Consider the following 57087-nt stretch of genomic DNA (forward strand, 5'->3'; position numbering starts at 1 on the left):
ACCGTCTGCGGTGGATGAAGATGCCATATATAACGATGACTCCCAGGGTATCGTTTCTTATCACCTGCTCAGTACTCATCCAGATGCAGCGCCAACTCACACCGGCTCGATCTTACAGCCAGGGTTGCCCGGCCTGACTGAAGAAGAGCGTAGTCGTCTGAGCTATATCACTGTTGCACCCAATATGTTCATCGTGGCGATGCCCGATAAAGTTAAGTATTTCATTTGGTTACCTGCTGGGCCAACACAGACGTTCTATGGTGTTTCCTGGCTGTACCCTGAGAGCACGCTTGAACGAGAAGATTTTAGAAAGAACTTCGATCAAGAGCACACTGATTTGTGGCCTGTCATGGAAGAAGATCTGTTTGCATGGCGTCGGACACAGGCAGGGATGGAGTCCAGCTTTGCTACACGAGGTCGTTTAACCTCAAAAGAGCAGGTTATTCACCGTTTGCAAAAGTGGCTGATTGACAAATACCGCGCTGAGGATGCTGCTGTGAAGGCACAGGACATTCCAGCCCGCAAAAAAGTCAGCTAACAGAGTGATCAGGCGGGCTCACATATACGAGTGAGCTTGCCTGGCTGTTATCCCCTCGGACAACCGGTGTCTTGGTAATGGTACGGCACCCCGGAGTGTATTTATGGCAAATAACAAAAATATCGCAGTCAAAGTGGCTAGCCGGACACAACTCAACGAAGACATTGTCAGATTAACGTTGGTTGCGCTAGACGGCTCACCCTTGCCAGCCTGGGAACCGGGTGCTCACATTGAACTGCAGCTGAGTACCGGCAATGGTACCGACGAAGATGCCATTATGCTGCGTCACTATTCTCTGTGCGGTGATTATAACTGTACTGATAATTGGGAAGTGGCAGTGCTGCGTGAACAGAGCGGCCGCGGAGGCTCTGCATACATTCACGAAAAACTGAAAGAAGGTGATGTGGTGAAGGTTTCCGGACCGCGTAACCACTTTCCTTTCAAACCGGGTAAAAAAGTGCTGTTTATTGCCGGTGGTATCGGCATTACCCCGATTCTGCCGATGATTCAGCAGGCAGAAGCGGAAGGCATCGATTGGCGCCTAGTGTATTTGTCCAGAGAGCGCAGCCGTTTGGTGTATCTGGACCGGTTTGAGGAATACGATAGCAAGCGCATACGCCTGAACGGTGACGTCGAAGACGGGTTTTGTGATCTGGTGGAGCTGTTAAGCACTTGCGATTCAGAAACCACGGTGTACTCCTGTGGCCCGAAACCACTGCTGGACGCACTGGAAAACCTACACCGTGAACAAAAAGAAGCCGGTTGGAGTTTGACCATTGAGCGCTTTACCGCCAAAGAATCGGCCCTTGATCAGAGTGGCTCCTTCGATGTGGTCATCAACAGTACCGGTAAGCGTGTTCATATACCGGAGGGGCAGTCGATCCTTGAAACCCTTCGCGATCAAGGCATTAGAATTACCTGCTCCTGCCGTGATGGAGTCTGTGGCACCTGTGAAACTGGCGTGCTGGCCGGACTACCTGATCATCGTGACTCGGTATTGTCTGAAGAAGAGCGAGCAGATAACGATTACATGATGGTTTGTGTTTCGCGCGCGCTCTCAGAAGAGCTGGTGCTGGATCTTTGATTTCTGATCCCTGTAGAAACCAACGAATTACCTGGAGAGAAATAGATGTCGATTAAGCGAGTAGTGGTAACCGGTGGGTCTGGCCGGGTTGGTGGTTACGTCGTGCGTCAGCTCTTACATGATTATAACGTGGTGATCGCGGATCTGGTGCCAGGCAATGCGGATGCCGAGTATGTGCAAGCTAACGTTATGGAGCTGGATGAGTTACGGGCCGCATTTAAAGGCGCTGACGCCGTTGTGCATCTGGCCGCAATCGATTTTGACTGGAAAGCACCGGAAGAGCACTACATCAACGTTAACGTTCGCGGTACCTGGCATGTATTACAGGCTGCCTCAGAAATGGGCGTCAAAAAAGTTGTGTTGTGTTCCAGTATTTCCGCCTGTGGCTTATCAGAAATGCGCGCTGACTGGACACCCGAGTACCTGCCGGTTGATGAACGCCATGACAATAAGCCTGTGCAAGCCTACAGCGTCAGCAAGCTGGTTATGGAACAGATGGCTCAGAGCTTCGCCAACGGCACCAGTATGGACGTAATTTGCCTGCGACCATTGGCTGTGGTTTTGGACGAAACACTTGATGAATATATCGAGTTCGTTGACCACCCGGATCGTCACTGGCTGTTTTACTATGTGACCGCTGCTGATGTAGCGACGGCTTTTGACGCAGCGTTGAAAACAGAAGGTTTGCGCTATGGAACCTTCTTCTTGAGTGCTGATGACACCTCACATCCCAAACCAACCACCGAGTGGTATCAGGATGTAATCGGGCCTCTACCCGAGATCGCCAACCCAAGGCTGTATCAGCAAAACCCACGTGCTTCTATTTTCAGTAATCGCCAGGCCAAAGAGGTGCTGGGCTGGCAACCAACGTCCAATTTTGACGAGTTACGCGCGAAAGCAAAGAGCCGTCAAAAATAACCAACGAAAAACTCAATAAAAATGTCAGGAGTATCTGAAATGAAATCAGTACGTACGGGAAAAGTCGATTGGACCGGTGATAACCCTTTCATTTATATGAAAACGGATCCTGAGGGTGACTGGACATCTTTGTCTGTGTACTTTCGCATTGCGGCCTCAGACTACGGTCGTGGCGAAGCCATTATCGTGTTGGAAAACCCATATGAGCTGGAAGACAACAGCGCAGTTCGTGTGTGCCTGACCGACAACCTTGAGCTGGCCCGCTACCTGGTTAAAGACTTTCTCTCTAATTTCGCCCTGTTCCGCAAAGCCGTTTCGCTGGAGAACATGGAATATATCGATGATGCAACCTTCAAGACAGAAGCAGATTCCCCGAAACAGCACATCGAGTCGGCGTATTCAGCCAGTAAAGATATGACGGTCAACCTGATCTGGAATGGCCTTAACGAGCCGTTTGCCGTGGCCTTGCCACCGGCTGAAACCCAGACTGGCAAACATGAAATGTTCTGTGTTTTCCAGGCGGCTACCAGTGCCCAGGTTGAAGTGAACGGCAAGGCAATTGAGGGACAGCCCATAGAACGCGACTTCCTTGACCGCCGAGCTATGTCTGCCGCGCTGGCAAGCAGTGAAAGCTGGGTGCAGATGTCCTGAGACCTTCTCTCTGATTGATCAAGGATAACAACAATGTTGAGTAATAGTGCTGATTCAGTAGCGTTTGACAAGGTTGCAGCGTGTGAGCCGCAGTGGACAGGTTTATGTCTGGTGAAGGACGTGCTGCAAGAAGGTAGCGGAAAAGTGTTGATGCATGCCGGGCCTCCGTTTGGCGATGTGCAACGCATTCCGGTACCGGTGATGAATTCTCTGTGCATCGGCGCTATTTACGAAGGCTGGGCTGCAGACAGGTCTGCAGCCCAGGAGTTGATCATGAGTGGTGCTGTTACGGTAGCAGCTGCCCAGGATCACGACATTGTCGTACCTCTGGCAGGGGTGGTTTCACCATCCATGCAATTAATGATTGTGAATGATGCTCGCAACCCCGAGGTGCGCAAATACTCTGTTTTTAATGAGGGTATGTTGCATTGCACACGTTTGGGTGTGATGAATCCGGAATTGCCGCGTCATCTGAGTTGGCTTAATACCGAATTTGCCGATTGGGTCAGTAAGCAACTGCAGCAACCGATGCCCTTGTTGCCAATTATTTCGGCGGCGCTGGCAGACGGAGATGATTGTCATGGACGTACTATGGCCGGCTCAGCCCTAATCGCAGAGTGTTTAAGACAGCAATCAACCGAAGCTGTCCCCGAAGATATCGATGCATTTTTAAACGAATCACTCGCCTTCGCACTGAACGTGTGGATGGCAGCGTGCAGCCTGATGATGGCTGCCGCAGAAGGTGTGGCGAACTCGTCACTGATTACCCGGGCTGGCGGAAACGGCGTGGACTTTGGTGTTCAGGTAGCTGCACTGCCAGGTAAGTGGATTACCGCGGCAGCGCCTGTAATAAACGGTGCGATTGAACCAGCCCATGAAGGCCGTACCGCTCTGGGTGCAATTGGTGACAGTGCTGTGGTCGATTTTATGGGTTTGGGTGGTCAGGTGCTTAATACCGCTGAGCAGTCGTTCGCGAACCTGAAGCCGTATTTGCCAGAAGATGCTTTGGCACGTCCCGCCAAGGTGCTCTCTGGAACCATAGCCGGGTTCGGTAATCGACCCGGGGCTACCAACGCCCGTTCAGCCACTGCCAATGCAAGCAGCCCGCTGATTTTGCTGGGTATGATTGAAGCATTGGGAGAGGCGGGACGGATTGGTGGCGGGGTTGTTGATGTTCCCGCCGCCTTTTTTGAAAAAGTCCTGGGTGAGGCCGCGCTATGACAACCAAGCCGCTGAACCAACTCAGCCTGACCGAAGCGATAAACGCCATTGAGCTTGGTGATACTAGTGCAGAAGCCATTATTAACGCCTGCTACGATCAGATCGACGCCCGTGAGCCACTGGTTTCAGCCTGGCAGTACTCGTTAACACGAGAACAGTATTTGCAGGCGTATCGGGCGAACGAAGAGTTCTACAAAAACAGTCGTCTGAAGGGCTTGCCAGTGGGCGTCAAAGATACCATTGATACTGCTTCTATGCCGACCGAGATGGGTTCTAGACTGCACGCCAACCGACAGCCAGCCGACGATGCCAGTTGTGTGGCATTGATTCAGCAGGCCGGCGGTATCGTCTTGGGTAAAACTGTCACCACCGAGTTTGCTTACTTCCAGCCCGGTAGAACAGCCAACCCGAAGCATCTGCAACACACCCCCGGAGGTTCTTCCAGTGGTTCTGCGGCCGCCGTTGCGGATTATATGGTACCTGCTTCGCTGGGTTCGCAAACGGCCGCCTCGGTGATTCGCCCGGCGGCATACTGCGGTACGGTCGGGTACGTGGGCAGCTGTGGGGAGTTTTCATCCCGGGGCATCCAACCATTGGCGCAATCACTGGACTCATTGGGCTTTTTCGCCCGCTCAGTGGATGACATCGTTCTGTTGCGCTCGGTGTTGTTGGGTAACCCGGCAACAGCTATCGGTGCTGACACCGAAGAGCCAGTGAAACCCACGAAAGTTCTGCTGTGCCCGGGCAGTAATGTGGGAGATACCGACGCCGACATGAATGCCGCCATGGCGGATCTGGCAGTTCAGTTGCAACATCATGGAATAGAAACCCCGGAGCTGGATAGCTGCGATCTGATCAGCCGACTAGTGGGCAATCATGAAACCGTTATGGCCTACGAAGTGTATCGCAATCTGGCGGTAGAGCGTCAGTATGCGGATAGGCTGAGTGAATCGTTTCGTGGTTTGCTGCAGGAGGGGGAGAGTACATCACGGGCCGATTATCTTGCGGCGCTATCGAATATCGCCATCACCACGCGCTGGTTGTGGCACCTGCATCCGGATGTCGATGCCATCCTCGCTCCCGCAGCACCGGGGGCGGCACCACAAGGGCTGGGTTCCACCGGCAAACCGCACATGAGTCGTCCCTGGCAGGCGATGGGCCTGCCAGTGATTACCTTGCCCGGGTTGAGTAACGCGGCAGGTCTGCCGTTAGGGGTTCAGCTGATTGGTAAATCCCGTGACGATGACGAACTGCTGCAAACGGCGCGCTGGATTCATAGTCATATTGAAGGTTTATCATGCTGAACGTTGCCCGAAATAAGCTACAGATGATCCTGGAGAGCAATGATTGTAACGTTTGTGCTTCAGTATTTGATCCATTGTCATCGCGTATGGCAGAGAGTATCGGTTTCAATGTCGGCATTCTAGGCGGATCCATCAGCTCATTAATGCAGTTGGGAGTGCCAGATATTTCTTTGCTTACATTGAGCGAGCTGGCCGACCATGCCCGCCGAGTATGTCGCGCTTCAACATTGCCAGTTATCGTGGATGGTGACAGTGGTTATGGCAATGCGCTGAATGTAACCAGGCTGATTCAAGAACTGGAGTTTGCTGGTGCAGCCGGGGTAACCATTGAAGATACAGTTTTACCCAAACCTTACGGTCCTAGTCATTCGCTGGCTTCACTTGCAGAAGCTACCAGCAAACTCAAGGCCGCGTTAGATGCACGTCAGGATGAATCCCTGGCTGTAATTGCCCGTACCCCTGCAGACAGTAACCAGTCATTGTCTTCGATTCTTGAGCGTGTTGATCGCTATACCCAGGTCGGCGTTGATGCTATTTGTGCGTTTGGTCTGAGTAACCCGGAAACGTTAGCGGCTATTAAAGGGGTTACCTCCTTGCCAATAATGATTATTAGCTATGGCGATAATCGGCTGGGTAATCCTGAGGTTTTAGCGGCTCAGGGGGTGCGGGTGTATATGCGCGGCCACACACCATTTGAAAACGCTATCGGCACTGTTTATCAATCTTTAATCGATACTTATAATGAGCAGTCAGAGTCAGCTTCCGTATCTCACCTCACTAGTAAGCGCATTATTTCCAACTTTTCTCATCAAGCGCACTTTGATCAGTTGTTCCAAGCTTACGATATCTAGTTCCTCCTCCCTATCCGGCCCCAGCATTGCTCGTGGATTCAAGCAGTAGCCGGCTTGGTGGTATTGTAATTATCGAACATTAGTTCCGATCTAATAGCTTATCCGCTTCGCAAACACAGTGGATTGCTTTACGATGCGCCGCCACATTCTGTCCCAACCAATAGCTTCTAATACCGTCAGGCCGCCATGCCCTCCAATTACCTGTATACCGATCTGTCTGCCTACTACGACTTGATGTGCGCGGATATCAACTACCATGCCCAAAGCTACGGCGTGCGCAGGTTGCATCAGTTATTCGGCAATGAAGGCAACACCCATCTGGACCTGGCCTGCGGAACCGGGCCCCACGTACGCCACTTCATCGATTTCGGGTATCAAAGCAGTGGTCTGGATATAAACCAGCCCATGTTGGAACAAGCGAAAGCCCGGTGCCCGGAAGCCCATTTTTCATTAGGGGATATGTGCGACTTTCAGGTGGACGAGCCGCTGGATTTGATCACTTGCTTCTTGTACTCCATCCACTACAGCGGTGACATCAAAAAGCTGAAGCAATGCGTTGCCAGTGCACATAGAGCTTTAAAACCCGGTGGTGTGTTCTGCTTCAATTTCGTTGATAAAGACAAAATTGATAACAGATTATTTGAGCGGCATACCGTTACTCAGGGGGACAGCCTGTTCTCCTTCAGCTCTGCATGGCATTACCGTGGCGAAGGCGATAAGCAAGGCCTCAAGCTGAGCATCACGAAAGCCACCGGCAGCGTCACTCAATCATGGGACGACGAGCATCCTATGGTGGCAGTGAATTTCGAAGAGCTGGAGAATATTCTAAAGCCTAACTTTGATGTGCATATTCTTGAGCACGACTATGAAAAGATCGTGCCCTGGGATGGCACTTCGGGGAATGCGATCTTTGTTTGTGTGAAAGCGTAGCCTGGTTACTGGATTTTAAAGGCTAGCACTGGTAAGTTTCGGCTCACATTTATCTCCAGATAAACATACCTTCAAGGATTGAAGATATGCCTCAGGCAAACGGATTGCAGTTCACCGTGCGTGTCGGTGAGCTTCCCCCAGACGTATTTTCTGTTGTCAGCTTTGCGCTTACCGAAGGGTTATCGAAGCTTTTTCATGGCCGCCTGATATTGGCAAGCGCTGACCCTGACCTCCAGGCTACAGAAGTTCTGGAGCAATCCATAGATCTGATGGTTTGGCAGGACAGCATGCCCCTACGCCGCTTCACAGGTGTGGTAAACGAGTTTGCCCGGGGCGACACTGGCCATCGCCGCACTTGCTACGAACTGATTATCCAGCCGCCCCTGTGGCGCTTGGGCTTAATGCACAACAGCCGCATTTTCCAGACCCAAACCACAGACACCATCGTGCGCACCCTGCTGGAGGAACGAGGCATTGTAGACTCGGTACTTGTTCTCAAGCGCGCCCCCCAGGAACGGGAATACTGTGTACAGCACCGGGAAAGCGACCTGGCCTTTATCGAACGCCTGGCCGCCGAAGAAGGCTGGCACTACCGCTACCAACACGGAAGCGTGGATGGAACAGAACAGTCCGGCCTGATGATTGCCGACCACCACGGCGACGCACCAAGGCTGCAGCCTGCCGAATACAACGGCAAAGCCGGCGGCAGCACCAAACAACCCGCCGTGTTCCGGTTCCGCTACGAAGAGCGGGTTCGTGCCGCCTCGGTAGCCACCAAAGACTACACCTTCAAAAACCCCGCCTATGGGCTGATGCACGAAAGCGCGGCTTCCGCTGAGAACCAACGGCAGGATTACCAGCACTTCGATTACCCGGGGCGATTCAAGGCCGATGCCAGCGGCCAGCCCTTTACCGAGGCAAAGCTGGACGCCCTCAGAAACGACGCCAACACAGCCAATGGCGAAAGCAATCGCCCGGATTTCACCTGCGGTGCCAAAGTGGAGCTCACCAACCACGACAGCGCCAGACTAAACCGCGACTGGCTGCTGACCGCCGTCACACACACCGGCCAACAGCCCCAGGCACTGGCAGAAGAAGGTGGCACCGGACCAACCACCTACCACAACCTGTTCAGTGCTGTTCCCGCCAGCAAAACCTGGCGGCCATTGTGCGAACACCGCCCGCTGATGGACGGCCCGCAGATAGCCATAGTCACCGGCCCTGAAGGGGAGGAAATCCACTGTGATGAATACGGGCGGGTAAAAGTACGCTTCCCCTGGGATCGCTACTCCGAAAATAACGAACACAGCAGCGCCTGGCTGCGCGTAAGCCAGGGCTGGGCCGGTGGGCAATATGGGTTCATGGCCCTGCCAAGAATCGGCCACGAAGTGATCGTCTCCTTCCTGGATGGTGACCCGGATCAGCCCATCATCACGGGACGGACACACCACGCCACCAATACATCGCCCTACTCGCTGCCCGAGCATAAAACCCGCACCACCCTGAAAACCCAGACCCACAAGGGCGAAGGCAGCAACGAACTGCGGTTTGAAGATGAAGCAGATAAAGAGCAGATCTACGTCCACGCTCAAAAAGACCTGGACCTGCTCACCGAAAACAACCGCACCGAAGTCATCAAAAACGACAGCCACCTGACGGTCGAAAACGATCGCTTCAGCCAGGTGAAAGCCAACGACCACTCAACGGTAGACGGAGAACACCGGGAAAGGATCGGCGGCGACTACAGCCTCACCGTTAACGGCAGCCACCACAGCAAACTCGGCAAAGCCCAGCTTGTGGAAGCGGGGAATGAGATTCATCACAAAGCGGGGATGAAGATTGTTATCGAGGCGGGGGCGGAAGTGACGCTCAAGGCCGGCGGGAGCTTTGTGAAGGTGGATCCTAGTGGTGTGACGATTTCGGGGCCGTTGGTTAGGATTAATTCTGGGGGTGGGCCGGGGAGTGGGAGTTCGGCTGGGGCTAAGAAACCCCAAAAGCCGGCGATAATTGCGGATCATACGCAACCAGATAATGCGACTAACCCTTTAGCGGAGACATCTCAGCGGACAAATGCATCTGAAGAGCCTCGGTGGTCATTGGCTTCTGCGAATAGCGGCAAAGCACCGTTATTGAAACAAGGTGCCCGGGAAGGGGCATTAACTGTAACTGCTTGCGAGTTTGATGAGCATGGACGCTGCGCACTACATCAACACACTTGAAACTAGAGCCCCACGGGCCGCCAAACCCAGCGACTATGATTTCGCTGTATTGGATCTCGCAAGCTCAGACAAGCTTCTTGAGGAGATTTATGCGGGCATGACAAATGAGCCGATCCAGTGGTGGAGTCTCTTCGAAGGCACCAATTGGCAGGCCGAATGGGACAATGGCCCGGTACTTGTGGATCTCAGAAACGCCGCGAGTTTTCGCGCGCAGCTGAGCTCCCGGCTTGAATCCTCGTCGCAAGGTATCGTGTTTAAATCGGATATCCCTGTGGATGAGCTCCGTGAACACCTATCTCACTGGTTAACAGAATCCAACCCCGGGTCCGGGCAGCTTCTGCGGTTCCATGAACCCCGAATGTTTGGCCCACTGCTGTGTGTTCTGGCCGATCAAAGGTCCCAAAAATTGCTATCCGCTGGCACTCATTGGTGGTGGCATGACGCCCATAACTGGCGCCAAGCAATGCCAAAAAAAGGCGCCAGCAGCATGGAAATCGGCCTTGAGGAGGCATTGGTTTCGCAACTCGAACTGCAGGGCTCAGAGCTTTACTGGCTCGCTGGCGAGGCATGCGGGTATGCCACCTACTACACTGACTCTCTGCCTGAGCCCAAAGCACCTGAACGTTGGGTTTTCGATACCCTGCATACTGCACAGAACGCTGGCTTTGCTAATGCGGAGCTACTGGAACGCTGGCTGAGAATGGCCATTCAATACGGGAAAGAGTTCTATCTTACCGAGCCCGTTCACACTGTATTTTCCAATGAAGAGCTCCTCACTACGGATCGCCTGGTTGCTATGGAAAGCTTGATGGAGAGTGTTATGGAGAGCGTTTATGCAAACAACCTATAGAGTCCAAAGCGGAGACACTCTCTCTGCCATTGCTGTGCAGCATCAAACATCTATTGCAGAACTGCAGGCCATCAATCCACAGATCACCAACAAGGATCACATTCAGATTGGCTGGGAGCTAAAAATCCCTGCGAATGGGGATTCAGCTAAGGTAAATGGCTCTAAAGCCATGCGCGCACCTCGCTCCACCAATAATAAATCCAAAGGCCAAGCCAGTTGCACGGAGTGCTCAGTAGAGTACACCGAAATCATTCACGTCACAGGAGCAAGTGATGACGAATGGTGCGTAGCCCTGCCAGAGAGTGCGGCTAAAGAACTTTTACAAGAAGTCGAACTCGTTGATGGGCTAATGGCAGAGTTTAAAGAAGCTCAAAACGCTCACCATGACCCACAGTCTAGTGAGAAGAGCCCCAAACGTCGGTGGATGCAAAAAGCCGAAAAAATGGGCGTAATCGCGCCATCTCCCGATGAACGCGAAGGCGATAATGCAAACAAAGCTTCACAGATCAGCTCACAAATTGCTGCGATAGATGAACAAATCAAGTGGTACAACGATTACGATTCTGACTACTTGATGTCCTATATCAGCGACGATGCGCAGAAGCGGGAAGAAGTTGAAACTACGGCCAAAGAGAAGCGCTTGGCCATGCTGCGCGAAGAGCGGCGCTTTTTAGTAAGTCAACTTGAGGAAGGTAGCGCCTCCAGTGGGGTGAAGGGTAACGGAGTAAAGTCATCGGATTTTCTAGCCTCCCATGGAAACACCAATGACTATGGTTTTGAAGCAAGCCGAAGTACGCGCAACGAAACCGGTGTAATTGAAGTGATGATCGTCAGCCGCCCCGGACGATGGCATTACATTCGGCGAGAAGCGTATCAAAGGCTGGTGACAACTTACGCGTCGGTTCGGTACGTTAAGAAAACCCGCGCTATAGCTAATGCACTGAAAAACAAATCTGGGACAGGCTCTATTCTAGCCGGCCAAATTTTAGAAGGCATTTCTGCAGATGCAGCGAAAAGTCTTGTGGGTAACATCGAGATAACATTTGCAGAAACCAGCGACCAGCACTATTTACTCGGCGAAGAACACTCGAAACTGACGTGGTCATCCGGCGACGATGACGAAAGCCCTGTCGAAAATAATTTCCAAGTCAGCGCTGAAGCACATCTCATGCGCTTTGCAATGCAGGCAAGCGCCGGTGTAAATGCCTTCGATCTCAGCACCGGGGAGATCGATATAGGCACCAAAGCGAGCGCGTCTATGGCGCTGCTGGAAGCCGAGGTGAAACTTGCCGAGGTATTTGTCCCACATGAGAATGGTTGGGACTGCCGATTCACCTATAAAAACCGAAACGGTGAGCTGACGGACATGGCCTTTGGGGCCTTTCGATTCTCTGGTGAGATTACCCTGAATTGTTTCGCTGGCGGAAGAGTGAGTGGCGAAGCAAGCGCCAGGCTTTCTACGGGCGCCGCCTCGTTCCTGCTGTCTGACAAGAAAAAAATAGAAGCTAGCCCGACCGCGGGCCTTGCCGTAACAGGCAACGCCTTTGCCGGCGCGGAAGCTGGGGGCTCAGTGGGCGGGATGTTTAGCTGGGTGCACCCCAGTGAACGGTATAAAAACAATGCTGACTGGAAGGACTTATTCAAGATATCAGCTGGTGGAACTCTGGCGCTTGGCGCTGGGGCAGGCTTTGATTTTCAACTCAGAGCAGAGCAAAACAAAATAATTCTTATCTGCAAAGGGCGCTTGGTATTCGGCCCCGGTGCCAGCGGCTCTTTTGGATCAGAAATAGGAGCTGACAAGGTTTGGACTCTTGCGAAAACTGTTTTCGAAGTATTAGCGGAAGCGGATTATCACTTTTTATCCAATATTCAAGCTGAACTCTTCACACAGTGGGCGCAATCGCTATTCTTGGCTCTTTCCGATCAAACAAAAACTATAACCGATTTATTGGTTAGTCCTGTAGAAGATTTCTCGCGAATTTGGGCAGCACGTGCGAATAAAAAATCTGCTGCTGAAAAGCTCGCTTCTCAGATTCTAAAAGAAGCAAAAAACAAGGATTATTTAGAAGATATGACGTTTAACGGTTTGCCATATCATCAACTTCCACCGGAAACCTTAGGGATGATGATGTCGACACTCTGCGATACTTTTATCGACAGTTGGGAAGAGGATCAAGAAAAGGCCCTCCTGATCCTAGTTTCACAAATCGCTACTTGGCGCAAATTTTTCGAAACGCTCGAACACATGTCAGAGGACGGAAAAAAAGTAAATCCGATGAATAGCTTGAGAAAGCTCTCGTCAATATTGGACGACGGGCTCTCGGACAACCAACTTTCTCAGTTCCACAAATGGATAATGACTGACTTAGCAGTCAAGCCTACAAAAAAGTCATTGAAACTGGCATGGACGCCAATACCCATTCATCAGAAATCCGAGCGTCTAGTTACGCGCATCGCGATGCTCCAGAAAAGTCAGGATCAGTATCTAGCCTAACGAAGCCCACACCTAAAACCTTGGGCTTCGTAATAGTTTGATCCAATTGGAGGACGGCTATCTCTGAGGATAGTCGTCTTGCTAGAGGCTCCAGTGCGATAACCTCCTGAGCGAATAACCTTTTTCTCCCCTATTTTTGGGCCTGATGGATTTAGCTCTGGACTACTTTCATAATAGGTTTCCGAATACCAATCACCAACCCACTCGGCGCTATTAGATGTCATGTGGTGTATACCCAACGGGTTTGGCGGAAAACTATCCACAGGATACAGACGCCGCATCCCATCGTTAGGGGGAGCATTCTCTCCAGGAAGCCACTCGCCATTATTTGTAGCAAAGCGAACCTTCTCGCCCCTATTTCGGGCAGCGAATTCCCACTGAGCTTCAGTCGGCAAAGAAACAGATCGTTCAGCCAACTTCCCTATCCACAAGCAATAGTCTTTGGCTTCTTGCCAAGTCTTGGTCCAGGCAGGCAAATTGGATTGAAACAAATGTTGCCGATCCTCGCGAGCACGCAGCTCGGGCGCATAAGGCTCACGGCCCATGACTTCCCGGTACAAGTCGAAGTCACCCAAGCTTGTTTCGTATTTTGAAAGGTAATAGTCGTCGAGGGTCACTTTGTGGAGATAGTCATTGTGGGGCCAGATATCAATATTGCATAACTGTTCAGAGGCAGGTTCACAGGGCCAGCCAAACTCGCCCATCATAAAACTTCCACCCTCAACAAAAACCATGTTATCCAAGGCGCGAACCACTAAGTCTGTGACAGCCTTTTGCTGTGACCGCGACAAATCCGGATGGCGCTCCTCAACACGGGCCTGAATCGCATTTATCTCGAATTCGCTCAATGTCTCGCTGGTCACCGATGTACAGCCTGAAGTCAGAACTATTGCGACAAAAAGTAAAACGTACCGCATGGATGCTCCTTGCAATGACTTGCCCCGCAATCACTCGCAGGGCGCCCGACAAATAAATCCCTTCCTAATCACCCCGCCAACTTAGGCAAAAACGAAGTGTCCACCCAATACTTCTTCAAATTGCCTTCGTCTACCAACACCGGAACTTTCTCCTGGTCAACGTGATCGGTCGGATCAAACCATAAATTATCGCTACGAAACACATGAAGTTCACGAGTTTGCGGGTGCTGCCACTGGCATACAATCCTGAACGGATTGCGGCCATTTACCGTCAGACTGGTGTTTTGCTCTACCCCTTGAAGCGACGCGTGGATCTGGACACCGTTTTTCTGAAGATAGGCTTTTGAGCGGCTTTTCATCACGCCAAAAGCGATTATTCCAACGCCAATCAGCCCGAACACTGAGCCTATGCCACCAATGATTAAAGCGGCACCCCACAGAGAGAAGAATCCATCGATCATGGCGTCTTCAGGGTTAGCAGGCTCATAAAACACGGTTACCTGTTCGCCCCGGTTGTATGAAGGCGGGTTAGAACCCGAGTTAGACTGAAACTCAATTTCGCGACCGCCGGCGGCCCTGAATTGAACAACAGGGAAGTAACTGGTGGAGTCACTGGAGCGCGAGCGTATTAGCTCAACGACGGTGCCCTGTGCGGTTTCGGAACGTTCCAAAAATGATGTGGTGTTGGTGTACAAAGCAAAGGCGCCGACCAGCATGGCGGCACCAACAATGGCAAAAACGTATTTGATTACATTCAGAGTCTTCAACGATATCTTCCTTTTTAAGCGTTGAGGTTTGGCATGCAGCGCCCCTACCTTGGGGCGCTCAAACTGCGCGCAGAATTATACCGTCAAATTACTGTAAAATCCTGCACGATAGCCGCTTACATCCTGATAAGCGGCAAATCATCATCATTGCCCAGCCTGCGCACTTCCCGCAGCAGCTCATTCCCATCCGCAAGCCCCAACTGCAACACGTTTCGGAAGCTTTGCGTTATGCGTACGGAATAGCCAAGGTCGTGCATGAGCGAGCTGGCTTGCAGGTTATTGAGCTGGCCTTTGCGCACATCCGTGAAAATTCTGTGCCGAAAACCAGCATCAAACTTTGCGGCTTCGCTATCCACCCAGTCCAACCGGTTGCGCCAAACTTCATCAGGAACCTCCAGCCTGCTGACCTCACGCACCTGCCTTAACACCCACAACAGGTGCCGGCGCAGTTCCATGTAATGTTCGTGCGCAAGCGAGCGCTCATCGCGCAGATATCGACCTAGGTTTTTCTGCAGTGCCTTTGCATCTTTCACTGCATCTACCAGCTGTAGAGCTGTCATCTGGCAGGTCATCCAGAATTGCTGGTGCTCCTCTTCTTTCGTGGTGTCCAGCCGGCTCATAAAACCCAGCAGATCGGAATAGACCACTTTGATATGGCGCCGATAAAGGTCCTCGGTATCCAGCCCCTCAGACTCATCCGGCCTCGCATCCAAGCGCGCCTCATCCACTTCGCGGGAGATCAATTGCTCTACAGGCTGGTACAGCGCATGACAGATCACCTCAAGGCTAAGTCGCCCAAGGTGCTGCAATTCCTGGACTACCGCCCGGGAGGCCGTATCAACAGAGGCCAGCGCGGCTTCGTTCAGGTAGCGTGCGTGGCTTTCAGGCAGTTCCCGCTGTTCCACAGGGTTGCGCGGGCCAGTGGTAGCATCGGTAATCAAAACTGCTGGCTCTGCCTTGTCAGGCAATACTCTGCGCAACCCGCGCTCCAGCTGTTTTTGCCAAGGCCAGAACAGCAGCACACCAATTACGTTGAACAGGGTCTGAAACATGGCCAGTTGCAAGAGCGTATTTTCTCCAGCGCCAAACACGGCCATCAGCATTTGGGATAGCCAGGTGAGTGGCGACAAAAGCAGGAAGGTAACCACGCCTGTTAGGATATTGAACAAGGCATGCACCAAGGCAAGCCGCTGGCCACTGCGATTGCCCCCCAGCCAACCTACAATGGCAGTGGTCACGCTACTGCCAATGTTGCCACCAATTGCGATAGCAATACCCTGCCAAAGCTCTATCTGCCCGCCTGCCAGCGCAGCCAGAACCAGCATTAAGGTAGCGTGACTGGACTGCAAAACGGCAGTTAACAGCAAGCCGATCGCAACAAAGCTGAGCTGAACGAGAAAGCTGCTGTCTACGGAGCCGGCAAAATCAATAGCACCGCCAAATTCGCTGAACCCGTTTTTGATCTGGTCGATACCCAGAAAGATAAAGGCAATGCCCAACACGATGCGGCCAAATGCCTTGCCTTTCGGGGAGCTGAAACCGGCGAGCACACCAAATACCAGCAACGGCAATGCCAGAGGGCTCAGACTGAAATTCTGCCCCGCTGCGGCAAGTAGCCAGATGCCTCCGCTGGTTCCCAGATTAATACCCAGAAGAATGGAGATACCGCCCGCCAAGTGAATCAAACCGGTGCTTATAAACGCAATGGTCAAGAGGGACATCAAGGTGGTGGATTGCAGAATCATCGTGCCGCCCACACCGAACATCAAACCTTTGAACGGCGTAGCCGTGCTGCGTTCCAGAAGCTGTTCCAGCCGCCCCCCCGCAAGCTCCTTCAAGCCTTCTTCAAGGCATTGCATACCAAACAGAAACAGCGCCAGGCCAGCACAAAGCTGCAGCCAGCCGGAGCTGTACCAGAAACTGGTCGACAATATCACCAGCGCAAGTGTTGGCAGTACAAACGATTTCACTCTAGTCATTTACACTAAATCCGGAAGTTGTCATCAACGCGGTAGCACTCTGATTACGATAGCAGATAAGTAGCAAATCCAACTCTCTGAGTTCACGCTAGACTGGTAGGTATAAACATCCGAAGCCCGCGAGAGATTCTTTGAAAAAACTCCTCCTGATTTTTGCCACGGCTCTGCTTATGGCAGGGATTTTTACCGCTTTCGCCAAGCCTGTGCCCATTGAGCATAAGCTGATTAACCTTCATGCCGCAGACGTACTCGGCGACTTTCCCGGCATTGATCAGGAAACTGTTGAGATTCAGGCAATACTGCTGGATATGTCCGATGACCCTCTCCTGCTTTTAAAGGCTCAGGCTGCCTTCATGCGCTACCCTGAGATGGCTCGGAACCTGTTTCCGCTTTACGCTGAAGAGCCGGGGTTCAGGGATATTCTGCGGCGCTACGGTGAAGATGTTTTGCCCCCCATTCAGCACTTTGTTAGTCAGCCTATCAGCACCATTGAATGGATAGACAAGGCATCGCGTCAGTACCAGGCTGCCAAACGCTACTTTGCCGGCACTCCGGCACCAACAGAGTTACCGGAGCCCGACACCCAAGCATCCAACGAGCGCAAAGATCTCACGCCGGAAGAACGAGGCTGGTATGCCGTCAACTTTATTGAAAGTGAAGGCCACGATTTTCTTGGCCAGTTTATTGTTGATAACCAAGGTGGAACCCAGTGGATCGGCACCGAACGTGTGCTCGAGGGGCTGAACCAGTTTTTTGCCAGTGGTATCCGTGATCTGGAACGAAACTACCGCTCCGGAACCGAGATCACTGCCAGCGACGTTGGCTGGGCATCGGTGGACATGCTGATCTTTGCCAGTGCCGTGAAAGTGCTGCGCGTTGGACGTGTTGCTGCCGTCACCACCAAGAATGCAAGCCGAGGCACACGCTCTGCCGCTCTGGCCGCACGGGTTACTCGTAGCGGGAAAATGGTGCTAAACAGCGCCCGGTATGCCAAGTGGCCCCTGGCTGTCGGTGCGGGCTACCTCGTTATTACCCACCCCAGTCTGATAAATGACCTATTGGCAGGTGTGGCGGATGTACTCGGGTACCCGGTATTGGCCGTTCAGTTCGCCGGTTGGTTGCTGCTACTGATCCCTGCGCTCTATATCGGCAGCTGGCTGCTATGGTTGCTGGCGCCAGTGCTGATGGTGCTGTTCCGTGCCTTGAGCCTTTTGGTGGCTGCGCTGAGCGGCAGGCGGCATCGCCAATCCGGATACGGTAAGCTATAAGGCAACTTTCAAGCCTTAGCCCCCGGAACCACTGACAATGGCACTCCCCTACTTCCTTGGCTGCCCTCAGTGGCAACACACCGCCTGGAACAGTCTGCTGCCGCCAGATACGAGCCCGCTGCGCCGTTACAGCCAAGTATTTAACTGTGTTGAGGGCAATACAACCTTTTACGCGACACCCAGTCAGGAACAATGCCAGCAATGGCGTTTTCAGGTGCCAGACGACTTTCGCTTTCTGCTCAAATTTCCCCGCGCCATCACCCACGACCGGCTGTTATCTGGCGGAGACGCAGACATGCGAGACTTCCTGAACATTGTTGCGCCACTGGAAGATGTGCTCGGTCCTTTTCTGCTGCAGCTTCCAGCCGCCTTTGGCCCAATGCATCTGAATAATCTCTGGCAATTTATTGATGCACTCCCTGCCCCATTAAGATGCGCCGTAGAAGTGAGGCATAGTGCGTTTTTCAGCAAGGGCGAGGCCGAAAAGGCACTAAACCGGGGCCTTCGTGAGCGCAACATCGCGCGGGTGTGTATGGATACCCGGGCACTATTTTCAGCGGTGCCGGATAACGACATCACAATTGAAGCCCAACGCAAGAAACCCCAAGTGCCTGTGCACCTGCTTCCCGGTGATGCAGCACCGGTCATTCGCTACATCGGTCACCCGAACCTGGAAGCCAACCGCCGTTTTCTGGCGCCCTGGGTTGAGCGCGTAGCCACATGGATTGAGGATAATCGGCGCCCATGGTTTTTCCTGCACATGCCGGATATTGGCGACGCGCTTGCCCTCACCAAACTATGGACAGAGCTTTTAAGCGAGCGTGTGGACGGATTAGAAGCCGTCCGGTTCAATGAAAAACAGCCCCAGATGGGGCTGTTTTAGAACTGCGCAGTTTGCGAGGCGGCTACCTGGGCGCTCTGGCAAGCCGGAACAACAGCTCCGGCGAGAGCCGCTTGACCCAGAGGGCCGCCATTTCCTTGCCTTTACCTACCGCGATCTCACGTTTTTTGCTGTTCAAGCCCTTAACCACCACCTCAGCACAGTCGGTCACATCCATACCATTGATGATATCTTCATCTTCCATATCTGAGGTTTTGCCATCACCGTCCAGCGCACTGCGGGCAATGTCCGTTCGGATAAAGCCAGGCACGATTGTGGAAATATGAATGCCCTGGCCTTCTACTTCTGTCCGTAAAGAGTCGAAGAAACCCATAACTGCATGCTTGGCGGCGCAATAGCCAGTGCGCAGAGGTGCACCAACCTTGCCAGCCACACTGGCTGTTACAGCAATATGGCCGGCACCACGCGCAAGCATGTGAGGCAACACCGCCTTGGTAAGAGCAATCTGCCCCAACACGTCCACGTCCAGCAACTGGCGGTATACCGACATATCTGTATCCACACACAGCGAACGCTGGGATACACCGGCATTGTTGATCAACAGGTCAATTTGGCCAAACTGGTCGAGCACTGTTTGTACCGCACCTGGTAAGGCATCCCAATCTGTGACATCCAGAGGTAGAACCAGAACCTGATCAGCGCTTAAGCCTTTATTTCGGCAACGCTGCGCTACTCGAGCTAACTCACTTTCACGACGAGCAGAAAGCACAAGGTTGGCACCCTCCTGTGCAAATCGGGCAGCCAGCGCCTCGCCAATGCCTGAGGATGCGCCGGTAATCCAGATAGTTCTGTCAGACATTGCTGTTTACTCCGAAATGGTTGATAAAAAAACCTGTTCGCCATGATTACATAATTCACAAGTCTATTTAAAATCTCCGCCTACACGAACACTCTCGGCGAGAGTTGCTGATGTAAACATTCGGTGCCAAGCTTTCAGCACGAGTCAGAAACTCACACAGATAAGGATAATGACATGGGAAGTTCGAAACTCGTTGGTATCGTTTTGCTCGTAGTAGGCATCGCGCTGCTGTTTTTTGGTTATCAATCAACCCAATCTGTTGGCGACCAGATAAGTGAAACGCTTACCGGGCGTTTTACTGACGACACCATGTGGTATCTCATCGGTGGTGCCGCGCTGATCGCCGCCGGTGGATTTCTTTCATTCTTTAAAAAATAGTTATTGAGGACAGTTATGACCATTCACCTGGAACTCGCCCCGCTCATCAGTTTAGGGGCAGGCATTGGCGTTCTGGTATTTCCCCGTTTGCTCAACTATATCGTTGCAGGCTATCTGATTACTCTTGGCGTTCTGGGGCTTTTGGGGCACTCGCTATAACATATCGTTTTCCTCAATATGGCTCGAACCTACGCGCCCTGTAGGAAATGTCTCACAAGCCAATGAGCCAATCTCCCGTGGCCCACAAATACCTCCTCGCTACAATAGGCAGTGTCAGGGATGACAAGCCAGCAAGGAACGTTGGCACAGGGAATGAGTACTCCACGGAGTTGGAGCGCCCAAATGGATTTGGGACGATCAAAGGGATATTGAACGGTCAAAAGGATTTGGAACTGCCCAAAGGATAGGGGCTTTCAAGGACGACCAGGGATGAAGCGCTCAGGAAGAGTGCAGCCTGAAGGAACAGGCGGGGGTCAGCCACGGTACAGAGGATTACATGGAATGTAGTCCTTGTCCGTGCACTGCACTTTTAAAGCAATTTATCCCAACTTTCTTCGCACTTTAATCTTTCCCCGTAATAAGCCAGAATACCTGCTTTTGCTGCATTGCACCCTGACTCACATTCATAACAACACTCGTTATTATCAGGAGTCATTTGCATGAAGCACACCTCTTTTTTCGCCACACTCGTACTGTTGTTCAGCCTGGCAACCGGATTTGCCTATGCAGAGCAGCCAACTATTAACATCAATAGCGCAGACGCAGCCACTCTCGCCAGCCTCGACGGTATTGGCGCAAGCAAGGCCGAAGCCATAGTTGCTTATCGTGACACCAACGGCCCGTTCCAAACACCAGAGGAACTGTCCAAGGTTAAAGGCATTGGCGCACGCACTGTTGAAAAGAACGCTGAGCGGTTAACTGTAAAGTAAGCTCCGCGCTATAGCGTTCCAGACGGCGGCCTTCAGCCGCCGTTTGTTCACCCCCCGCTCTCCCCTCAATATCTGCTTACACAAAAGTCGTCTGGCAAGGGCCCGGCCACCACTCTATGATTGCTGGATAACAACAACGCTAACCAGCTCGAGTGGCACGTCATGGTAGATCCCATCAAGGTATACCCGCCAAAACCAACCCACGTCTATTTTTACGCAACCTGCCTGATAGACATGTTCTACCCGGACGCGGGAATGGCCGGCATACAATTGCTCGAGCGTGAAGGCATCAAGGTCTGCTTTCCCGAAGATCAAACCTGCTGCGGCCAACCGGCGTACACTTCCGGGTACCATGATGAGGCTCGGGTAGTCGCCAAAGCTCAGCTCGATCTATTCCCGGAAAACTGGCCCATCGTTGTACCCTCCGGGTCCTGTGGCGGAATGATTCGAAAGCATTACCCAGACCTGTTCAAGCACACCGGCCAGGAGGCGAAAGCTTCTGAAATTGCCGCCAGAACCTGGGAGCTGACGGATTTCCTTTTGAACGTTTGTCACATAAAGCTCCGGGACTTAGGCCAACCCACTACCCTTGCCATGCATACGTCCTGCTCGGCTCGTCGGGAGATGGGTATTGCGGAGGTTGGGCCAAAGCTTCTTGGTCAGCTCTCCAACGTAAACCTGGTTGAGCAGGTGCGGGCAGAAGAGTGCTGTGGTTTTGGTGGCACCTTTGCCGTGCGCCACCCGGAAATTTCCGGGGCCATGGTCAGCGAGAAGGTAGACACCCTCACCGATACAGGCGCAAGTGAGTTTGTGACAACGGATTGTGGCTGCCTTATGAATATTGCCGGGTACGCAGAGAAGAATCGCAAGCCCCTGGCTGGCCAACATATTTTGAGTTTTCTCTGGGAACGCACAGACTCGGGCAACGGGGGAAAATCATGAACCAAGCGCCTTCAGAAGACTCACACCACATTGATGTGAAAGAGTTTCACCCCCGAGCCCGTGCGGCGATTGCCGACCCTAAAATTCGCCAGAACTTCCGTAAGGCGATGGATGGGTTAATCAGCAAGCGTAAAAATGCCTTTGAGGGCATGGATCTGGAAGCCCTGAGAGAGCTTGGCGCCAACATCCGCCTACGGGCTCTGGCCAACTTGCCTGACTTGCTTGAGCAACTTGAGGCAAAGCTAACCGAAAACGGCATCAAAGTGCACTGGGCCATTGATGGCGATGAAGCTTGCCGGCTAGTGCGAAATATCTGTGTTGCCAGAAATGCCAAAACAGTTATCAAAGGCAAATCCATGGTGTCCGAGGAGATGGAGCTTAACCACTACCTCAAAGAGCGCGGTATTGAAGCGCTGGAATCGGATCTGGGTGAATATATTGTTCAGCTTGCCGACGAAACACCCTCCCATATCATCATGCCTGCGATTCACAAGAACACCGGTGAAATTTCCGAGCTGATGCATGAGAAAACCGGCACCGACCTTTCGAATAATGTGGAATACCTCACCGCCAGCGCCCGCCAGCAGCTGCGTGAAAAATTCATGAATGCCGATGTGGGCGTGTCTGGCGTTAACTTCGCGGTGGCCGAAACCGGCACTCTTTGCCTGGTGGAGAATGAAGGCAACGGCCGCATGACCACCACGGTACCGCCATGTCACATTGCCGTTACTGGCATAGAGAAAGTCGTGGGCAACCTTGAAGACGTGGCTCCACTACTCGCCCTGCTAACCCGGTCCGCTACCGGGCAACACATCACCACCTACTTCAATATGATCTCCGGCCCGCGCAAGCCAGATGAGCTGGACGGCCCGGAAGAAGTTCACCTTGTACTGGTGGATAACGGCCGCTCAACTATCTATCAGGATGATCAGCTACTGGACACCCTGCGTTGCATTCGCTGCGGCGCCTGCATGAACCACTGCCCGGTATATACCCGCGTGGGTGGTCATACTTATGGCACCACCTACCCCGGCCCCATCGGCAAGATTCTGATGCCGCATCTGATTGGCCTGGATGAAGGCAGGCACCTACCAACGGCTTCAAGCCTGTGTGGTGCCTGCGGTGAAGTGTGCCCGGTTAAGATTCCGATCCCGGATTTACTGGTACGACTGCGCCAGGAATCTGTAGATGGCGACAAACTGAACCCCGCCAAAGTGCGCGGCCATGGCGCAAAACGCGGCACTCTGGAAGCATTGATATGGAAAGGCTGGAGCTGGATGCATGCACGGCCTGGCGTTTATCGGTTCGGCACAGCTGTGGCTGCGCGCCTGCGCAAACTGCAACCCGGAAAGCTTGGCGATTGGACAAAATATCGCACAGCCCCAAAGCTCGCCAACAAAACTCTCCATGAAAGAATGAAGGAGCGCGGCGAATGAGCTCCCGAGACACCATTTTACAACGCCTGCGTAACCGTAGCGGGGGCGAACTGAGTGTTCCAGAGTGTGATTTCTCAGTATTGCAGCGGCCTGTGTCGTCTGTGGCTGAGAGGGTTGAACAGTTCCAGAAAACCATTGAATCCGTGCATGGGGAAGTACACAGATGCGCGCGGGACTCCTGGATTGATCAGCTTGCCAGCATCCTGGCTTCCCGCGGTGCCCGCAGCCTGCTGATTCCGTCTGAGCACCAGATCGGCCGAGCCCTGCGTGAATCGGCAGAGAATGGCCTGCCAGAACTGCTGATCTATGACGAGCCCATCGAAAGCTGGCAGCCCCACCTGTTCAACGAAGTCGATGCAGGCATCACCTCCACCCGGGGCGGAATTGCCGAAACGGGAACATTGATCCTGTGGCCAACACCGGAGGAACCCCGCCTGATGAGCCTTGTGCCGCCAATCCATATTGCGGTACTGGAAGCCTCAGAACTCTACACAACCTTCCATGAGGCGATGCTCGCTCAGAACTGGGCAGCTGGCATGCCCACAAACGCTCTGCTAGTCTCCGGGCCATCCAAAACCGCTGACATTGAGCAAACTCTGGCTTACGGTGTTCACGGCCCCAAAGAACTTATTGTGCTGGTTATAGAATGATTCGAGGCGCCCTGTTAATCGCCCTGGCCGCCCTGCTCTGGGCGACCACGGGAATTGTCGCCAAATTCCTGTTCACCGAGACCGACCTGCAAGCCACCACCCTGGCCTTTCTCAGGCTGGCTGTGGCATTGCCGTTTTTCTGGATGCTGATGCGCAGGGAACAGCGACAGCTTCATAAAAGCGCGCCCCATGCTCCCGGCAGCTCACTGCGTCAATTAAACCTGAAATCGCTTGCACCGCTGGCAGCACTTGGGCTCTTCCAGGCCATTTACCAAGGCAGCTACCTACTGGCCGTAGATCTCACCGGCGCAGGTATCGCCACACTGATAGCCCTGTGTCTGCCCCCGGTACTGGTCGCACTACTAGCTGCGCCCTTACTGGGAGAAAAACCAAGCCTGATCACCATTATGGCGTTGATCACCGCAGTGATCGGCACCTTCATGCTGGTGATCAGCGACATGGATACCAGCGGTACTCTGCGTCTTGCGGGTATTCTCATGGCGCTTCTGGCAGCGCTTGTGTACACCGGTTTCACGCTTACAAGCCGATACAGCTCCACTGCCACGCCAGTTTTCACCACGGCATTTATATGCTTTTTCACAGCAGCGCTCATTCTGCTGCCCCTGGTGCTGCTCAGCGGTGGCTTTGAAGGGCTTGAAGAACTGAAACTGCGGCATTGGCTGATGGTTGCGGTTATCGGGATTGTACCCACCTGCATTGGCTACGTGAGCTTCTTTGCCGGCATGAAAACAACTCCGGCCACACTTTCCAGCATCATCGTTACGCTGGAACCTTTGTTTGTCGCCTTGCTCGCGTGGATCTTTCTGGAAGAGGTTCTGGGGCCGGTTGGCATTGCAGGCGCGTTCATACTCACCGCCGCGGTGATTGTGGCTTCGCGCTATGGCGGGAAATCCGGTGCCGTCACGAATGACGACACCGGCACTTCAGCCTGATCAGTTGTTCTTGCGCTGTTTCTCCAGCATGTTGGGCTGCAGAATCTCAATCCAGTAGCCATCGGGGTCCTTGATAAAGGCCAGGCCTTTCATCTTGCCATCGTCGGGCTTCTTGACGAACTCAACCCCCAACTTCTCGAAGCGCTCGGCTGCCGCGTAGACGTCTGGCACTGCAATACCAATGTGGCCAAAACCCTGCGGCTGATCGTTGCCGTTGTGGTAGGCAAAGTCCGCGTCGTTTTCAGTTCCCCAATTGTGGGTCAACTCCAGCATCGCCTCGCGCCCGAACGTGTAAGTGGTTCGATGCCCATCGTCTGCAGGCACATAGTTGGCTTGGCGGTCATCAAGGTAGGCAAGAAAATAGAGCGTAAACTTCATTTCCGGGAAATCGAGCTTACGCACCAACCGCATTCCCAGCACACGGGTATAGAAGTCCATTGAGCGCTCTGGATCTTTGATGCGCAGCATGGTTTGGTTAAATACGTAGCCTTCCGTTTCCGGAACGGGCTCTTCATATAATCCGGGGGCTTGTTCAAAGTGCTTGGGCATGGGGCTTCCCTTTTTAGCTATCGAAAATTCAAGGGCTATATCTGTGTCCTCTTCTGCACAATTTCAAGGGGTGGTTATCCTGCAACGCAGATGAAAAGCGGCGTTCAAGCTATGTTAAACTTGCGCCCATAACCTATCCCGCTGGTTTCGTGTCTGTTTCCGGACTGCCAGCCTTCAGACTGTGGTAAGAGAACCTGTATGGATTTCAAGGTGCCTAATACTCTGGCGGAGCAGATTGCCAACTACCTGGCAGAGCGCATCATGACCGGGCAGATCCAGCCTGGTAAGCGCATCCAGGAGGCCACACTGGCTACTGAGCTAAAAGTCAGCCGCGCGTCCGTGAAAGAGGCTCTGTATACCCTTGAGCGCTGGCATCTTGTAGAAATCACCCCCAGAAAAGGCGCATCTGCCTCGAAGCTGGATGCTAATCATGCGTCTGAGCTATACGACGTTTACATGCACTTGCTAATGATGCTTGCGACACGGCTGTGCGAACGCTGGCAAGAAAGTGACCGGGAGCGAGTACTGGCCGTGGTCACTCAAGCGGTGGAGCAAATGCGAGCGCCTTCGGCAGACATTACGGCAGTGGTGGAAGCCAGCTTTGAGGTGATGGAGGCTTGCTGTGATTTAGTAGGCAACACGTATCTCACTGAGGCTCTTTCAAACTTCAAGCCAGCGGTCAGTCGCGCGTACTATTTGAGTGCCGAACGTTATCGCCACGGTTTAACCCAGACAAGCCACTTTTTCACCCGCCTCCCGCAGGCTGTTTTGGCGCGGGATGTGGAGCAGGCGCAGGCTCTGATTCGGGAGTTTGCGGAGCACCAGAAAGTAATGATTCAGCGAGCATTGAGCTCTGATTAGAGTCCGCGGACCAGCGGGTAGCCCACTTCAAAACACGCTGTAAATACATCCCTGTACGCTCGGCTCCGCCATCCATGGCTCCGCACGGTTTTGAAGTGGGCTACCCGCTGGTCCGCTCGTGCTGCATGCGAGACCTTCAACTGTGACCAAACGCACAGACATATCGCTGCCCCCCACTTATCGTAACAACATGTAACAAAACTTTATTCCCGCTGCATTGGTTATGCTGTCCCCTGCGGCCCGGGAGTCTGAGAAAGACTCCCTGCTAACAACAACAAATCAAACCATGAAGCCGGGGCCGTCATGATTCATCCGCACACCTGTCGCCGCACCACGCGATCAACAGCGCTTTCATTCTGGGTGCTTGCACTTTCCCTACCCTCTAGTGCCATGGCCGAATTTCAGCCATTGGATGACAGCTCACTGTCGGGTGTATCAGGCCAGGCCGGCATTACCATTGAGCTGGAAACCAAAATCAACATTGATCGCCTGTCGTGGACGGATGAAGGCACACTGAGTGTGAACAACATGCGGCTTTCCGGGCACAACGACACCACACTGGATAACCTGAAGCTAACAGTGGATATCGCTGGCACAGGTGAAGTTCTTGAGCACGGCTTCTCAGAGATAGCACGCCGGGCAAACGCCGGGCTCCTTAGTACCAGCGATCCCGATGTAGCAGATGCTTTGGCGAAATATTCCGTAAACGGCGAGTTTGGCAAGCAATTCAATAGCGGCGATCTGGTTATTCACTTGGGTGCAACCAACTACGGCGCCGAAACCAGCCTGACCGACTACCTTCAAGCGATAGATTTTGAGCTCGCCGTAGGAAGCCTCACGACCACTGGCACAGAGGGCTCTGCCACTCTGTTTTCTGATGTATTACTGCAAGGCTATGTAGGCCCTACAGATCTGGTTATCCGAAACGATAGTGCTACTACCCGCACTCTGGCCAATGGCAACCAGGTATCCGGAGCGGAATTACAACTGGATACCCACTTTAAAGTAACCAACGGCAGCCTGAACTGGGAAGCAGCGGATTTAATCTTCCTGTTTAACTTTGCAGCCGTGAGAATTGAAGGCCTGCAAATTCATAACCGGCGCGGCAACGACACGCTGGGCCACTTCGGAATGGCGAGCGCAACGGCAAAAATCTCCCGGGGCACCAGCGCCGCTACTGGAAAAGACGGCCTTTCGATTCACGACGTCGAATTCCGGGCTGATATCGACATGCCCATATTCAAAGTGGGCCAGGCCAGTATTGGCAGCGTTAGTTTCACCGATTTCGCCATTACAGATACAACCATGATGGTTTACGGTCACTAGAGTCTTGTAAACTGCCCGTCCATTTTTGACGGGCAGTCCATGAACGACCACATTAATACCAACGATCAGCATCCAGCTTCTGCAAAACGCCTCGCACTGTTCAGCCTGCTCTTCATCGCGCTCACGGCGGCAGGGCTTTACGCTGTGTACGATCAGTTCGCAGGGCAGAACATCAGTTTCGATACCCGGTTGATTGCACCACAAACGCTGACCGCACTCACTGGGTTGATGCTGGTATATTTCGTTTCTGATGGCTTACGTTTGCATTTCACGCTGCGTGCGCTCGGCCACCACTTATCTTTTCCCGTTATTTTCCGTCTGGTTTTTATCAACTTGTTCTTTTCCAACGTCACGCCTATGGCCACCGGTGGTGGCTTCGCTCAGATATGGTATCTGCACCGCCATGGGGTGCCGGTAGGCAGAGCCACGGCTGCAACCACCATCAGAACCGTGCTGGCAGTGCTTTTCATTTTCTCCCTAACGCCTGTCTTTCTGCTGACTCTGGATGCATTTAATGGCCAGAGCATCACGGGTGATCTGGGTCTGACATTAGCAATATTCATCCTTATATATCTGGGCTTTTTCGTCATTTTGCTGTTCCGAACACGCTGGCTTATCGGGCCGCTCAGCGGACTACTCAGGGCTCTTAACCGCTGGAAACTCTTAACCGATATCCGCCATATGCACTGGCAGTTCAAAGCTAAGCGAGAGATGCTGCGCTTTTCCCACAGCTTTGGTGACTACCTCCAGGGCAGGCCGCTCTTTGTAATGCTTTCCGTTCTATTTACAGCCATATTCCTGCTGAGCCTGTTCAGTTTCCCTGCTCTGCTGATTCATAGCCTGGGGTACGATGTCGACTACCTGATGTCGCTGGGGCTGCTGGTTGTAACAACATTTATAATGTATTTTTCACCAACCCCGGGCGCATCGGGCATTTCAGAAGGTGTATTCGGAAGTTTCTTCAGCGGCATTCTCTCAGGAAGCCATCTGATTCTGGTTATTGTGAGTTGGCGCCTGCTGACTATCTATCTCGGCATGTTCATCGGCCTGGCCGTGCTGCAAAAAGAACTCATTAAACGCCGCAGGAAATCCGGATAATGTTTCGAAATCCACTCAAGTTACTATTCTATCTCTGCCTGCTGACCGTCATTCTTCTCTTGGGTTACAAAACCTACCTGAACGTATTTCTGGAAGATTTTGCGGGCGTGCATACTACCCAGGTGGAACAAATTCAGCGCAAAGTCACAACCGACCAAGCCTTCAGTTTTGCTGTGCTGGGAAACATCAACAACTCTGTCGGGGTTTTCGAAGATCGCATTATTCCGGAGCTAAACGCCTCGGGAACGGACTTTCTGGTTTCTGCCGGCAACGCAGTAAGCGGCGGCGGCGAGGACAAGTATCGCGCGCTCTATGGAAGTCTCAGCCATCTCGACATTCCCTACCTCCTCACATTCGGCGCCCATGAATTCAACAACTTTGGCAGCTTCCGTTTTTATGACCACTTTGGTCCGCACTTCTATAGCATTCAGGTGGGCAACAGCCGGCTTATCTTTCTCGACAGCACTGGAAAGACACCCTGGGAATGGCAGGTGCGTTGGCTGGAAGACCTCCTGAACCAAGACGCCTCAAAGGCACGAATCCTGTTTATTGGTCACCCGCTATTAAAGCCCGAAGAAGATGTCTTGCTCGATCAGCCCGAAGATTATCTTCAGCCGCCGGAGTTCAGGGATGCACTCCTGAAGATGGTTGAAAAACACAACATTAAATTCGTGTTCTCCTCCAACCTCTCGCTGTATTCAGAAAAACAGTTGGGCAACACGCTGTTCGTCACCACAGGGGGAGCCGGTGGCTTAATACTGAACAACAACACCAGCTTTTATCACTACGTGCACGTCAGCGTCAGCCCTACGGGCGAAGTCAGCCACACGCTCCGGAAACTGGAAGTTGGCCAGCACCCTATACTCAAACAACTCGAAAGCCTCTGGTTCTTTGTGTATTCACTGTTCTATGCCGGCTACCTTAATTTCATTCTTATAGTGGCAGTGTTTGCCGCCATCACCATCAAACTCTACGCCATGATTTTCATTGGCAAGGACTACTACCCCGACTACAACCTGGACCCCACTCCCTGGCTGAACAAACCATTAAGGGTGGCCATGTTCACCAATAACTATCTACCCTTCATCGGCGGTGTGCCTATTTCCATTGCACGACTAAAAAAGGGGCTGGAGCAGCTTGGCGACAAGCTTCTGGTAGTCGCACCGCGTTACAAAGATCAACCCGCTGTAGAAGAACATGCGCTGCGGGTACCTTCACTGCTTGCCATGGGGGAGAAGCGGGAGTTCCGCCTGGCCAACATATTTCTTGGTCGTATCCGCAAACGTGTGCGCGCCTTTCATCCAGATATAATCCACCTGCACCACCCTTTCTGGCTGGGCTCGCTCGGGTTATTCATGGCGCGCCGTCTTAAGGTGCCAGCCATTTATACCTACCACACCCGGCTTGAGCACTACGCCCACTTCGTACCCTTGCCGGGGCTTATTTTCCGCAACCTGATATCTCACGCTCTTATCAAACGCTTCGCCAATAAATGCGATGGAGTTATCGTACCCACCTATTCCACTGAGGAGTATCTGCGGATGATTGGGGTGAAAACACCCACCTTTGTGCAGCCTACGGGCATTGAGTACACCCGGTTTCAAGCGGTAGCGGATGAGGAGATCACAGAACTCCGACAGGCTCTGAACCTTAAAAGCGAAACGGTTTTCATCAGCGTGTCGCGATTGTCGAACGAGAAAAACATCGATTTCATGATCGAAGCCATCGGCAGGCTACATCAGGAGTCGACCAAACCCTTTCACTTTCTGATGATCGGCGAAGGCCACCAAAAAGAGCGCCTGCAAAACAAAATTCAAGAACTGGGACTGGAAGATCAGATCACTTTGGTTGGTGCCGTGCCGCCGGAGAAAATGGCAACGTGGTATCGTTTGGGTGACGCCTTTTTGTTTGCCTCCAAATCTGAAACTCAGGGCATGGTCATTCTGGAGGCTATGGCTGCTGGTTTGCCTGTGGTTGCGGTGCGTTCCAGTGGTATCGACGACGTTGTGCGACACGGTATAAATGGCTTCAAAACTCCCGAAAGGCAAGATCTATGGTGTGCTCAGGTAAAACAATTGCTGGAGGATGAGGAATTGAGAAACACTCTTTCAGAGCAAGCTCTGGCATTTTCGAAAGACTTTTCCGTTGAACAATTTGCCTCGAATGTTCGCGAGATCTACGCTACCACTTTGGCAGTCAGCGAGAAGCGTCAACTAAAACGGAGAAATGCATGAGCGGCATCCCTGTAGGTATCAGCACGTGTCTGTTAGGCAAAGAAGTCCGTCATGATGGTGGCCACAAGCATTCCCGCTATTGCACTGAGGTGCTTTCACGGCATTTTGATTTCCGTCCAATTTGTCCTGAACTGGAGGCTGGCCTGGGTGTCCCCCGCCCCGCCATTCATCTGCGCGAATACCCGGAAGGCATGCGCCTGACAGAAACCAAAGGCACTGCTGACCACACCGGTGCCATGCAGGACTTCACCAGCGGGATCATGCCAGAACTGGCCAATTTGCGCGGTTACATTCTGATGGCCAAATCCCCTAGCTGCGGCATGGCGCGCATCAAAGTTCACAACCCGGAAGGCCAGGTAGTGCGACGTGATGGGCAAGGAATGTTCGCCGATGCACTGATGCGCGCATACCCGCTGATGCCAGTTGAAGAAGAAGGCCGGCTGAATGATGACGCGCTGCGGGAAAACTTCATTGAGCGGGTATTTGCCTATGACGACTGGATGCAAAATGTTGTCGGCGAAAACCTCACCGCAAAAGCGCTGATCGAGTTCCATACCCGCCACAAGTTCCAGCTACTGGCGCACTCGGAAAAGATCTACCGGCAACTCGGTCCCATGCTGAGCGACCTTAAATCAGATGCTTTGGAAACTATTGCCAACCGCTATATCCAGGGCTTTATGGAAGCCATGACCCGAAAAGTAAGTCGCGGCTCACATATAAACGTGATGCAGCACCTGATGGGGTATCTGAGGGATGCAATGGAGGGCGAGGATCGCAAGGTTCTGATCGAGCAAATTGAAGCCTACGGTCGCGGCGAAGTGCCGCTCATTGTCCCCATGACACTGCTGAGAATGGCGCAGCGCAGGGAACCGGCCGATTACCTGTTACTGCAGCAGTACCTGAACCCCTACCCGGATGAGCTGGGGCTCAGAAACAAGGTGTAGCACAGGCGGGGCCAGCCTCAGAAACCGTAGAGCAAGGTGATCGCAGTTTCGGTATCCGTGGACTCTGCACCCGCTGGGGGGTGAGAAACATGCTTCCACCGATAGGCTGCCTTCATCGACAGGTTACCCACCAGGTTAGCCTTGATGGCGGTCTCTGACTGACTGATCACGTTGTTCTCATCTAATCCGATTTCCGTACTCAGCTTCTGATGAAACAACGCATTTTCTGAAAGGGCGTAGTTGAATTGGGCCGCAAGCCGCGCAATCGCTTCTTTTTCAACATCTTCACCGTCAGAATTCACGACTTCCAGCTTGTTGTAGCGGTAACCAGCACCCGCTGAGAGATCAAGGAACGAGCGTTCGCCCCGCTGCCAAATACGGTTTCCATAACCGGTGGTAGCGGTGGATTCAAAATCATACCCTGAAAAGCGGTCTTTCTCGTATGTGCCGCGCAGAAACCAATACTGGCTTTCATCAAACTTATAGTTGGTTTCCAGAGCCGCTTTATACTTCTCGGCTGTGGTTTGATCGGCGCCGGTGGTGTCATTTTGAGATTCAGAGTAGTTGGAACTGAAATCAGCAATATTGCGCCAGTCTACTACCTCATGCACGAGCCCCAGGCGCCCGTTAATATTGGTTTCTTCAGTATTACCAGAAGTCATAAGTACACCGAGCTCTGCCTCGCCTTCCCAGTTTTTGGCATCCTGGCCGTAGGCCAGTGGTGCAGCTGTGATGGCGATGATGGCAACGGTTTTCTTAAAACTCATGAAAGCTCCTTGAATAGTCGGTTCAAGCGCATGAACTAATATTAACGAGCGGGGGCGTTCTGACGCTCACCTTTCAAGCTTTTTTGGGCCTGGCGCTCACGTTCTGATTTCTTGCGCGCTTTACGTTCAGCAATAACACGGGCGGCATCTCCACCCACATGTGCCTCTCCCCGGGCCTCGGCCAGTCGCATCTGAAGCTCTCGCTCCGCGAAGCGCGCCTTCTGCTCTTCACTCAGGGAATCAATACACCTATGGCAGCTCACACCCTGCGCATAGCTCGGGTGTTCCTTATCAGCCTCGGTGATTGGCCGCCGGCAGGCATGACACTGGTCATAGCCGCCGCGCTCCAAACGATGATTGACCGTAACCCTGTCGTCAAATACAAAACATTCACCTTTCCACAGGCTCTGCTCTTCTGGCACTTCTTCCAGATACTTCAGGATGCCGCCTTTAAGGTGATAAACCTCTTCAAAGCCTTGCTCTCTCAGGTAAGCCGTGGACTTTTCACAACGAATGCCGCCGGTACAGAACATGGCGACTTTTTTATGTTTCGCAGGGTCGAGATTTTGTTTTACGTATTCGGGAAATTCACGAAACGTATCCGTGGCGGGGTTAATGGCGTGCTCGAAGGTGCCAATTTCAACTTCGTACTGGTTACGGGTATCAACAAGAAGCACGTCCGGGTCTGAGATCAACGCGTTCCATTCCGCGGGCTCAACGTAAGTACCCACAATGCGCTTGGGGTCAATGCCATCGACGCCCATGGTGACAATCTCTTTTTTGAGTTTCACCTTGGTACGTTTGAATGGCTGGATATCTACGAAGGACTCTTTGTAATCAATTCCATCAAAACGTTCATCCGCGTTCAACCAGGCCTGTACGGCATCGATCCCGCTTCGGCTCCCGGCAATGGTGCCGTTGATGCCTTCACGGGCCAGCAACAAGGTGCCGTGCACACCGTTGGACTGCATGATATCCAGCAGTGGTTGGCGAAGGGTTTTGTAATCATTCAGAACGGCGAACTTATAGAGCGCGCACACAACAACGCTGTTGCTCATGGGGATATCTCCTGCAGGCCGGATCGTAAATCCGGAGCATCGGTTTGTTTTATCTGGAAGGTTAAAGCCAGAGAGGGCGCAGATTCTAACCCACTCAGGCTTTTGTTCAAGTCAGGGCTGGCCGAAGCCAGCATAGGCAGTTACTTTCCAGCGCTGGAGAGCTCACGCTCAACAATCGCCGAAAGCTGGCCCCAACCCGGACGGGTAAGGCGAATGTTATCCACAAGAACGGTTGGCGTGCTTGTCACCTGCAACTGCATGGCAACACGACGGCTGGCTTCAACAGCTTCTCTGTGCAGTTCTGTGGTCATGCAGCGGCGAAAGCGACGTTCCTCCAGGCCCAAATCCTTGCCGTAACGGGTAAATGTGGCGACCGGGTCATTCGACCCACTCCATTCGGTTTGCGAGCCATAAAGGCGTTCGTGCATTTCCCAATAGGCACCTTGGTCGCCAGCACAGCGGGCAGCCTGCGCTGCCGGGAATGCATTCTGGTGCTGTTGCAAGGGCAGATCGAAATACACGAAGCGAACTTTCCCTGCCTCTACATATTCCTGCTTCAAGCGCTTGCTGGCTGAGGCAAAAAGGCCACAAGCCGGGCATTGGTAATCTGCAAACTCCCGCACAACCACTGGCGCCTCGGCAGCACCAACGGAAACACCGTACTGGTCCAGGCCCGCCGGGAAGGCCTCTGCATTTGGTGCGGCAACCGGCAACTCATCAGATGAGGGTGTCGGGGCGGCGGTCAGGAAAAAAGCGCCAATAACAATAGCAGCAAGAACCAACACGCTCACCACGATCACCAGAGGCTTTTTCGACTGGGCTTGCCGGGGTGGCGGTGCACCGGTTTCTTTACGACGTTTTGCTTCACCCATTTTTGACTCCTTTTATTTTGCAGAGGTAACCTGATAATTGTTAGCAGGCGAACATTCCCACAATCGCTCAGGCAGGCTAAGATCCTCTATATCCTACATAAGTTCCAATACAAATTAAGGAGATCTCATGCCACTTCCAGCCTTTCGCGCAGATTCTTTAAGCTTGCCACTGATTGCAGCTCCCATGTTTCTTATTTCTGGACCTGAGTTGGCACTTGCATGCTGTCGGGAGGGCATTGTTGGGAGCTTCCCGGCCCTGAACCAGCGCACAAGTGAAGGCTTTGAAGAGTGGCTGATCAAGATGAACGAGGGTCTTTGCAAACTGAAAGAAGCACACCCGGAAGCCAATATTGCGCCTTATGCTGTCAACCTGATCGTACATCGCTCCAATCCCCGCTGGCTGGCAGATCTGGAACTTTGCGTCAAGCATCAGGTGCCCATCATCATTACGTCACTAGGAGCCGCCAGCCAGGTGGTAGAAGCCGTGCATAGCTATGGTGGTGTAGTGTTCCACGATGTAACCAACCAAAAGCATGCTCGCAAAGCAGCCGAGGCCGGCGTGGACGGTGTTATTGCCGTATCTGCCGGTGCTGGCGGGCATGCGGGCACAATCAACCCGTTTGTGCTGGTTCACGAAATCCGCGAAGTGTTTGATGGCACTATTTTGCTGGCTGGCGGGCTCTCCCATGGTGAAGATATTTTGGCAGCTCAAGCCTTGGGTGCAGACCTGGCCTATATGGGCACGCGTTTTATCAACACCACTGAATCCCGAGCGGAAGATGCCTACCGCAACATGATTATCGAATCTGAATCCAGTGACATCATTCATACGCCAGCGGTATCTGGCGTTCCTGCCAGTTTCATGAGGCAAAGTCTGGAAGCTGCCGGATTCGATATGGCCAAACTAAACCAGGCGGGCGAAATCAATTACGGTGAAAAGCTGAAACCAATGGATGATGAAGCCAAAGCCTGGAAGACCGTTTGGTCCGCCGGCCAGGGTGTGAGCCAGATTAACGATGTGGTCAGCGTGGAGGCTCTGGTATCAAGATTGAAGCAGGAATATCAAAGCGCGCGTGCACGGCTTTGCACTTAAAGCATCTTTGTAATGCTCCCGGTTCCGTTAAACACGGAACTGGGATGCATTGCGCTGAAGAGCCACCAGCAGCTCACTGATTTCATGGCTGGCCTTATCTGAACGCTGGATGGCCTCCACGGTCACCTCAGCCGAGTGCGCAATACCTTCAACGCTTACACTTACCCTTTGTGCCTGCCGGCCTTCTTGCTCGGCCACCGAGGCAATGCTCAATGCTTGCTTCTGCAAGCTGCTGAGCAACTGATTGATCTGTTCAAAGTGCTCATCTGCACGGCGGAACTCTGCAGACGATTCCACAACCTCCTCTGATACGGTGCCAATCATCGAAACAGCCTGTTTGCTGCCCTGTTGCAGTTGCGCGATGATGGCTTCAATCTCGGTGGTGGAAGCCTGTGTGCGGCTTGCCAGGGTTCTTACTTCATCAGCAACAACGGCAAACCCGCGGCCCGACTCGCCCGCTCTGGCGGCTTCTATCGCAGCATTAAGCGCCAGCAAGTTGGTCTGTTCCGCAATGGCCCCGATTACCGACAAAACCGAGGTGATTTGTGTGCTTTGTGTATCCAGTGCACTGACCGCTTCCACGGCCTTCTGTACATTGAGCACTACATTATCGAGGCGCTTCAGAACATCCCGGGAGATAGTCGCTGTTGCATCACTCTCTGTGCTAACACTTCTCACTGCGCCAGCTACTTCCTGAATGTTCTGTGCAACCCCCTCAATGCTGTGGGACATGGCCGCCATGGTTTCTGATACGTCCACAACTTCCTGCTGCTGTGTACTGACTGCGGCAACCGCATCCCGGCTGACCTCACCCTGTGCCCGGGCTTTCCCGGCAGCGTCCTCAGCAGAGTTTTTAACATCGGTAACCAGCCCCTGAATTCGGGTGATAAACTGATTAACACCTCGAGCCATCTCCGTCAGCTCATCATTGCCTTTCAGGTTAACCCGCCGAGTGAGATCCGCCTCGCCATCGGCAATGCCGCGGATAGCCGAATTCAGGCGCAGAACCCTGGGCAACACACTACCTCCAAGGACCGCTGCCACCAAAATCAAAAGAATAACCATGGAGCTAACAGCAACCCATGAAAGGCTCGACGACAAGCCTGCCGCTTCGAGGCGGAGGGCATCAACTGTCTTGCTGATATGAGATTGCGTTGCAGCTCCAATTTCTGTCAGCTGTTGCTGAAGGCGCTGATTAACCTGATCGGTTTCAGTTTCAAGGGTTTGCCTTGACGCATCAATACTGCTCGCAAGGGCGACACTGAACTCTTCTTTTAAATCCGTCAGGTCGCGATTAATACCATCCAGTGACAACCCGATCTTCAGCTGCCCAATCGATGAGCCTTTTGGCTTGATATCTGCCGTTATAATGACAACATTCGAGTCACGGCTTGCAGCGTCCAGCACCCGATTGGCCGCGCCGCCCCCTTCCCCTTGTTCCATCAACGCGAGCACCCGCTCGTCGGTACGGTCAACGTAGCGTGTCAGGCGCTCACCGTACTGATCAAAATAGATCGCGAAGAGCACAGACTCCCGTGCGTCTGCCAGTTCCACAAGATCGGTCAACCGCGGAATATCCCTGTCCCAGATCAAGGGTGCAGCGACCGCCGCCAGCACGTCTGCCAACCCTTGCGCTTCTGCCATAACCGCAGTGCGAACATTCTCGGCCACGCGCTCCTGCTGCTGGCTTTGCTTGAGCATAAGCTCTTCAGCCAGCTCCCTGACACTTTCCTCACGCATGGTTTGCAAGCGCAGCCGAACATCATCGCGGGTAGTTCCAAAGGACTCGCTGAGCTGATCGCTGCTGGCTTCAAGTGCTGAACTGGCAGTGCTTATCAAGCGTTCAACCTGGTCTGTGATCAGCCATTGACTGATAAAAACCTGAGCCAGACCGGCAAACACGAGCACAATAAAAACTGGCCGAAACAACCTGCTGGAGATCAGGTCTTTCAGGAAACGAGAGGCCATAAAACAATCCCCCAACCTGCTACCCCGGCAATCGGGGTAACTGTTCTTTTTGTAATCTGAATGCTTCTTTATACTAGTTGTAGCAAAGCACGCGACAAAGGGGGACTTCTTTATGCAGGGATTTGTTGCAGAGGGTTAAGCTGGTCGGTATCAATCCAGCTCCACACTGAGCGCTTCGTACTGGTCAACGGTATCGGCCTTTCGTCTATATTCAACTTCGAGGACAACCTGCTCCCCTTCATCAAACAATATTTCCAGCTCAGCCCTGTCAGCGTCATTGAGCACGGCAGCGCTGGTAATAAGCGTTAGTCCAAGAACCCTGACCGTAGTAGAGGTCAGGTCTTGCCTGGTTACAACACCTTTAACCTCGTACTCGCCCGTGTTACCTGAAGGCTCTCGCTCGATTTGAGTGGCTTCCATGTATACGCTGCCGTTATGGCCTTTTTTCTGCAGCCCGGCAACTTCTACATAAACGTCGTCCACACCAGGCACCAAATCTGAAATCGTTAACGGCTCATCAGCATCATCATCCGTAATGATCGTTCTGGATGTTATGGCAACTCGTATCCCACCTATCATCAAACTGTTCGAGCTCAGCTCTACTGAATCAACAGCGCCAGTAATTTCAGCATCGCCATCCCGGGCTTCGATCTCCGTGGCCCGAACCAGATCACCCGAAACAAACTCGCCTTCAACTTGCACAAGCAAGCCAGCCTTGAGGTCATCGAGAGTTATATCATCCAGCTCTGTAGCGCTCGTTACCTGGATCGTCAAACCGTTCAGTCCGAACGTATTGTCGGTTCTGTTGTAATCTGATGACACAGGACCGGCTATCTCAATATCTTCACCTACCGGGCGATAGCGGCGGAAATCATCAAGCTGGATTCGTGTCGCGACAATCGCGCCTCCCGCCAACTCTTTGTACCCTTCCACTTCAAAATAGGCACCAGGCTTCAGATCTTCAGCTGATATTCCTTCCGCAAAGCTGTCATCACCAAACTTGATCACAGCACCGTTCATAGTGAACTGGTCAGCTTCAACAGAACCCGCATCAACCGGGCCTTCGAGTTCTATAGGGTCAGCACCGTAAAACACTGGGTTGAAGCCAATATAGCTGGCACGGTATCTGCCATCTGGCTGCCGCCAGGCACTGACTCGTACAAAATCATTGTTGGCCAAGGTTGCAAGCGTCCTTCCTTTCAAGACGGTTTGCCTGTCTGCGACAACTTGTTGTCCGTATATTTCAAACCTGACTGGCTCTCCAGGCGCGCCACGGACCAAGTTGGACAGGTCACCGCGCAAGGTGTCGTCATACTCCATGGAATCCGCTGCACCGGTGCCGTCGATGCGCCACTGCCCTTCGATTCGGAGAATCATGCCTTCGTTGAGATCGCCTTCTGTATCAATCCCATCGTTACTTTCTACTTTCTCGTTAAGAATTGAATCCGTAAAAAACTCGACCCCATTCACAAAAACACTGCCAAACCCCGATACCGGTCCCACGCTCGACCCGGTGCCACGAATGCCCCCATCTGCTACCTGAGATTCACCACCACAGGCTGAAAAAAGGCCTAGAAGCAGGACCGTCGCGAGTGCAGTCAAAGGACGTTTTCGGGATATCAGTTTCATTGTGCTCACCATGTAGGATAGGCCCGCGGCATCATATTTTGGGTCCCCAAATCAAAAATCATCGCTGTGCCGGCGTCCCGCGCTGCCGTCGGATCTGTGCTTTCGGCGCCTAACCCCGGGTGAAACCTCAAAGCTGGGCACATTGTGTATATAGGTGCTGCGCCTTAGCAAGATTTGCCCGTTCTCCAACTGCTCAACCACGCCTTTGCGCAGCAGTTCGTTTAGAACCACAGAAGTGGAAAAACCGGGATTAACCGCCTGGACAAGCTGGTCCAACGACGGTTCTTTCTGATCATTCATCGACAAAAGAACCGGGTGCAGGTTTTCATCAAGAAACCCAATCTCACTGATCCAATGTCTAACAACTTCGCGGCTTGGAGCAGACAACAGGGTGCTGGCAAGCTCGGTAGGTTCCCAGCGACTCACAAACTTTGGCTGGCTGCCGGACTTCATAGTACTTTCTCTCTTTTGGAGCCGAGTGGGGATGTTTCTGCAGCAGTAGCTTCTTCGAAATAGAAAATACTGATGCCCGTTCTGTAAGAATCCTGGGGTGAGGCGGCCGTCTGGCTGCCCGTGACATCCCGGTCTTTTGGCCCCAGCCAGGAGTCCAACTGCTCCAGCAGTTTCTGGGATTGCTCCGCCGCGTGGCTGCGCCACGCTTCCATAACTTCCGGTGGAATGTTGTTATACGTCAGTGTGCGCTGGAACAACGGCCGCTGCCTGCCAGCATCGCAGACCAGGTTATGGTCTATTGTCGCTATAAGATCTGATACATCCTCACCAAAGATCTGGAGCATTTCCTGGCTATCTCCAGCGGGCACATAGGCTCTTTTCATCAGTGCGAGCTTACCGGTATCGCTATCTACAGACACCACACCAACCCTTAACAGCTCATCCAGTACAGAACGTGGCGGCATATCTCCACTGTACTTTTTTGCCAGTTCGCTGAAACTCAACGCCCCGTCAAAGGTAAGTATAGCTGGCTCTCCGGAAGGGCTCTGGAATAGAGCATCATGCACCCAGCCAGACACAACGCGAGAAGCACGATTAGCGTGCAGCACGTCGGATTTTCCTATGTGCTGGCCCGCAAGAACCTCTCGCTGGCGCTTAACTTCTTTGCGCGTCAACCCCGTCATAACAGCCGCCCCGGAGTCGGTAGGTTTGCGCCGATCACCGGGGAAGTCCTCCAGTGCCGCTTCCACATAGGCTCGCTTGACCAGCTCGGCGAACTCACCAAATGGAATTCCGTTCCGCAGCAGCAACCTCGCAAGAGGTCGCAGAATGCGGAACAGGGCCTGGTGCAATGGGTTGGTATTGGACTCGCTCATGGTTGGGATTATATTCCCATATTGGCGCTAATAGCCAGAAACACAGTTGGGGACCTACTGCTCAGGGCTGCCGCTCAAATCGTACTCGCCAGCGCCTGTTGGGCAATACTCAAGCTCAACCTCTTCATCGAGATCCAAACCAGCAAGGCTGTATGCGCCTGGTAGAATCTCCAGGTTCATAACGCGGATTGAACCCAGATCAGTCACAAAGACACGGGCTTCCAGTTCTGCGCAGCCACTTGGGTCTCCGCTTTCATACTTCACGCTCACTGCTTCCAGATAGCCGCCATCGTCGCTGCGCTGATAGCCTTCCACTTCCAGAAAATCCCCTGCCTTGAAGCTTTGAATATCCCGAACCCGACTGCGCCGCTCGTTGTCATCGCCTTCGTCGATCAGAGTGCTGGTGGTGAGCTGAACCTTCACCCCACTGACCATGAGTGTTTCATTCTCAAGATCGATGGACTCAACAACACCTTCAAGCTCAACATCTGCTTCCTGGCCTTCGATTTCCTCAGCATACAAAACGCCATCGCGGTACTCGCCCTCAACCTCCACGTGCACACCGTTTTTCAGGTCGGATTTGCGAATATCGTCAAACTCGGTATTGGTGGTTATCTGCACCAACACGCCGTTGATGTAGAACAGCTGGCCTGCTTCGTCGTAGTCATAAAGTTCACCGGAAATCTCTACGTCGTCATCTTCACCGCCAAGCCAATCGCTTTCATCACTAATTTCAGTTGCCAGAAGCGTTTTATTATCAGCAGATAAGGCACCTTCTACTTCCACAACCATGCCGTTGGCCAGATCTTCCAAAGCGAAACCGTCTTCCGGCTTCGCACGTTCGTAGTCGATTAAAAAGCCGTTGATGGTGAAGGTTTGAGCAGATGTATCGAGATCTTTCACAACCCCTTCTATTTCAACATCATTGGCGCCATCAAATTCCACACCATCGGCTCTTGCGCCCACAAAACTTGCGCGGAACTCACCTTCTGCGGTGCGCCAGCCACTAATGCGAACCCGATACCCGGTGGCGTTACTTTCCAGAAAGCCCGGCGTTGCGCCCCGAAATACCGTGCGGCCATCCACAACGACCGTCTGACCAAGCATTACGATTTTACCTGTGCGACTAGCAGCATCCCAGGTCATAGAGGTAACCGGTCCACGCAAGGTGTCATCGTAGGAGACAGTTCTTGCTTTACCCTCACCATGGCCGCTCCAATCACCCCGAACTTTCAGGATCATGCCCTTCTCTAGCTGATCTTCACGCTCAATGCCGTCATTGCTCTTAACAGTGCCATCGGTACTGAACTTTGTTCCATTTACGAATACGCTTCCAAAGCCGGAAACCGGGCCAACACTGGTGCCGGATGATACGCCGGCAGAATCCGAGCCGCCTGAGCTACCACCGCAGGCTGCAAGTGAGCCCGCGAGGGCTCCGGTCAGAGCTAACTTTACGGCGGTCGCTAATAAGTTGTGTTTCATCGTACTTCTCCGGGCTGCTTATAGGCTCTGGCAATCAATTTTCAATCGCCCAATCAATTAATGGGATTATTTTCCCAAATTTATAATTGGGAATTTAATCCCACTAATCAATTTTGTCCAGCAACAGACACGGATAATTTATGAACTTTCAGACAGAATCTGCGTAAAGTTATGACCACGAACCAGAAAAGCGAGACGGGAAAATGCTGGGTTTTTTAAAAGGTGATCCGAGGAAAAAGCTGCAGAAGGCGTATGAAGCCAAGTTGACCAAAGCGCTGCATGCGCAGCGCAATGGGGACTTAAGGAGCCATGGCACCCTGACAGAGGAGGCAGAAAGGATTTACGCAGAGATCAGGGCTCTCGACGAAAACCGGTAATCCAGAGTTTATAAACGCACCACACTATTCCTCCGTCAGCTGCTGCAACTGTCGGCTGAGGCGCTCTACTTCGCGTCGCATCTCCTGAACCTCATCAAGGAGTTCCAGTGACATCGCAAGGCCCGGCAGGTTCATCTTCAGATCACGCTGCAAACGCCTGGCTTTATGCAGCCGGGCGAGTGCCGCCACATCAAACAGCCATTGGCGCGCCTCTGCCGCTGGCTCCACCGGCGCAATAATGCCGTAGCTCACCAGTTTGATGACAAACTCAGCGTGACACTCACCTCGCTCGCACACTTCGTGAAGGGTAAAGGTGCTGCCATCGGAGTCCATTACTTCAACAGTCAGAATACTGCTTCTATCACTCATCCTTTACTCTCCCCTTCACAGATGGAGTTTGCTGCGTGGGTTGAATGCTTTTTCCGCCTCGGCAAGCTGCTCGTATAGCTTTTCAGCCTCTGCAGAATGCTGTTCCGGTATCACAATCTGCAAAATAATAATCTGATCGCCCGGATGCTTGCCTGGCAGCCCCTTGCCTTTCAGGCGGAGCTTTCGCCCCGAGGAGGTTCCCTTGGGCACTTTCACATTTACCTTTGAGCCTACAGTGGGCACAGTGATTGTAGCACCGAGCGCCGCTTCCCATGGTGCCACCGGCACAGTTACAACAACATCCCGCCCCTCAACGCTGAACAGTGGGTGCGGAGCCAATTCAATCTCTATCAGCAAGTCACCAGGTGCTGCACCACCAAAGCCAGGGGACCCTTGGCCTTTCAGGCGCAAATGCTGCCCTTCGCGCATTCCGGCGGGGATTTTTACATTCAGTGTTTTCTGTCGCGCTATAACACGGCCATGCTCGTCGGCTTCATGCACTGCAAAGGAAACCTGCTTTTCGGTTCCATTAAACACTTCCTCAAGGAACAGCGCCAACCGTGCATGAACGTCCTCACCACGCATGCGCATGTTCTGCCGGAAACCTCCAGCACCAGGGCCAGGCCCACCGCCAAACATCTGCTCAAAAAAATCGCTGAACTGTCGGGAGTCGGCATCAGTGTATCCACCACCACCAAACCCCGAGGCACTCTGCCAACCGGGAGGTGGCTGGAAAGAGCCATCGGCCTGCGCGCCGTATTTTCGCAGCTGGTCGTACTCCGCGCGCTTTTCCGGGTCTTTCAGTACTTCGTAGGCTTCGCCAAGATCTTTGAACTTCTCGTCGGCGTTGTCTTCTTTACTGACATCCGGGTGATATTTCCGGGCCAGTTTCCGGTAGGATTTTTTGATTTCCTCGGGGGAGGCAGACTCGCTCACACCAAGCACGGCGTAATAGTCTTTGAAGTCCATTGAACTCCTCGCATCTGATTAAACGTTGTTCTCTGGTTATATATGATTGGCGCAAACGCTGGAAATACAAGCTCAGCCCCGCGCTTTCGTAGAGGGTGTAGTACCCTTATGAATAGCCTCACTATAAACCTTAGCTTAATACCATTATCGAGAAAGGATCTTATGCCTGACAAGCCATCCAAGCCCGTATCTGCTTCTGCCATTGAGAAGCACGTGTACAAGGTTTTCCCCAATGACATGAACTCCCACGAAACCGTATTCGGCGGAATGATCATGGCAAAATGCGACCGCCTGGCTCTGGTGGTTGCCGAGCGTCATTCAACCTGTGTTTGTGTGACCGCAGCGGTGGACTCCATCCACTTCCGCGCCCCGGCGAAAGGCAACGATACCTTGCTGTTCAGTTTAGCTCTGAATCGCAGTTGGGGCTCATCTATGGAAATCGGCGCCAAGGTTGTGGCGGAGAACAGTTACACCGGCGAAACACGACATATCCTCTCTGCCTTTTTCACCTTCGTAGCCCTCGACGAGAACGACAGGCCCGCAGATGTTCCTGCCGTTATTCCGGAAACCGCTAAACAGCGACAGCGTTTTGAGAACGCCGAGATTCGCCGCGAGGGGCGGCTGAAGACCCGAGCCGAGCTGGCGAAAGTAACCGATGACGATAGGGATTAACCGGGCTGAGATTCTGTAGAGCGCTGGGCTATGATAGGGTCTCGCAGATTCAAACCCACCCCTACCCATTTTACTTAGGAGAACTCCATGATCTGGACTGTGTATCTCTCTGGCGAAATTCACACTGATTGGCGTGAACAAATTCAGGCTGGGGCAGAAGCTGCCGGGTTGCCGGTGGAATTTACTGCGCCTGTTACCAACCACGAAGCCAGCGATGCAGCCGGCGACATGCTGGGCAAGCCGGAAGTGGCATTCTGGCGTGATCACCAGTCATCCAAGGTAAACGGCATTCGCACCAAAACCCTGTTGGAACAATGCGATTTGGCAGTGATTCGTTTTGGTGACAAGTACAAGCAATGGAACGCAGCCTTTGATGCCGGCTTCTGCGCGGCTATGGGAACGCCCTACGTTACTCTTCACAACGACGACATTATTCACCCGCTGAAAGAAGTAGACGCATCCGCCATGGCGTGGGCGCAAACTCCCGAGCAGGTGGTCGAGATTCTGAAGTACGTTACAACTGCACAGTAATTGCCTGAAGCATCCGGCGAAGTATAAAGAACCTGGTTACTTCGCCAGATGCCCTACATAAGCCGCAACAAATGCGGCTTCCTGGAACACCTTCAATCCCGTCGCTGCAAAAGGAATGGGCATCGGCTTGGCAGACAGTGTCGCTTTGATGGTTGCAGATGAAAGCAGTTCCACCTCAACATCCGCCTCTGGCATCAACTGAAGAGCCGCTTCCATTTTGAAACTGATGGCACCACCGGCAAACTTGCCTTTGGGCATGCGCTCTTTGATAGCCACTTTTTTCACATCGTGCTCTGCCAGAAATTTCGCAAAAGACGCCTGAAATTCCTGCAGATCCCTGCGAGTGTGGTTCTTCTTGAGGGTGATCCTGCGAACATTGCTCTCAGGCAGGGTGAACTGCCCCCCCTCCAGACTCAGCAAACACACCACGGCGTCGCTTCCACTGAGTTCAACACCACAAATAAGCATGGGCACTCCTTTTTCGGTAGCTAAAGTTATCTGTGTATCAGGCACAGCACTTTTTGAACTTTTTCCCACTGCCGCAACTGCAGGGATCATTCCGAGACGGCATCTTGGGCTGAGTTACGGTACCACCCTTATTCAGGATAGCGGTAAGCTCGGCTATGGATTCGACAGCACCTTCGCGGGAATCGATGGTAATGTTCGCATGCAGCTGCGCTTCTGCCACCAGCGCCTCAACCTCTTGCTTGCGCGCCTCGCTGGTTACAACCAGCTGCAGAGGAAACTTCTTGCTTCCGCTTTTTTGACTGGCGTTGGTTTTGAAGCCGCCATAGGCCGTGTGATGCTGCCGTGCATCCTGCCGGCCTTTGAAGAAAAACTTGTCAGACATGCTGAAACCCTGATGAATTAATAGAGGGGCTATTCGCTCTTGAGCAAGGCCGCCACCGAGACGGCCATCTTTTAGCATGCTTGCAAGACAGGTTATATAGCGGATTAGAGAAATACTGAAACTTAAACCGCCTGCGTGCCATGCCATACAGGCAGCGCCATATCTTCCGGCTCCTCGTTAGGCCCACCGGTTCGGCTTTTGAAAGCTCCCTCTTCAATGGGCACACGAAACAGCGCGGTGGCTTTGCGCTCTTTAACACTGGGCGCGCGAACCTGATCCCATCGCCCCGGCGAAAGCTGGTTGATAATAGCCTTGAACGCCTCGTCGAATGCCGCCTCATCCAGCACTCGCCGGGCCTTTCCGAACAGCACCAGCGATGAGTAGTTTGCGCTATGGTGATAGGCCGATTTACTCATCACCCACTCCTCGGTTACCGCAAACGAAATACACAGCTGCGCACCGGATTCCAGCTGCTTGCACAAGCGACCACCGTTCAAGCTATGGAGATAAAGATCATCCCCCAGGCGCCAGGCCGTAAGCGGGATAATTCTGGGCTCCCCCTCCTCCACAAACCCAACATGGGCCGTCTTTAAGCGGTCGATCAGAGCGTAAGCTTCCGAGCGCTCATAGCTCGCACGTTTCGCAGTGCGCTTCACCTGGCTGCGCGGGCAACAGGAAAGGGAATACATTGCGGCTGGGTCGGTTTCCTTCAAAGACATCATAGGTTCCTTTCGTTAAGTACCCCGCTATTAAAGAAAACATCTGATACCATCAAAAGATCCACATTATGATTTTCAATAGGGCCAGTTAAAGTGATAAACGATATTCAGCTGGATTCAGCCACACCGTTGCAACAACAGCTCTATCGACAACTGTCCCAACGCATCATGGACCAGCGCTACCTTCCCGGCAGCCAACTGCCATCAAGCAGGCAGCTGGCAACAGATATCGGGGTGAGCAGAAACACCGTGAATGCGGTTTACGACCAGCTTAAATCAGAAGGCTTTCTGCTGAGCCGTCCGGGCAAAGGGGTGTTCGTTAACGATGACATCCGCGCCAGCCTGAACCAGCCTGATCAGGCGGTCTCGCACTTACCATGCAATGCTGAGCCGTTGCCACCGCTACCCATCGTGCCGAGACACAGTATGCGACTAGGGGAAGACGCCAACCTGCCCTTCCAGCCGGGCCTGCCAGATCTGGACGCCTTCCCGATCCGCAGCTGGAACCGGATCCTGCATCATCAGGAAAGCCGCAGACTGCTCAGAGGGTACGACTGCATTCAAGGCTACCAACCTCTGAGGCAAGCTGTCGCAGACTATGTGCGGGAGTCTCGCGGGGTGCGCTGCCATGAGCATCAAATCATCATTACCAACGGTGCGCAGCAGGCATTGTCTCTGATTGCAGATGTACTGCTTCAAACTGGTGACCGCGTTTTCTGCGAGAACCCGGGCTATCGCGGCGCCCGTTATGCCCTTGGGCGTTATGGCAACCCGTTATTGCCCGTGCCCTTGAAAGGCCAGGTGCTGGATGTGGAGGCACTTGCGGATATGGACCCTGCCAAACTATTGTTCTGCACCCCTACACACCAATATCCCATGGGCGGAATTCTGGATATTGCGCAGCGTATGGCACTGGTTCAGTGGGCACAGCGCAATCAAACCTGGATTGTAGAAGACGACTACGACAGTGAGTTCCACTTCCACAACAAACCTTTCGCCGCTATTCAGGGGTTATTCGACAACACCCCCGTTCTTTACGTGGGCAGCTTCAGCAAAACCCTGCTTCCCGGCTTGCGAGTTGGCTATCTGGTTGTGCCCGAATCCATGGTGGAGGCGTTCCTGTGGGCCAAACGGGTTACCGGTGGTGAAACACCGCTGCTCACCCAGGCGACCATTGCGGAGTTCATTACAAGCGGGCAGTTCACCCGCCACCTGCGCCGCATGAGACAGCTCTACAAGGAGAAATGGACGTACTTCCAAAAGCTTGTGCTAGAGCAACTGGATGGGTTGGTAACACCTGTAGCGGAGAGTGCCGGCATGCATCTGGTTCTGGAGGGCGACTTCGATGACGCCGACATCAGCCAACAACTCAGAGCCAAGGGGGTTGGCAGCACACCCTTGAGCGTTCATTTTATCGGGGAGGACACGAGAAGCGGTCTGGTGATGGGCTTTGCCAGCGCCAGCGAGTGCGAAATCAAAGCGGCTGTATTGGCACTGAAGTCACTCCTGCTAACACAGTGATAATTTTGGCCGTTAGCTCACACAGGTTTCCTGCAATTGACGCAACGCCTGGCTGCTCTTGTCCTTTCGCATTTTTGATTTGAGCAATTGCGGGTATGCTGATCAGGCAAGCTATTGTTGATGGAAAAGGAGTCAATATGACAGACCACATGCCGGATGATTTGTCCGCAGCTGGCCGTGATTTGAGGGCCTACACCGATGAACTGCGCCCCAAACATCCTGTCGTGCGAAACATCAAAGGCGAATGGGTGCTGCTAAGGCATGCCGACGTTTTGGCCGCTGCTCTGGATCATGAGCGATTTTCCAGCCAGGTGTCTCGCTACCTGCAAGTTCCGAACGGGCTTGATGGAGAGGAACACACGCTCTACCGAAATGTGATCGAGCGATATCTTACCCGGGAAGCGGTGGAGCCATTCGTTCCAGTTTTCACACGCGTCGCACATCAGTTGGTAGCAGAGCTGCCCAAGGGCAAAGTGCTGGACGCCGTAAATGACATAGGTGCCGTGTTTGCCGTTCGTGCCCAGTGCGCCTGGCTGGGATGGCCTGCAGAACTGGAACCAAAACTGCTGGCCTGGATGAAGGAAAACCATGCCGCTACCCGCTCTGGCGACAATACATTAATGGCAGAAGTAGCCGAACAGTTTGATGAGATTATTCGTTCGGTTATCCAGCCGCGGCGTGCTGCCGGTGCAAGCGCCCCGGACGATCTGACTACAAGATTGTGCCGCGAGACGGTAAATGGGCGCCCACTGACAGAGCCAGAACTGGTTTCAATTCTGCGCAACTGGACAGGAGGAGATCTGGGTTCGATCGCTCTGTGTGTTGGCGTACTCATCGCCCATCTGGCCCAACAACCCGATCTTGTTGAGAGGATACGAGGAGCTTCCAATACAGAAGCAGAAGCGATCATCGATGAAATACTTCGCCGCGACAACCCGTTTGTATCCAACCGGAGAGTAACCACCTGCCCCGTTCATATCGGTGGCCGGGATATCCCCGCCGGCGCCCGGGTAAAACTGAACTGGACCTCCGCCAACCGCGATGAATCTGTCTTCGACAACAGCCGGTTTGATCCTCAAGGCAACGCAGCAAATAACCTGCTCTACGGAGCCGGCAAGCACGTGTGTCCAGGCAGACTGCTAGCGACCTGGGAATTGCGCATCGCGCTGCAAACCATACTCACATCAGTACAGGCAATAGATTTGGTGCCAGGCGAGCCACCAGAACGGGAAGTGGCGCCAGTGGGTGGATACCACCGAGTGCCGGTGGTGCTAAGGTGACGCATCCTGAACAAGGCAGTTAATCAGCGTAATCGACACATCCCGAAAAGCGGCCTCTGACGCTACAACGCTCGGAAAGCCGTCGTAAATGCTACGCCGGCATGTTGAGGTGCGTGTTTTTGCCTGCTTAACACAGCTGGCGTTGGCGTCAGTTCCCTCAGCCTTGCCTGTCGCTTGCTCACACAGCGAAGGCAGCTGGGTAATCAGCCAATCCACGGTTGTGCTGAGTTTTACGGGATTCGCCTGAAGGTTGGTAAACCGGCTGGCATCAACAGCTTGTGGTTGCTCGCGGGTTTGATCCCACAAAACGAACAGCAGCGCTGCTGAAACCAGGGTTACGGTAACGATCGGAAATTTCATTGTAGCCAACTCACCAGTACCCCAGCAGTTTCCACCAAAGCCCGCCAACCACCACCCAGATGGTCAGATTCACCAGGCTCATCACGAACCCGGCTTTCCACCATTCGCTCAGGCTCACATAACCGGAACCGAATATAACCGGTGATGTACCAGTAGCGTAATGGGTCAGGGTCATCATGATGGAGGAAGTAGCAGCCATCATCAGAACAAAGGCCATGGGCGGCGCGCCGAGGCCCAGGCCAACCACCAGAAAGGCCCCCATCATGGCAGTGATATGAGCCGTGGTGCTGGCAAAAAAGTAGTGGGAATACAGAAACACCAGAACCAGAATCGCGGTAGAGGCCGGCCAAGCCAGGCCGGTGCTGACTATGCCCTCCTGAATTTCCTCAGAGAACCACGCAATAACACCCAGTTCGTTCAACTGGGTGGCCATCATCACCAAAGCACCAAACCAGACCAGCGTATCCCAGGCGCTCTTTTCAGATAGCGCATCCTTCCAGTTCAATACGCCGGTGACCAAAAGAATCGACAGCCCCACGAAAGCAGTGGTGGTTGCGTTCAGCTTGAACGCGGCACCGAAAATCAAGGCCGGTATGTCTGCCCACAGCAACAGCAAAATAACAAAAACCCCCAGCATTATGCCTTCATCGCGGGTCAATTTACCGAGCCTCGCCAAGCGCTCCCGGGCGAAACTGACTGCGTCGGGAGTGGCCTTGATCTCTGGCGGGTACATCAGATAGATAACCAGGGGCATTAACGCGATGGCGACGAGGCCAGGCAGCAACATGGCCAGCGCCCAGGTTGTCCAGCTCAGGCTGATTGCAGAACCGGTAGCATCGGCAATCAACTTGACCGTCAGCGGGTTGGGCGCAGTAGCAGTAATAAACATTGCGGAAGTGATGGGATTGCCGTGGTAATTGACCAATGCCAGGTACTTGCCAATCTTATTGGTATTTTCCTTGTCTGGCGTACAGCCATAGCTCTGAGCAATGGACAACATGATCGGGTGAATAATCGCGCCCCCCCTTGCGGTATTGCTGGGCGTAACCGGTGCGATCACCAATTCCGAAAGGGCCAGTCCGTAACCAATACCAAGGGTTCTTTTGCCAAAAACGGCAATAAAATAGTAGCCAATACGCTCGCCCAACCCGGTTTTTATCAACCCCCGGGAAATCATGATGGCTATGGCTATCAACCAGATCAGCGAATTACTGAAGCTGCCCAAGGCATTGCGCATCGACGTGCCGGGGTTGTCGCTGGTAACGCCGCTAACGGCCACGACCGTGATTGCAACGATTGAAATGGCGCCAATAGGCATGGCCTTGCCGATAATGGCTGCAATCGTTGCTACAAATATGGCCAGCATAAGCCAGCCCTGAGCCGAAACGCCTTCCGGCGTTGGGATAAACCAGATTGCAATCCCGATAGCAATCGCGACAAGGGCGGGCAACCGATTGAAATCGGATGTGGAAGAGGGCATCACGAAGGTTCCTTTGGTGATGTGTATTGTCAGGTTTCGCAAGCATGCGGCAGTGAGCGTATATTACCGGCATGCCATTTCTCAGGAGCATTTTATGCCCGATAAAATTCACTTCTACGAACCATCTAACGGGCACGGGCTTGCTCATGACCCATTCAACGCTCTGGTAGCACCGCGCCCCATAGGCTGGATATCGTCCAGGAGCCGTGATGGGGTGCTAAATCTTGCACCCTACAGCTTTTTCAACGCCTTCAACTACCATCCGCCCATCGTCGGTTTTTCCAGCATCGGTTACAAGGACTCTGTCCGTAATGCTGAAGATACCCGCGAGTTTTGCTGGAACCTGGTTACCCTTCAGCTAAGCGAAGCCATGAACCAGAGCTGCGCGGCTGTCGGGCCGGAAGTGGATGAGTTTGCGCTTTCCGGCCTCACGCCAAAGCCTTCCAGGATTATCTCGGTGCCTCGTGTGGCAGAAAGCCCGGTATCTCTTGAATGCCGGGTCACTCAGGTGGTTCAGCTTGCCGGTGTCGATGGCGAAAAAGTCGAAACCTGGATGGTATTCGGTGAAGTGGTCGGCGTGCATATCGCACAGCATCTGCTGATAAATGGTATTTACGATACCGCTGCCGCAGAACCGGTCATGCGTGGCGGAGGGCCAGCAGACTACTTTACCGTTGGCGCTGCGAACAAGTTTCAGATGCACCGGCCCAAATAGGCCAAAGCTTCAAGCGTTAATCAGTGATGTTCAGGCGGGACCCAGACCGGGACATCCTCAGGCTTTGGCGCCTGCCAATCCCGGTGCATGGTGTTGCTTAACGCCTCTTCAAGCTTCATGAACAACTCACCGTAGCGCGGGCTGAAGTTAATCCCCTGCTCGATTTCTTTCCATGCCTCAAATAACTCAGCTTCGTGGGCCTTTTCATTTTCCACAAATGCCCAGGTCATCTGCTTGGCTCGCATCGGGTGCACCCCCATAGCCGTAAGAGCATGACCACCAAGCTCCAGAGCAGAATAGTAAGTCTCGCTCATCACATCATCAGCACCCGCTACCCGAAGCTGATATCCGTGGCCGCGATCAAAAGCGCGGGCCAGCACCCAGACTCCCGGGAAATACTTTTTTACATGCTCTACCATCTGCACCGCGCGATCCCTGTCATCAATTGCCACGACTAACAAGCGCGCCTGTTCGATACCGGCTTTTTCCAGCAAATCCGGGCGACTGGCATCGCCAAAAAAACTCTTCATGTTGATCTGGCGAACATTTTCAATCTGTTCAAGTTCGTGATCGAGCACCACAATGGGAACATTGTTAGCCCGCAGCAACCGGCAGACAATCTGTCCGAACCGCCCTACCCCGGCCACAATCACAGGAGCTTGCTCATCTATGGTGTCTGCGTCCTGTTCATTGTTACTGGAGCGTCTGTACCGTGGCAGTACAATGCGGTCGTACACGATAAACAGCAAGGGCGTAAGGAACATGGAAAGCGCAACTACCAGCGAGAGAACCTGAGAAATATCTGGCGGAATCACATGGTTTTGCACGCTATAGGTGAGTAACACAAACCCGAATTCACCCGCCTGCGCCAACCCGAGCGTAAACAACCAGCCGTTGCTGCTGCGAATTCCGAATATTTGTGCAAGCAGAAGCAGGATAAGTGCCTTGATGGCAATTACGGCCACGCCCAGAGAAACAACGGTGCCCCATTCTGCAGCTAACACTTCGAAGTTGATTCCTGCTCCCACAGTGATAAAGAACAGACCCAACAACAAGCCCTTGAACGGTTCGATATTGGCTTCCAACTCATGGCGAAACTCGCTATTGGCCAGCACCACTCCAGCCAGAAAGGCACCCAGGGCCGGCGAGAGGTTTACAACACTCATGAGTGCCGCAATACCAATAACCAGCATCAATGCCGTGGCGGTGAACACTTCACGCATCCCGGACTTCACCACATAACGAAATAGCGGGCGGCTCAGGTAGTAACCGCCAACAATAACCGCAGCAACGGCAGCCACAACAACCAGAGCATGCGCCCAGCCCGGCAACCCAGCCACCAGGCTAAGGCCAGCATCAGTGTCCAACGAAGTGCCGGTATCACCCTTCAGGCCGGACAACGCCAGAAGCGGGATCAAGGCCAGCATGGGAATTACCGCAATGTCCTGGAACAGCAATACTGAAAAAGCATTGCGCCCACCTTCGGTCTTCGACAAACCCTTCTCTTCGAGGGTTTGCAGCACAATGGCTGTCGACGACACTGAGAAAATAAGACCCACCGTCAACGCTGTCTGCCAAGGAAGCCCAAGCCACCAGGCCACGGCCATGCCAGCTGCTGCCGTCAGTAGCACCTGCAGACCGCCAAGCCCCAAAAGGCGCACTCTCATGGCCCAAAGTGCCTTCGGGTCAATCTCCATTCCAATCAGGAACAACATCATCACAACGCCAAATTCGGCAAAATGCTGAATGGTGCTGGTTTCCTGCCCCACGAGCCCCATAACCGGACCAATCATCACGCCGGCAACCAGATAACCCAGTACCGACCCCAAACCAAAGCGTTTTGCTAATGGCACTGCGATTACGGCTGCCAGGAGATAGATAAATGCCTGAATGAAATATAAGGTCATAGGAGTAAAAGCTCGTTCGATCAGCCCATGGAAAAGAAACGAATATTGTTCCTGCCCATGCTTTTGGCGGCATACATGGCGGTATCGGCATTTCTGATGAGATCTATAGCCGTGTGGCCATCCGCAGGGAAAATGGCAACCCCTATGGACACACCTATCTGGAATGTCTTTCCTTGAACCTCTATCGGTGCACTGATTGAGCTGACAATCCGGCTGGCAACATCGGAGATTTCACTTTCTTGCTGTGGGCTGTTGAGGATAAATATGAACTCATCACCGCCAACACGGGCCACGGTATCGGACCTACGGACCAGCGCAAGCAGCTTTTTGGCGACATCTTTTAACAGGTCGTCGCCCGCGTTGTGCCCAAGCTGATCGTTAACCAGCTTAAACCCGTCAAGATCCAGAAACATCAACGCAAAATGGTTCTTGTCCCTTTCAGCATGGAGTAGCTTTTGATCGATTCGATCTATCAGCAACGTGCGATTCGGCAGGTCTGTCAAGGCGTCGTGAAAAGCCAGATGTTTGATGTGCTCATCTTTGCGCCAAAGCGCAGTAATGTCACTGAATACAGACACATAGCGCATGGGCTCACCAGTTGTATCGGGCACCATGCTAATCGTCATGCGCTGCAGGTAAAGCTCGCCATCTTTGCGGCGATTCCATACTTCCCCATGCCAGCGTCCATCTGCCTTTATCGCCTCCCACATGGCGGCATAAAAGGCATGGTCGTGACGTTTTGACTGCAGAATGTGAGGCGTCTGGCCAACAGCTTCTTCAGCTGTATAGCCCGTAATTTCAATAAAACCCGGGTTTACAGACAAGATGGTTCCATGCACATCCGTAATCAGGACCCCATCCGGCATGCTCTCGAACACACAGGCTGCCAGTTTGAGTTTCGCCTCAACCTCCTTGAGTACCGTGACTTCACTGGCCTGAATGGAAAATCCTTTAACCTCGCCCGCGTCATCAAAATCAGGAATATAGTGGCCAATGATATGGCCAAGGCTGCCATCTGCCTTCTTGAGGGTGCGCTCAAAACGCTGGGGTTGGCCAGCCAGTACGGATCGGATATGAGGTTCATTCAGCGCATACAGCTGCTCGCTGACCAAATCCTGAAAGCGCATGCCAATCACGTCGTTTGGCGGTATTCCATACCACTCGCTGAAGGCATTATTGGCATAGCGGCAGCGTAAATCAGCGCCCCAATAGCCCATCATATTGGGCGTGCTGTCCACAACAATTTTTAGGTATTGGTCGCTCGCCATAGCAACCGGACTGGCGCTTTGCCCTTTATCGCTTTTCTTTCTCATGGGCTACCGCTGAGCATGACTATTTGCGTTCCGAGGAGGTTGGCAGTTATGCATTTTGTTGTGTCTTTAAATTTAACACAGTCTGGCAGATTTCCCTCACTGGCCAAAACGCTCCAGCTGCATTTCTGTCAGGCGACTCAATGTGCGCCGGAACGGAAAAGCGAGCGCCCCTTGGCTATAGAGTTCCTCCAAAGGCACAGCAGCATCAAGATACAGCGGAACGCCCCGGTCGTAACATTCGTCGACCAAAGCGATGAATCGTCGTGCACCATCATCCTGGTGCGTTAGTGCAGCCAGCTTGCGATCCCCAGCCGTTACCTGGGTTACACCATCTTCGGTGCCACGAGCAATGGCGGCTTGCAGAGTGCCTCCGGCGAGCTGTGGAACCTCACTTAAAAAGACGTGGGAGAACCGATCACACAGATCGATAAAATCCTGGGATGCCAGTTTCTCTTCGCACAGATCGTCATAACGACACCACAACAGATGCTCACTGCGCAGCACTACCTCGATCTCGCGGTGCCCAAGAACAACAGGCTCTTTGATGGGCGGCTCATTCTCACCCAGCAACTCCATGAATGCCGCTTCCAGAGCCTGGGGCTGGTTAACCCAATAGCGTTGCTGAAGTTCTCCGGGATGGAGGCGGTGGTCTTCACCTCCGTCAACACTCAGCACCTGCACATGCTTCTTGATTGCCTCAATGGCAGGCAGCAAGCGCTCACGGTTAAAGCCATCCTTATACAAATCGTCGGGCGGCTGGTTGGACGTAGCCACCAGCACCAAACCTTGCGCAAAGAGATGCTGAAACAGACCTCCAAGCAACACCGCATCACCTATATCGCTGACAAACAGCTCGTCAAAGCACAATACCCGGGTTTCTTCAGCCAATTCCTGTGCGAGCAGACGAAGAGGATCCTCCTGCCCGGTCAACTGAAACAGGCGCTGATGCACCCAGCGCATAAAATGGTGGAAGTGCTGCCTCCGGGCAGGCACGGTTAAGGCCTGATAGAAGCGATCCATCAACCAGGTTTTGCCGCGCCCCACCGGCCCCCAAAGATACACACCCAGAATATTGGGCTCACCTGCCTGCAACTGCTCATAGCAGCGCTGCAAACTCACGGCGGCCCGGTCCTGGGCAGGGTCGTTTTTAAATCCGGAAGCCAGTGCTTTCTGATAGGCAGCGTAGGGGGAAAGGTTGTCAGGAATGGGGTTGCCCGCCTTTAACGTGCTGCCGGTACCAGCGGCGCCCCAGCATTCCGTGCAGATGCCATGAAAATGCCGGGATCAGCCCACGCCGACGCAACCAGAAGCGATCAGGTACTGGCTCCGCAGGCTCAACTGCCTGCATACAGATGTCAGCTAGCACAACCCCCGGGCCTTGCTCGTATGTTCGGTGGGCAATAAGCTTGCCATGGCCATCAATAACGGCGGCCTGGCCTTCGAGATGCCCGCGATAAGTTAAGGGTAACCCCGGCATGGGGCAGCTGAAGTCGTTACAGTGCGACCCATGAATAACCGGCGCCCCCACAAGGCGAGCGGTGTCTTGCACTGTTTTCAGGCTATTCTCACGATTGGCTGGTTCCAGCCATGAATAGATGATCGGCCAGTTTTCAGGAATGCTCCACCAATGGGAGCCACCAATGATGGCGTCCACCTTGCCTCGCAAACGCCTGGAGGTTGCTGTACGCAAAAACTCCCAACACACGGCCGTGCCTACTCGAACACCATCAATTACACCAAGCTCACCAGTATCTCCGGCATCACCGCCTTCGTAAAAGGCGCTCTCCCACATGGTTGGATAATCCTTATCGTGATACCCGACTAGCTCACCGCGGT

At 53.1% G+C, this 57087-nt stretch carries 56 protein-coding genes (2 of these 56 running past the window's edge); 32 read left to right on the forward strand and 24 right to left on the reverse strand.

Annotation, left to right across the window (positions count from 1 at the left end):
* From RKA07_RS03405 to RKA07_RS03455, 11 genes are all read left to right on the forward strand, one after another.
* A protein-coding gene (locus RKA07_RS03405; RefSeq protein WP_310965572.1) for an aromatic ring-hydroxylating oxygenase subunit alpha crosses the window boundary here: on the forward strand, positions 1 to 538 show its final stretch. Its footprint begins 770 nt before the window's first position; the window shows 538 of its 1308 coding nt (coding positions 771–1308); its start codon lies off the left edge, out of view; it ends in the stop codon at positions 536 to 538.
* A gap of 103 nt (positions 539 to 641) precedes the next feature.
* Positions 642 to 1622 (forward strand): PDR/VanB family oxidoreductase, encoded by a 981-nt coding sequence (locus tag RKA07_RS03410; protein WP_310965573.1) that lies wholly within the window; start codon positions 642 to 644, stop codon positions 1620 to 1622.
* Positions 1623 to 1667: 45 nt separating this feature from the next.
* Positions 1668 to 2540, forward strand: a complete 873-nt coding sequence (locus RKA07_RS03415; RefSeq protein WP_310965574.1) for an NAD-dependent epimerase/dehydratase family protein — start codon at positions 1668 to 1670, stop codon at positions 2538 to 2540.
* A 39-nt stretch (positions 2541 to 2579) separates the two neighbouring features.
* Positions 2580 to 3191 carry a hypothetical protein gene (locus RKA07_RS03420; protein WP_310965575.1) on the forward strand — a complete coding sequence of 204 codons (612 nt, stop codon included), beginning with the start codon at positions 2580 to 2582 and terminating at the stop codon, positions 3189 to 3191.
* Positions 3192 to 3224: 33 nt separating this feature from the next.
* Entirely contained in the window at positions 3225 to 4412 is a 1188-nt protein-coding gene (locus RKA07_RS03425) for an oxamate carbamoyltransferase subunit AllG family protein (RefSeq protein WP_310965576.1), read from the forward strand.
* Positions 4409 to 5716, forward strand: coding sequence for an amidase (locus RKA07_RS03430; protein WP_310965577.1), 1308 nt, complete (start codon positions 4409 to 4411; stop codon positions 5714 to 5716). Before RKA07_RS03425 ends, RKA07_RS03430 begins: the two co-directional genes overlap by 4 nt.
* Complete coding sequence (locus RKA07_RS03435; RefSeq protein WP_310965578.1) at positions 5710 to 6567, forward strand: isocitrate lyase/PEP mutase family protein; 858 nt, start codon at positions 5710 to 5712, stop codon at positions 6565 to 6567. Before RKA07_RS03430 ends, RKA07_RS03435 begins: the two co-directional genes overlap by 7 nt.
* A gap of 186 nt (positions 6568 to 6753) precedes the next feature.
* A complete protein-coding gene (locus tag RKA07_RS03440; protein ID WP_310965579.1) occupies positions 6754 to 7497 on the forward strand; it encodes a class I SAM-dependent DNA methyltransferase in 744 nt (247 codons plus the stop codon).
* 86 nt (positions 7498 to 7583) lie between these two features.
* Positions 7584 to 9716 carry a type VI secretion system Vgr family protein gene (locus RKA07_RS03445; protein ID WP_200368986.1) on the forward strand — a complete coding sequence of 711 codons (2133 nt, stop codon included), beginning with the start codon at positions 7584 to 7586 and terminating at the stop codon, positions 9714 to 9716.
* A complete protein-coding gene (locus tag RKA07_RS03450) occupies positions 9679 to 10566 on the forward strand; it encodes a DUF4123 domain-containing protein (RefSeq protein ID WP_200368985.1) in 888 nt (295 codons plus the stop codon). Before RKA07_RS03445 ends, RKA07_RS03450 begins: the two co-directional genes overlap by 38 nt.
* Complete coding sequence (locus RKA07_RS03455; protein ID WP_200368984.1) at positions 10550 to 13060, forward strand: LysM peptidoglycan-binding domain-containing protein; 2511 nt, start codon at positions 10550 to 10552, stop codon at positions 13058 to 13060. Before RKA07_RS03450 ends, RKA07_RS03455 begins: the two co-directional genes overlap by 17 nt.
* Here the strand turns inward: RKA07_RS03455 and RKA07_RS03460 are convergent.
* The 3 genes from RKA07_RS03460 to RKA07_RS03470 form a co-directional block, all read right to left on the reverse strand.
* Positions 13057 to 13977: a formylglycine-generating enzyme family protein gene (locus RKA07_RS03460; protein WP_200368983.1), complete on the reverse strand. Its 921-nt coding sequence runs from the start codon at positions 13975 to 13977 to the stop codon at positions 13057 to 13059. The two genes, RKA07_RS03455 and RKA07_RS03460, sit on opposite strands and share 4 nt — an antisense overlap.
* 68 nt (positions 13978 to 14045) lie before the next feature.
* Positions 14046 to 14744 (reverse strand): DUF3592 domain-containing protein, encoded by a 699-nt coding sequence (locus RKA07_RS03465; protein WP_200368982.1) that lies wholly within the window; start codon positions 14742 to 14744, stop codon positions 14046 to 14048.
* 116 nt (positions 14745 to 14860) lie between these two features.
* The gene (locus RKA07_RS03470; RefSeq protein ID WP_310965580.1) at positions 14861 to 16723 is read right to left on the reverse strand and encodes a Na/Pi cotransporter family protein; all 1863 of its coding nucleotides are present in this window, start codon (positions 16721 to 16723) and stop codon (positions 14861 to 14863) included.
* A 131-nt stretch (positions 16724 to 16854) separates the two neighbouring features.
* Between RKA07_RS03470 and RKA07_RS03475 the strand changes: the two genes are divergently transcribed.
* Both RKA07_RS03475 and RKA07_RS03480 read left to right on the forward strand, forming a co-directional pair.
* Positions 16855 to 17991, forward strand: a complete 1137-nt coding sequence (locus RKA07_RS03475; RefSeq protein ID WP_310965581.1) for a hypothetical protein — start codon at positions 16855 to 16857, stop codon at positions 17989 to 17991.
* A gap of 37 nt (positions 17992 to 18028) precedes the next feature.
* The gene (locus tag RKA07_RS03480) at positions 18029 to 18874 is read left to right on the forward strand and encodes a DUF72 domain-containing protein (protein ID WP_310965582.1); all 846 of its coding nucleotides are present in this window, start codon (positions 18029 to 18031) and stop codon (positions 18872 to 18874) included.
* Between the two features lie 22 nt (positions 18875 to 18896).
* Here the strand turns inward: RKA07_RS03480 and RKA07_RS03485 are convergent, their stop codons facing one another.
* Positions 18897 to 19691, reverse strand: a complete 795-nt coding sequence (locus RKA07_RS03485) for an SDR family oxidoreductase (protein ID WP_310965583.1) — start codon at positions 19689 to 19691, stop codon at positions 18897 to 18899.
* Positions 19692 to 19865: 174 nt separating this feature from the next.
* On the opposite strand from RKA07_RS03485, the gene RKA07_RS03490 reads away from it, so the two are divergent.
* The 7 genes from RKA07_RS03490 to RKA07_RS03520 all read left to right on the forward strand — a co-directional run bounded on the left by RKA07_RS03490 (position 19866) and on the right by RKA07_RS03520 (position 24979).
* Positions 19866 to 20069 (forward strand): DUF3185 family protein, encoded by a 204-nt coding sequence (locus RKA07_RS03490; protein WP_200202722.1) that lies wholly within the window; start codon positions 19866 to 19868, stop codon positions 20067 to 20069.
* Positions 20070 to 20084: 15 nt separating this feature from the next.
* Positions 20085 to 20228 carry a DUF3096 domain-containing protein gene (locus RKA07_RS03495; RefSeq protein ID WP_100638438.1) on the forward strand — a complete coding sequence of 48 codons (144 nt, stop codon included), beginning with the start codon at positions 20085 to 20087 and terminating at the stop codon, positions 20226 to 20228.
* Between the two features lie 500 nt (positions 20229 to 20728).
* Positions 20729 to 20998, forward strand: coding sequence for a ComEA family DNA-binding protein (locus RKA07_RS03500; RefSeq protein WP_310965584.1), 270 nt, complete (start codon positions 20729 to 20731; stop codon positions 20996 to 20998).
* Between the two features lie 162 nt (positions 20999 to 21160).
* The gene (locus RKA07_RS03505; protein ID WP_310965585.1) at positions 21161 to 21940 is read left to right on the forward strand and encodes a (Fe-S)-binding protein; all 780 of its coding nucleotides are present in this window, start codon (positions 21161 to 21163) and stop codon (positions 21938 to 21940) included.
* A complete protein-coding gene (locus RKA07_RS03510; RefSeq protein ID WP_310965586.1) occupies positions 21937 to 23376 on the forward strand; it encodes a LutB/LldF family L-lactate oxidation iron-sulfur protein in 1440 nt (479 codons plus the stop codon). The genes RKA07_RS03505 and RKA07_RS03510 overlap by 4 nt, the downstream gene beginning before the upstream one ends.
* Positions 23373 to 24026: a LutC/YkgG family protein gene (locus tag RKA07_RS03515; protein WP_310965587.1), complete on the forward strand. Its 654-nt coding sequence runs from the start codon at positions 23373 to 23375 to the stop codon at positions 24024 to 24026. Before RKA07_RS03510 ends, RKA07_RS03515 begins: the two co-directional genes overlap by 4 nt.
* Positions 24023 to 24979 (forward strand): DMT family transporter, encoded by a 957-nt coding sequence (locus RKA07_RS03520; protein ID WP_310965588.1) that lies wholly within the window; start codon positions 24023 to 24025, stop codon positions 24977 to 24979. Before RKA07_RS03515 ends, RKA07_RS03520 begins: the two co-directional genes overlap by 4 nt.
* Here RKA07_RS03520 and gloA read toward each other — a convergent pair whose 3' ends face one another.
* Positions 24980 to 25528 (reverse strand): lactoylglutathione lyase, encoded by a 549-nt coding sequence (gene gloA / locus RKA07_RS03525; protein ID WP_310965589.1) that lies wholly within the window; start codon positions 25526 to 25528, stop codon positions 24980 to 24982.
* A 198-nt stretch (positions 25529 to 25726) separates the two neighbouring features.
* Between gloA and RKA07_RS03530 the strand changes: the two genes are divergently transcribed.
* The 5 genes from RKA07_RS03530 (at position 25727) to RKA07_RS03550 (ending at position 31991) form a co-directional block, all read left to right on the forward strand.
* Positions 25727 to 26389 (forward strand): GntR family transcriptional regulator, encoded by a 663-nt coding sequence (locus RKA07_RS03530; RefSeq protein WP_310965590.1) that lies wholly within the window; start codon positions 25727 to 25729, stop codon positions 26387 to 26389.
* A 303-nt stretch (positions 26390 to 26692) separates the two neighbouring features.
* On the forward strand, positions 26693 to 27715 hold the full coding sequence (locus tag RKA07_RS03535) for a DUF6160 family protein (RefSeq protein ID WP_310965591.1): 1023 nt from the start codon (positions 26693 to 26695) through the stop codon (positions 27713 to 27715).
* Positions 27716 to 27754: 39 nt separating this feature from the next.
* The gene (locus RKA07_RS03540; RefSeq protein WP_310965592.1) at positions 27755 to 28813 is read left to right on the forward strand and encodes a lysylphosphatidylglycerol synthase transmembrane domain-containing protein; all 1059 of its coding nucleotides are present in this window, start codon (positions 27755 to 27757) and stop codon (positions 28811 to 28813) included.
* Positions 28810 to 31047 (forward strand): glycosyltransferase, encoded by a 2238-nt coding sequence (locus tag RKA07_RS03545; protein WP_200202792.1) that lies wholly within the window; start codon positions 28810 to 28812, stop codon positions 31045 to 31047. Before RKA07_RS03540 ends, RKA07_RS03545 begins: the two co-directional genes overlap by 4 nt.
* Complete coding sequence (locus RKA07_RS03550) at positions 31044 to 31991, forward strand: YbgA family protein (RefSeq protein WP_310965593.1); 948 nt, start codon at positions 31044 to 31046, stop codon at positions 31989 to 31991. The genes RKA07_RS03545 and RKA07_RS03550 overlap by 4 nt, the downstream gene beginning before the upstream one ends.
* Before the next feature lie 17 nt (positions 31992 to 32008).
* Here the strand turns inward: RKA07_RS03550 and RKA07_RS03555 are convergent, their stop codons facing one another.
* From RKA07_RS03555 to RKA07_RS03565, 3 genes are all read right to left on the reverse strand, one after another.
* A complete protein-coding gene (locus RKA07_RS03555) occupies positions 32009 to 32758 on the reverse strand; it encodes a DUF481 domain-containing protein (protein WP_200202732.1) in 750 nt (249 codons plus the stop codon).
* 41 nt (positions 32759 to 32799) lie between these two features.
* Positions 32800 to 33816 (reverse strand): oxygen-dependent tRNA uridine(34) hydroxylase TrhO, encoded by a 1017-nt coding sequence (gene trhO, locus RKA07_RS03560; RefSeq protein ID WP_200368972.1) that lies wholly within the window; start codon positions 33814 to 33816, stop codon positions 32800 to 32802.
* 140 nt (positions 33817 to 33956) lie between these two features.
* Positions 33957 to 34688 carry a DsbA family protein gene (locus tag RKA07_RS03565; RefSeq protein WP_310965594.1) on the reverse strand — a complete coding sequence of 244 codons (732 nt, stop codon included), beginning with the start codon at positions 34686 to 34688 and terminating at the stop codon, positions 33957 to 33959.
* 127 nt (positions 34689 to 34815) lie between these two features.
* On the opposite strand from RKA07_RS03565, the gene RKA07_RS03570 reads away from it, so the two are divergent.
* A complete protein-coding gene (locus RKA07_RS03570; RefSeq protein ID WP_310965595.1) occupies positions 34816 to 35781 on the forward strand; it encodes an NAD(P)H-dependent flavin oxidoreductase in 966 nt (321 codons plus the stop codon).
* Between the two features lie 27 nt (positions 35782 to 35808).
* Here the strand turns inward: RKA07_RS03570 and RKA07_RS03575 are convergent, their stop codons facing one another.
* The 5 genes from RKA07_RS03575 to RKA07_RS03595 form a co-directional block, all read right to left on the reverse strand.
* A complete protein-coding gene (locus tag RKA07_RS03575; RefSeq protein WP_310965596.1) occupies positions 35809 to 37749 on the reverse strand; it encodes a methyl-accepting chemotaxis protein in 1941 nt (646 codons plus the stop codon).
* 150 nt (positions 37750 to 37899) lie between these two features.
* Positions 37900 to 39378, reverse strand: coding sequence for a DUF5666 domain-containing protein (locus RKA07_RS03580; protein ID WP_310965597.1), 1479 nt, complete (start codon positions 39376 to 39378; stop codon positions 37900 to 37902).
* Between the two features lie 51 nt (positions 39379 to 39429).
* On the reverse strand, positions 39430 to 39831 hold the full coding sequence (locus RKA07_RS03585; protein WP_310965598.1) for a DUF6502 family protein: 402 nt from the start codon (positions 39829 to 39831) through the stop codon (positions 39430 to 39432).
* The gene (locus tag RKA07_RS03590; protein ID WP_310965599.1) at positions 39828 to 40706 is read right to left on the reverse strand and encodes a DUF6502 family protein; all 879 of its coding nucleotides are present in this window, start codon (positions 40704 to 40706) and stop codon (positions 39828 to 39830) included. The genes RKA07_RS03585 and RKA07_RS03590 overlap by 4 nt, the downstream gene beginning before the upstream one ends.
* A 54-nt stretch (positions 40707 to 40760) precedes the next feature.
* A complete protein-coding gene (locus RKA07_RS03595; RefSeq protein WP_310965601.1) occupies positions 40761 to 42188 on the reverse strand; it encodes a DUF5666 domain-containing protein in 1428 nt (475 codons plus the stop codon).
* Positions 42189 to 42391: 203 nt separating this feature from the next.
* On the opposite strand from RKA07_RS03595, the gene RKA07_RS03600 reads away from it, so the two are divergent.
* Positions 42392 to 42565, forward strand: a complete 174-nt coding sequence (locus RKA07_RS03600; RefSeq protein WP_200202741.1) for a DUF6435 family protein — start codon at positions 42392 to 42394, stop codon at positions 42563 to 42565.
* 24 nt (positions 42566 to 42589) lie between these two features.
* Here the strand turns inward: RKA07_RS03600 and RKA07_RS03605 are convergent, their stop codons facing one another.
* Together RKA07_RS03605 and RKA07_RS03610 are read right to left on the reverse strand one after the other, a co-directional pair.
* A complete protein-coding gene (locus tag RKA07_RS03605; RefSeq protein ID WP_200202742.1) occupies positions 42590 to 42934 on the reverse strand; it encodes a chaperone modulator CbpM in 345 nt (114 codons plus the stop codon).
* Positions 42935 to 42949: 15 nt separating this feature from the next.
* The gene (locus tag RKA07_RS03610; protein WP_200202743.1) at positions 42950 to 43903 is read right to left on the reverse strand and encodes a DnaJ C-terminal domain-containing protein; all 954 of its coding nucleotides are present in this window, start codon (positions 43901 to 43903) and stop codon (positions 42950 to 42952) included.
* A gap of 162 nt (positions 43904 to 44065) precedes the next feature.
* Between RKA07_RS03610 and RKA07_RS03615 the strand changes: the two genes are divergently transcribed.
* Together RKA07_RS03615 and RKA07_RS03620 are read left to right on the forward strand one after the other, a co-directional pair.
* Positions 44066 to 44575, forward strand: coding sequence for an acyl-CoA thioesterase (locus RKA07_RS03615; RefSeq protein WP_200202744.1), 510 nt, complete (start codon positions 44066 to 44068; stop codon positions 44573 to 44575).
* 87 nt (positions 44576 to 44662) lie between these two features.
* Positions 44663 to 45106, forward strand: a complete 444-nt coding sequence (locus RKA07_RS03620) for a YtoQ family protein (RefSeq protein WP_144775306.1) — start codon at positions 44663 to 44665, stop codon at positions 45104 to 45106.
* A gap of 36 nt (positions 45107 to 45142) precedes the next feature.
* Here the strand turns inward: RKA07_RS03620 and RKA07_RS03625 are convergent, their stop codons facing one another.
* The 3 genes from RKA07_RS03625 to RKA07_RS03635 form a co-directional block, all read right to left on the reverse strand.
* Positions 45143 to 45574: a DUF3010 family protein gene (locus RKA07_RS03625; protein ID WP_310965602.1), complete on the reverse strand. Its 432-nt coding sequence runs from the start codon at positions 45572 to 45574 to the stop codon at positions 45143 to 45145.
* Positions 45575 to 45611: 37 nt separating this feature from the next.
* Positions 45612 to 45956, reverse strand: coding sequence for a PBPRA1643 family SWIM/SEC-C metal-binding motif protein (locus tag RKA07_RS03630; RefSeq protein ID WP_200202746.1), 345 nt, complete (start codon positions 45954 to 45956; stop codon positions 45612 to 45614).
* 122 nt (positions 45957 to 46078) lie between these two features.
* On the reverse strand, positions 46079 to 46675 hold the full coding sequence (locus RKA07_RS03635; RefSeq protein ID WP_310965603.1) for a pyridoxamine 5'-phosphate oxidase family protein: 597 nt from the start codon (positions 46673 to 46675) through the stop codon (positions 46079 to 46081).
* Between the two features lie 93 nt (positions 46676 to 46768).
* On the opposite strand from RKA07_RS03635, the gene pdxR reads away from it, so the two are divergent.
* Together pdxR and RKA07_RS03645 are read left to right on the forward strand one after the other, a co-directional pair.
* Positions 46769 to 48196, forward strand: a complete 1428-nt coding sequence (gene pdxR / locus RKA07_RS03640; protein WP_310965604.1) for a MocR-like pyridoxine biosynthesis transcription factor PdxR — start codon at positions 46769 to 46771, stop codon at positions 48194 to 48196.
* Positions 48197 to 48333: 137 nt separating this feature from the next.
* Positions 48334 to 49476, forward strand: a complete 1143-nt coding sequence (locus tag RKA07_RS03645) for a cytochrome P450 (protein ID WP_310965605.1) — start codon at positions 48334 to 48336, stop codon at positions 49474 to 49476.
* Here RKA07_RS03645 and RKA07_RS03650 read toward each other — a convergent pair.
* Together RKA07_RS03650 and RKA07_RS03655 are read right to left on the reverse strand one after the other, a co-directional pair.
* Positions 49468 to 49836 carry a hypothetical protein gene (locus tag RKA07_RS03650; RefSeq protein ID WP_200368962.1) on the reverse strand — a complete coding sequence of 123 codons (369 nt, stop codon included), beginning with the start codon at positions 49834 to 49836 and terminating at the stop codon, positions 49468 to 49470. The genes RKA07_RS03645 and RKA07_RS03650 overlap by 9 nt on opposite strands.
* A 10-nt stretch (positions 49837 to 49846) precedes the next feature.
* Positions 49847 to 51316 (reverse strand): anion permease, encoded by a 1470-nt coding sequence (locus tag RKA07_RS03655; protein WP_200202751.1) that lies wholly within the window; start codon positions 51314 to 51316, stop codon positions 49847 to 49849.
* 94 nt (positions 51317 to 51410) lie between these two features.
* Here RKA07_RS03655 and RKA07_RS03660 point away from each other — a divergent pair, with 94 nt between their 5' ends.
* Positions 51411 to 52031, forward strand: coding sequence for a flavin reductase family protein (locus RKA07_RS03660; RefSeq protein WP_200368960.1), 621 nt, complete (start codon positions 51411 to 51413; stop codon positions 52029 to 52031).
* 20 nt (positions 52032 to 52051) lie between these two features.
* Here RKA07_RS03660 and RKA07_RS03665 read toward each other — a convergent pair whose 3' ends face one another.
* The 4 genes from RKA07_RS03665 to RKA07_RS03680 form a co-directional block, all read right to left on the reverse strand.
* Positions 52052 to 53938, reverse strand: coding sequence for a monovalent cation:proton antiporter-2 (CPA2) family protein (locus RKA07_RS03665; RefSeq protein WP_200202753.1), 1887 nt, complete (start codon positions 53936 to 53938; stop codon positions 52052 to 52054).
* Positions 53939 to 53958: 20 nt separating this feature from the next.
* Complete coding sequence (locus RKA07_RS03670; RefSeq protein WP_310965606.1) at positions 53959 to 55251, reverse strand: diguanylate cyclase domain-containing protein; 1293 nt, start codon at positions 55249 to 55251, stop codon at positions 53959 to 53961.
* Between the two features lie 96 nt (positions 55252 to 55347).
* Complete coding sequence (zapE, locus tag RKA07_RS03675) at positions 55348 to 56457, reverse strand: cell division protein ZapE (protein WP_200202793.1); 1110 nt, start codon at positions 56455 to 56457, stop codon at positions 55348 to 55350.
* Positions 56450 to 57087 carry the 3' portion of a carbon-nitrogen hydrolase family protein gene (locus RKA07_RS03680; protein ID WP_200202755.1) on the reverse strand. The gene runs 316 nt beyond the window's last position, so only the last 638 of its 954 coding nucleotides appear in the window; its start codon lies beyond the right edge, outside the window; the stop codon is at positions 56450 to 56452. Before RKA07_RS03680 ends, zapE begins: the two co-directional genes overlap by 8 nt.

This window comes from Marinobacter xiaoshiensis, assembly GCF_031631795.1.
GTDB classification, from domain to species: Bacteria; Pseudomonadota; Gammaproteobacteria; order Pseudomonadales; family Oleiphilaceae; genus Marinobacter; species Marinobacter xiaoshiensis.

Excerpts from the sequence above, each read along its gene's own strand:
- RKA07_RS03410 (WP_310965573.1), top strand. The coding sequence starts at position 642 with ATGGCAAATAACAAAAATATCGCAGTCAAAGTGGCTAGCCGGACACAA.
- RKA07_RS03415 (WP_310965574.1), top strand. The coding sequence starts at position 1,668 with ATGTCGATTAAGCGAGTAGTGGTAACCGGTGGGTCTGGCCGGGTTGGT.
- RKA07_RS03420 (WP_310965575.1), top strand. The coding sequence starts at position 2,580 with ATGAAATCAGTACGTACGGGAAAAGTCGATTGGACCGGTGATAACCCT.
- RKA07_RS03425 (WP_310965576.1), top strand. The coding sequence starts at position 3,225 with ATGTTGAGTAATAGTGCTGATTCAGTAGCGTTTGACAAGGTTGCAGCG.
- RKA07_RS03430 (WP_310965577.1), top strand. The coding sequence starts at position 4,409 with ATGACAACCAAGCCGCTGAACCAACTCAGCCTGACCGAAGCGATAAAC.
- RKA07_RS03435 (WP_310965578.1), top strand. The coding sequence starts at position 5,710 with ATGCTGAACGTTGCCCGAAATAAGCTACAGATGATCCTGGAGAGCAAT.
- RKA07_RS03440 (WP_310965579.1), top strand. The coding sequence starts at position 6,754 with ATGCCCTCCAATTACCTGTATACCGATCTGTCTGCCTACTACGACTTG.
- RKA07_RS03445 (WP_200368986.1), top strand. The coding sequence starts at position 7,584 with ATGCCTCAGGCAAACGGATTGCAGTTCACCGTGCGTGTCGGTGAGCTT.
- RKA07_RS03450 (WP_200368985.1), top strand. The coding sequence starts at position 9,679 with ATGAGCATGGACGCTGCGCACTACATCAACACACTTGAAACTAGAGCC.
- RKA07_RS03455 (WP_200368984.1), top strand. The coding sequence starts at position 10,550 with ATGCAAACAACCTATAGAGTCCAAAGCGGAGACACTCTCTCTGCCATT.
- RKA07_RS03460 (WP_200368983.1), bottom strand. The coding sequence starts at position 13,977 with ATGCGGTACGTTTTACTTTTTGTCGCAATAGTTCTGACTTCAGGCTGT.
- RKA07_RS03470 (WP_310965580.1), bottom strand. The coding sequence starts at position 16,723 with ATGACTAGAGTGAAATCGTTTGTACTGCCAACACTTGCGCTGGTGATA.
- RKA07_RS03480 (WP_310965582.1), top strand. The coding sequence starts at position 18,029 with ATGGCACTCCCCTACTTCCTTGGCTGCCCTCAGTGGCAACACACCGCC.
- RKA07_RS03485 (WP_310965583.1), bottom strand. The coding sequence starts at position 19,691 with ATGTCTGACAGAACTATCTGGATTACCGGCGCATCCTCAGGCATTGGC.
- RKA07_RS03490 (WP_200202722.1), top strand. The coding sequence starts at position 19,866 with ATGGGAAGTTCGAAACTCGTTGGTATCGTTTTGCTCGTAGTAGGCATC.
- RKA07_RS03495 (WP_100638438.1), top strand. The coding sequence starts at position 20,085 with ATGACCATTCACCTGGAACTCGCCCCGCTCATCAGTTTAGGGGCAGGC.
- RKA07_RS03500 (WP_310965584.1), top strand. The coding sequence starts at position 20,729 with ATGAAGCACACCTCTTTTTTCGCCACACTCGTACTGTTGTTCAGCCTG.
- RKA07_RS03505 (WP_310965585.1), top strand. The coding sequence starts at position 21,161 with ATGGTAGATCCCATCAAGGTATACCCGCCAAAACCAACCCACGTCTAT.
- RKA07_RS03510 (WP_310965586.1), top strand. The coding sequence starts at position 21,937 with ATGAACCAAGCGCCTTCAGAAGACTCACACCACATTGATGTGAAAGAG.
- RKA07_RS03515 (WP_310965587.1), top strand. The coding sequence starts at position 23,373 with ATGAGCTCCCGAGACACCATTTTACAACGCCTGCGTAACCGTAGCGGG.
- RKA07_RS03520 (WP_310965588.1), top strand. The coding sequence starts at position 24,023 with ATGATTCGAGGCGCCCTGTTAATCGCCCTGGCCGCCCTGCTCTGGGCG.
- gloA (WP_310965589.1), bottom strand. The coding sequence starts at position 25,528 with ATGCCCAAGCACTTTGAACAAGCCCCCGGATTATATGAAGAGCCCGTT.
- RKA07_RS03530 (WP_310965590.1), top strand. The coding sequence starts at position 25,727 with ATGGATTTCAAGGTGCCTAATACTCTGGCGGAGCAGATTGCCAACTAC.
- RKA07_RS03535 (WP_310965591.1), top strand. The coding sequence starts at position 26,693 with ATGATTCATCCGCACACCTGTCGCCGCACCACGCGATCAACAGCGCTT.
- RKA07_RS03540 (WP_310965592.1), top strand. The coding sequence starts at position 27,755 with ATGAACGACCACATTAATACCAACGATCAGCATCCAGCTTCTGCAAAA.
- RKA07_RS03550 (WP_310965593.1), top strand. The coding sequence starts at position 31,044 with ATGAGCGGCATCCCTGTAGGTATCAGCACGTGTCTGTTAGGCAAAGAA.
- RKA07_RS03555 (WP_200202732.1), bottom strand. The coding sequence starts at position 32,758 with ATGAGTTTTAAGAAAACCGTTGCCATCATCGCCATCACAGCTGCACCA.
- trhO (WP_200368972.1), bottom strand. The coding sequence starts at position 33,816 with ATGAGCAACAGCGTTGTTGTGTGCGCGCTCTATAAGTTCGCCGTTCTG.
- RKA07_RS03565 (WP_310965594.1), bottom strand. The coding sequence starts at position 34,688 with ATGGGTGAAGCAAAACGTCGTAAAGAAACCGGTGCACCGCCACCCCGG.
- RKA07_RS03570 (WP_310965595.1), top strand. The coding sequence starts at position 34,816 with ATGCCACTTCCAGCCTTTCGCGCAGATTCTTTAAGCTTGCCACTGATT.
- RKA07_RS03575 (WP_310965596.1), bottom strand. The coding sequence starts at position 37,749 with ATGGCCTCTCGTTTCCTGAAAGACCTGATCTCCAGCAGGTTGTTTCGG.
- RKA07_RS03580 (WP_310965597.1), bottom strand. The coding sequence starts at position 39,378 with ATGAAACTGATATCCCGAAAACGTCCTTTGACTGCACTCGCGACGGTC.
- RKA07_RS03585 (WP_310965598.1), bottom strand. The coding sequence starts at position 39,831 with ATGAAGTCCGGCAGCCAGCCAAAGTTTGTGAGTCGCTGGGAACCTACC.
- RKA07_RS03590 (WP_310965599.1), bottom strand. The coding sequence starts at position 40,706 with ATGAGCGAGTCCAATACCAACCCATTGCACCAGGCCCTGTTCCGCATT.
- RKA07_RS03595 (WP_310965601.1), bottom strand. The coding sequence starts at position 42,188 with ATGAAACACAACTTATTAGCGACCGCCGTAAAGTTAGCTCTGACCGGA.
- RKA07_RS03600 (WP_200202741.1), top strand. The coding sequence starts at position 42,392 with ATGCTGGGTTTTTTAAAAGGTGATCCGAGGAAAAAGCTGCAGAAGGCG.
- RKA07_RS03605 (WP_200202742.1), bottom strand. The coding sequence starts at position 42,934 with ATGAGTGATAGAAGCAGTATTCTGACTGTTGAAGTAATGGACTCCGAT.
- RKA07_RS03610 (WP_200202743.1), bottom strand. The coding sequence starts at position 43,903 with ATGGACTTCAAAGACTATTACGCCGTGCTTGGTGTGAGCGAGTCTGCC.
- RKA07_RS03615 (WP_200202744.1), top strand. The coding sequence starts at position 44,066 with ATGCCTGACAAGCCATCCAAGCCCGTATCTGCTTCTGCCATTGAGAAG.
- RKA07_RS03620 (WP_144775306.1), top strand. The coding sequence starts at position 44,663 with ATGATCTGGACTGTGTATCTCTCTGGCGAAATTCACACTGATTGGCGT.
- RKA07_RS03625 (WP_310965602.1), bottom strand. The coding sequence starts at position 45,574 with ATGCTTATTTGTGGTGTTGAACTCAGTGGAAGCGACGCCGTGGTGTGT.
- RKA07_RS03630 (WP_200202746.1), bottom strand. The coding sequence starts at position 45,956 with ATGTCTGACAAGTTTTTCTTCAAAGGCCGGCAGGATGCACGGCAGCAT.
- RKA07_RS03635 (WP_310965603.1), bottom strand. The coding sequence starts at position 46,675 with ATGTCTTTGAAGGAAACCGACCCAGCCGCAATGTATTCCCTTTCCTGT.
- RKA07_RS03645 (WP_310965605.1), top strand. The coding sequence starts at position 48,334 with ATGACAGACCACATGCCGGATGATTTGTCCGCAGCTGGCCGTGATTTG.
- RKA07_RS03650 (WP_200368962.1), bottom strand. The coding sequence starts at position 49,836 with ATGAAATTTCCGATCGTTACCGTAACCCTGGTTTCAGCAGCGCTGCTG.
- RKA07_RS03655 (WP_200202751.1), bottom strand. The coding sequence starts at position 51,316 with ATGCCCTCTTCCACATCCGATTTCAATCGGTTGCCCGCCCTTGTCGCG.
- RKA07_RS03660 (WP_200368960.1), top strand. The coding sequence starts at position 51,411 with ATGCCCGATAAAATTCACTTCTACGAACCATCTAACGGGCACGGGCTT.
- RKA07_RS03665 (WP_200202753.1), bottom strand. The coding sequence starts at position 53,938 with ATGACCTTATATTTCATTCAGGCATTTATCTATCTCCTGGCAGCCGTA.
- RKA07_RS03670 (WP_310965606.1), bottom strand. The coding sequence starts at position 55,251 with ATGAGAAAGAAAAGCGATAAAGGGCAAAGCGCCAGTCCGGTTGCTATG.